We start from the raw sequence: 41,231 nt of genomic DNA, 5'->3' as shown, positions 1-41,231 counted from the left end.
CCAGATAGACATTTGGGTCGACGACCGGGGCGCGCCGGTTACCCGGCCGAAGATGTCACCGGCCGACGAGGCGGTCGCGATCGCCGTGGCGATCTGGCTCGCCGTGACCCTGCCCGTCGCGGCCTCCTTCGCCGGCGCCCGCTATGCCCTCGACCGAATCCGTTACGCGAGATGGCAACACGACTTCGACCGGCTCGTCGGCCCGCAGTGAGCTGAGGGCGGCGATACGGCGAGCGTGTTGTCGGCCCTCGACAATGGCCCACACCGGCATTGTTCGATCCGGGCAAGCGCCCCGACCGCAACATGGGTCACCATGGAGTTAAGAGTCGAGGCCTGAAAACGGAGATTGGTTGACGCACAGCGTATCTGGCGCAACACGGCCCGATCAAGACCTGCCCGGCGCGGGCTTCGCGTCGTCAGGGACGGCTGCCACACGACGGCCCGCCCCTGACGACACCCCTACTCGAGGAAGGAAATAACAGATGACCCGTTTCACCCCGGCCTACATCACTTCGCGGCAGCGCCGCCGATTACAGGACGAACTCGCCGCGTTGCGCTCCCAGCGCAGCATCGAAGTCCCCGACGACGCCATGGATTACGGCGGTGACCGCGCGGCGCGCCCCGCGGCGCGGCGGGAACGCATCCGCGAGATCGAAGACCTGTTGGCCACCGCCGCCGTCCGTGACGACCCCGCGCGCGAAAGGACCGCGGGCCCGGGCATGGTGCTGACCATTCGCTACGACGCCAGCGGTGAAACGGAGACGCTGCTGCTCGGCCGCCGCGGCGCCGAGGACGCAGACATCAACGTGTATTCGATGGCGTCGCCGCTGGGCCGGTGCATCGCCGGCGCTCGCCCCGGCGAGCAACGCATCTACGCGATCCCCCACGAGACGGGCCGGCTCGTGACGCTGCTCAACGCGGCTCCCTACCCCGGCCCATCACGCAATGCCAAGGCGCGCAACGTGTCCCGTAGGGGACCATTGATCCTCGCTGACGCATGAGAAAGGAAACGAACATGACCAGCGTGCAACCCACTTGGCTTACGCCGCAGGCCTACGTGCGGCTGCGGCAAGAACTGGCCACCCTGCGCGAACTCTGCGACGGCGACGCGGTCGGCGATGACGCCGATGGGAACGCCGTCGCGGTGCGGCGCGCCTGGCGGCTGCGGATGCAACGGATTCAGGATCTGTTGGCCCACGCCGTAGTCGGCGAGGATCCCCCCGACGACGGAATCGCCGAACCCGGCATGGTTTTGACGGTGCGCTACGACGACACCGGCGACATCGAGACCTTCCTGCTGGGTGCCCGCGGCGCCGAGCACGGCGACGTGGAGGTCTACTCGACCAATTCCCCGCTCGGCTCCGCGATCGCGGGCGCACGTCCCGGTGAGCGGCGCGCCTACCTACTGCCCAGCGGCGTCGGGCTGACCGTCACGCTGCTGGACGCGGTGCCGTACGGGGCCTACCTCGCGAGCACCAACTAGTGCCCGGCATCGGGCGGTTGTGATCACATGCTGTTCGAGCTGATCGACCCGTTGGCAATGATGTTGCTCCTGTTCGCAGCGCTCTTCCTTGTCATGGCGCTCGCGTACGGGCGCATGTGACGGCCGCCGCGGCGTTCCAGACGGATAGGCTGGTGGCCTGGCCGCCGTGCTCATTGGGAGGTAACGACATGCCCGCACCGTCAGCCGAGGTGTTCGACCGCTTGCGTCAGCTGGCCGCGATCAAGGATCTCGCCGCGCGCCCGACGAAGACGATCGACGAGGTCTTCACCGGTAAACCCCTGACCACGATCCCGATCGGGACGGCCGACGACGTCGAGGCGGCGTTCGCCGAAGCGCGCGCGGCCCAGATCGAGTGGGCGGCGCGTCCCGTCGCCGAGCGCATCGACGTCATCAGCCGCTATCGCGACCTGGTGGTCGAGCACCGCGAGTTCCTGATGGACCTGCTGCAGGCCGAGGCCGGCAAGGCCCGCTGGGCGGCGCAGGAAGAAATCGTCGACCTGATGGCGAACGCGAACTACTACGTGCGGGTCTCCGCCGACCTGCTCAAGCCGCGCACGGTGCAGTCGCTGCTCCCGGGCGTCGGCAAGACCACGGTCTGTTACCAGCCCAAGGGCGTCGTCGGGGTCATTTCGCCGTGGAACTACCCGATGACGCTGACGGCGTCGGATTCGGTGCCCGCACTGCTGGCCGGCAACGCGGTGGTACTCAAGCCGGACAGCCAGACCCCGTATTGCGCGCTGGCCTGCGCCGAGCTGCTCTATCAGGCCGGCCTGCCGCGCGCGCTCTACGCGATCGTCCCCGGGCCGGGTTCGGTGGTCGGCACGGCGATCATCGACAACTGCGACTACTTGATGTTCACCGGCTCAACCGCCACCGGCAGGCAACTCGCCGAGCACGCGGGCCGCCGGCTGATCGGCTTCTCCGCCGAGCTCGGGGGCAAGAACGCGATGATCGTCACGCGGGGCGCCAACCTCGACAAGGCCGCCAAGGCGGCCACCCGGGCATGCTTTTCCAACGCGGGCCAGCTGTGCATCTCCATCGAACGGATCTATGTCGAGAAGGACATCGCCGACGAATTCGTCGGCAAGTTCGGCGCCGCGGTGCGGAGCATGAAGCTGGGGACCGCCTATGACTTCTCGGTGGACATGGGCAGCTTGATCTCCGGGGGGCAGCTGGACACCGTGACGGACCACGTGGACGACGCAAAGGCCAAGGGCGCCAAGGTGGTTGCCGGCGGCAAAGCCCGACCCGACATCGGGCCGCTGTTCTACGAGCCGACGGTGCTCACCGACGTAACGCCCGAGATGGAGTGCGCGGCCAACGAGACGTTCGGGCCGGTGGTGTCGATCTACCCGGTCGCCGACGTCGACGAGGCGGTCGAGAAGGCCAACGACACCGAGTACGGGCTCAACGCCAGCGTGTTCGCCGGCTCCTCCGCGGAGGGCCAGCAGATCGCCGCCCGGCTGCGCTCGGGGACCGTGAACGTCAACGAGGGTTACGCGTTCGCCTGGGGCAGCCTCAGCGCGCCGATGGGCGGGATGGGCCAGTCCGGGGTGGGCCGGCGGCACGGTCCCGAGGGACTGCTGAAGTACACCGAATCGCAGACGATCGCAACCGCCCGCGTGTTCAATCTCGATCCGCCCCTTGGCATTCCGAGCACGCTGTGGCAGAAGTCGCTGGTTCCTGTGGTGCGTGCGGTGATGAGGCTTCCCGGGCGGAACTGACTGCGACGTCTTCCGGCGGGGGCCGGATCTAGAGTTACGCCGCCCATCCGCGTTACGCTCCTCGATGTAGCGTCACATCGCACGTCAGGAGTTCGCTATGAAGGCCGACGAGAAGCAATATCTGGAAGACGCTCGTCGGCTACGCCAGTACGCCACCTTCGAGAAGTTCTCGGATGCCGAACTGCAGCGCCTCGCCCGGGTGGCTCACCGCACTTCGACGTCGGCCCCGTTGCCGCTGATTCACGAGCAGACGCCCTCGGACTCCTGCTACATCCTGCTCAGCGGAGAGGTGGGCGTCTACGCGGGCCGGGACCGCATCGCCGTGCTCGGGCCGGGTGAGGTGATCGGCGAATCGGCGCTGCACCGGGGCAAACTGCGTTCCGCGACCGTGACGACGATGGGGCCGGCGGAGGTCTTGCGCATCGAACGCGACGAACTCACCAAAGCGCTCGACGAGATACCCGCGCTTCGCGAAATCATCGACGCCTCCGTCGCGCGACATGTGCCCGTAGACCTGCCGCCGAAGCCGAAACCGCCGCGCACCAAGTTGGGCGCCTCAATCCACACCGAGCTGGTCGAGCGGTTCGAGCAGGCCGCCGACGCGGCCGGCGTGGAGGTCGCGACCGCGCTCGAAGACGCGATGACCCAATGGATCGAACGGAACAGCACTTCGTAGCGATCGCGCCCGCACCCGTTGTCACGGTCTACTACCGCGCGTAGTATTCGGGCTATCCCACCGTGCACAAGGAGGTGCAATGTGAGGTGGAGTTTCGCCCAGATCGGGCTGCTGATCATCTGCGCTTTCCATGTCGTCCAGGCGGTGGCCGGCCTCGTCATCAATCCCAGCTTCGCCACGGGGCCAACGGCGCCGACCGTTCAACTGCTCGGCATGGATTACAACGGCTGGCACGCCGTCGCCGGCCTCGCCCTGTTCGCCCCGGGTCTGGTGTTCGCGATGCGCAAGTCGTGGGCCGTGCTCTATCTGTTGATCGCCGCGATAGCCGGTGCGCTGCCGGGCATTTGGGCCTTCTTTTCGCACCAGGTCGCCTTCGTCTTCACCTTCCCCAACAACGTCACCGACGGCGTCGTGCACCTGGTGACCGCCGCGGTGATGGTCGCGGTGGCGGCGGTGCAGATCCGGCTGGACGGTGGGCTGAAGAATTCCCTCGCCGATCTCCGGAAGGTGTCCTAGCTCGAACGTTCCGTGAACAGCCCATTGAGCTCGTCGAAGCCGCTGGCTCCTGCCAGTCCCCCAAAGGACCCGTCCTCGATCAGCTTTCGCGCGGCGGCCAGGAACGCACCCCACGCGACCCGGCTGAAGGCCGAGCCCACGCTGATCCGTCGCACCCCTAGCTGCGCGAGATCGGTCACGGTCGACCCCGTGTCGGACGACACCAGAACGTTGACCGGATACGGCCGCACCGCGTCGACGAGGGCCGCGATGTCCTCTTTCTTACGAATGCCGGGTGCGAAGAGCACCTCGGCTCCCGCCTCGGCGTAGGCCTGCAGCCGCCTGATGGCCTCGGCGAGCGGATCGGGGTGGCCGTAGAGGAAGCACTCCGCGCGGCCGGCCAACATGACGTCGGCGCCCGAGTCGTCGATCGCCGAACGCGCGGCGCGAACGCGATCGGTGGCCTCGGCCAGTCCGAAGAGCGGCGCCCGGTCGCTGCCCGTGCCGTCCTCGATGGAGAGCCCGGCCACGCCGGTGGCCACGCAGCGCGCCACATTGTCGGCGAGCTCCCCGGCGTCGGTGGCGTAACCGGCCTGGAAGTCCGCGTTGACGGGAACGCTGACCGCGGCCACGATTTCGGCGATGTTGTCCAGTGCGTCGTCGACGGAGAGGGCGGTCACCGTGTCCGGCAGACCGCGCGCGAAGCACAGGCCGGCGCTCGTCGTGGCCAGCGCCGGGAAGCCGAGCCGGGCGAGCGCGATCGCGGAGCCGGCGTCCCACGGATTCGGGATGACGAAACACCCCTCTTGATGGAGCCGGCGAAATTGCGCTACGACGTCGCGGTGTGAGTCCACCACCCGATTATGCTCGCGCCGGTCCGAACCCACCGCCGCTCGATCCGACTTGGACGCGGAAGCGGTTGTGCGCCTTGATATTCGATTTGGCTCACGTGACCCGAGCCCGAGTCAACGGGCGGGGCCCGGGAACGCGACGGCGGTCGTCGGCGCGCCGGGACTTACACCCACCGGACCGCGGGGGCCTTCGCCAAGGCGACCGGCCGCAAACGCGGCACCCTGGTCAATCATCGCCGTGTTGGTCGAGTACGTGTCGTGCGCGGCGAAATTCATTCCCTCGGAGCAGATCGGGTCCCCCGGAGCGCATACCTGGATGGTTTTGGCCTGATAGAGCGGGCCGATGACGACCGGTGGCTCGCCGAAGAAGCTCATCGCCTTGTCGCTGGGCAATGCGAACAGCACGACCGAGGAGATGTGGTTGGCCACCTCGGGGTCCATCGGTTTGGGTACGCTCGCCGGATCGATCCCGGCCGGTACCGCGGCCGACGTCACGAAGCCCATCACGGCGGCCCCCTGGGAATAGCCGCTGAGCACCATCTTGGTGTTGGGGCAGTCGCGGGCCATCGAGACGACGTGGGCGCCCGCGTCCCTGACGCCCGCCTCCCCCGCGCTTGTCCAGTCATGGGTGGCGGGGTAGTCGACGGGATACACGTCGAGCGAATTGGCGCCGAGGCGCGGGCGCACGGAATCGACGAATGCCTGTCCGGTCGGCCCAAGACCCGGAGGGTCGTCGGTACCGCGGGCGAACACCACCTGGACGTCCGGACACGGCCCGGCGGAGGCGACCGGGATCGCGGAAGCAAGGACCGAAGCGCCAGCGCTTGACACCCCGACCACCGCACAACCGAGGAAGCGGGAAAAGCGACGCGCAATCATGGCGCTGTGTGCCCAACGCATGCCACTTCTAAACCATGAATTTTCGCCCGCTGGTCGCCTACTTGGCCGCTGCGGTCTAGCTGTCCGGCTGCCCGGCGTCAGCTATGGAACCCAGCCGCTCGCTCACCCGGGCCAGCGCCGCGTCGAAGATCTCCACCTTTTCGCCGCGCTTCTCGCTGGCCGGCTGGACCGCGCCGCGGGCGCCTTCGGCCTCCACCCGGGCCGCACCCTGCCGCCGCAACAAGCTGAAGTTCTTCTCCCGCGCTTGCCTGAGGCGGCTCTGCAAGTCCTTCAGCGACTGCTCGTCCATGCGCGTCAGGGCCTCGGGGTGACTCTCGCCGATCAAGGAACTTTCCTGCTGGGTCAGGTTCACGTGGCTGCTCACTCCTAGATTCATAGCCCGAACCGGGCACACCGACGCGTCGAACGTCGGACGTCACGCCGAACCGTCACGCCCGGGCCATCTCGGGTTCACGTCGCGTCGACGGTGCGCGGCGCGGGTAGTCCTTCGGTCGACGAAGGGAGTTGCGATGGGCAAGCATTCGAAGAAGGACGACGACGGGCCGAACGGTGACCCCCCGGGTCCGGCGGATCACGGCCGCGAGGGCGGGATGGCGACCCGTGAGAATGCGCCGGAACTCACCGAGCCCGACCGCGAGGACTGAAAGCGTGCGAGCATGACAGCTTAGGAAACGGACCCGTTTCCAAAGGTCAGGACTGCCGGTAGCCGAGATGCCCCCGTCACGACGAAAATGGATAGATGCCACCTGAACAGGCGCCGCCCCCGCCTAAGTCGGCGCCGGGCTGGTATCCCGATCCCGCGGGGGTGGGCCACGGGCTGCAACGGTATTTCGACGGCACCAACTGGACCACCGAGTGGGCGTTCTCCACCGAACCGCCGAAGAAGGACTCCCCCGGCGGGACGGCGGCCCTGGCCCTGGCGGCGCTGGGCGCCCTGGTCCTCCTCGTCATCGTCGGCAAGAGCTGGGTTTTCGACCCGAAGAAGGACGGTCAATCGCCCCCTCCGAGCAGTTCGGCCGCGGCGGGACCGCCGGAATCGACCGCGGCCGCGCCGTCGACACCGGCCGGTCCCAAGAAGCCCGATGGCGTCACCTTCACCACCACCCCGGGCCCGGACGGCGACGTGGTCGACGCGCGATTTGCCATCCGCGACAACTACACCGAGCAGATGATCAAGGACGGCGCCCGGACGGACACTATCGACATCCTCAGATACGCCAGGGCGACCTATCCCGACGCGTCCGCGGTGAACGTGCAGGGCACCTTCCCGATGACCGACCCGTACGGCAACACCGCGACGCACGTCGCGATCGACCTCACGTATTCGCGGGCAACGCTGAACAAGATCAACTTCGACGGCATCACCAAAGCCAGCATCTGGGAGATTCGGGATTCGGGCACCATTCTCCCGGCTTTCCAGTAGTCGGCCGGGGCGCGGATAATCGCCTCGTGCCCACCGAACCCCCAACCCGGCCGCCGGCCTCGCCGAAGCCCCCGCGGGCGCGCGTCACGCCCGAGGATCTGGAGAGGTTCGGTGACGAGGAGCAGATGCGCGCGGCGTCGGACGAGGGCCGGCTCCGCGACGAGCGACCGCCGCATCACGGCTAGCCCACCGCTTCTGGCTCAGCCGGCGGCGACGCGGTCGACGTGGGCGAGGAAGTGCGTCACCACCGCGTCGGGCGCCTCGATCTGTGGCCAGTGCCCGATGTCGTCGGCGAGCATCACCACGTCGGGTTCGGGAATGACCTCGGCGTAGCGGCGCGCCATGTGGGCCCCGGAGTTGGGGTCGATCGGCCCGTCGATCAACCGCATCGGAACCGCGGTCTGCCGCATGGCGCGCACCCAGCGGTTGCGGTGGGTGTAGCGATCGTTGATGAACCGGCCGACCTTGTGCAGGACGCGGCGGCCGTCGTTGTAGTCCAGGATCTGGTTGAACACCTCCATCATGTGCCGGGTCGGCTTGGTGTTCGGACCGAACATCTCGCGCAGCGTCGGTTCCAGCAGCCGACGGGACACGGGACTGTTCTGGACGCGACTCAAGACGTCGCCCAACGGGGTGCCGGACATCAGCTTCTGCGCCGTCCTGGGCGTGTAGGCCTCGATGAACATTCCACCGTTGAGCCACGTGATCGAATCGATGCGCAGCGCGCCGTAGCTTTGCTGACCGAACTCGTGCCGAGCCAGCATCTCCTGGCCCACCGAATCGCCGATGTCATGGGCCAGGATGTGCGCGTTGCCGACGTTGAGGTGCGCCAGCAAAGCCTCATGCATGTCGGCATGGTCGGTCACCGCGTATTGGTAGGCCACCGGCTTCTCGGAAAACCCCATGCCGATCATGTCGGGCGCGATGACGGTGAACCGTTGCGTGAGTTTCGGCCAGATCGATGCCCAGTCAAAGGAATTGAACGGATACCCGTGGATCAGCAGCAGCGGGGGTCCGCTGCCCTCGACGCGGTAGAAGATGTTGAAGCCCAGGTAGTCGAAGTATTCGCCGGCGGCCAGCCAGCCTCCCAGTTCAGCGTCCATGACGTCATCATCCTTGGCGCCTAGGGCGTTCGCCCGACCTTCTCCGCATTTACGGCGTGGAATGTTGCCACAGCAAAGCATCAGCGGAACGGTCGCCTGCCGGCGCCGCCTCGCGCCTCAGCGGTCGCCGACCGGTCACTGTGAAGATTTGCTACGTCCGTGTCAAGGCCTTGTTAATGACGACGCACACCCGCCGTCGAACCCGCACCGTAGGAGTACGGCACGCCTTCTGCCGGAACACGATGTGAAAGGAAGCATGTGTTCAAGCCTCTTGTTCCCGCGGTGATCCTTGCTGTTTGTGCCGTCGGACTGGCCGCGCCGGCACAGGCCCAGGGCGGCTTCATCGTGATCGCGGGGTCGGACTCCACCCACGCCGTCGATGTCACCGTCGGCGGCAGTCACGCCAGCCTGGCTGACGTCGAGTCGTACGCGGTCAGCCATTGCGCCGAGAAGCACGGCGCAACCGATTGCCACGTTCTCGCCGAAGGCCGCGGCGGCTGTGTGGCCCTCTCCGACAACGGTCACGGCTTGGTCGGGGGCTGGGGTCCCACCCGCAATGCCGCCGGTGCCGCGGCGGCGGCCAAGGTGGCGTCGGGACAGCCGAACGTCGACGGCACCCGCTGCGTCGTCGACCCGGACCTGATCTCCACCGGGAGTTTCTCGTTCGTGGCCACGCAGTAGCCGCCTCATTTACCAGCCCCACTCGTCATCGTCGAGGACGTCCACGGTGACGGCATTGTCCGCGGGCCTCTTCGTCCCATAGAGGAACGTGAGCAGAGTCTGGTCATCGCCCAGCGGTTCGGTGGCGACGACGGTGGCGTGCCCGATCTTCATCCGGATCCGGTCGCCGGGCTTGAGTTCGTCGACGCGCTTAAGCGGCACGCTCACCCATCAACGCCGCGCACGGTTTTGTCCCCACAGTTGCCATCATCCACGCGGCAACCGAATGATCTTTCGAGCGGGTCGACGAAACGACTCCTTCGTATCACTCCCGCCTGCGCGCCTCTGCCTCCGGCCAGACGCGTCGTATGTGTAGTTCGGCGTTTCTGTATTACCAGAGGGGTTCATCTTGATCCGGCCATCGCGCGACGGCGTCAGCCGTGGACGGGCGCCATCATTCCGAGGTCTTCGTGGTCGAAATTGTGGCAGTAAAAGGTGTTGAACTGGGGGAATAATCAGTCGCGTGGTCAAGGTCGCCGCAGCGTGGAAGGCGAGGACGACATCAAGACGATGGCCGATACGCTCGGCCGCTTTCCATCTCGATTCAACCGCGACATCGGGATCGTAACTGCGTCGGACACAATGTGTTTCATTGGCAACCGACTGTCACCAATCAGATCGCTGCGGTGATCGACCGCCGCCGAGCGGAGCCTCAGGGGTGGGATGTAGGCGAGAGCCGACGAATCATCGTTCTTTGTCGAATGGGTGATATGAACCTTCTCTCGGTGGAACGATGAATCGATATGTCCACCTTGGAGACAAATGAGACAAACGCGTCACCGAATCCCCACGCGTCGTCTCTGCGAGTGAGTTTGGCAACCGATTTCCCGCCGCGTGCGGTCGTCCCTTACGCAGCGCCCATCCTGTTCGGAAAGTGCCAGAAAATTTCGGATAGGTGGCGTGGAGAGGTGTACGAACTCCGCGCTCGCTGGTACCCGTTCGTTTATGACCTAGACGAGGTAGATGACGAGTTTGATACTCCGATTGATGTTGTCCTACGCGTGACGCCGCGCCCGGATGGTGGATCGTACATTCGGATTAAGGAAACTGGCTTTGCTGACGATTGGGAACGCAGCCGAGCGTTGAGGTGGCTCCGAGACCGCCTCAGCACTTTGGACCGAATCTTCTCGGACGCGTCACGTCTCCAAGAAAGGACCCGGCAAGCCATCGTCGTCGTCCACGGGATCGGCGAGCAGCTTCCCGGTCAGACTCTGCGCAGCTTCGTTGAAGGCGTGTTCCCGACTACCGGCCACCAGCGGAGATTTCTCAAGCCCGACTACACGTCATCTTTGTTCGAGCTTCGTATGATGCGGATCACCCCTGACACTAACGCTGGAGTGCCGACAACTGACGTATACGAACTCTATTGGGCGCACCTCATCCGTGACACAAAACTCGGTCAGGTCTATGGCTGGTTGCTGCGTTTGCTGTTTGCGCGGAACGATGACATTCCGAGTCCGCTTCGAAAGCACTTCTGGGGCGCGCGTCTTCTGGTATTAGCGATCGTGGCCGGAGCGGTGGCATGGTACCTATTCACTAAGACCGGACAACCACCTCACTCAAGCGGCTCCCACGCAGCTACCACTAAAGACGCAGCGCAGATAGGAGCGGCAACAGCAGCAATCCTCGCGATACTGCCCGGCCTTGGATGGGCACTGTTGCGGCTTTTCCAGAAGCGGTTTCTGCTTGGTTTTCTTGGCGACGCTGCACGCTACCTCGAACCGCTGCCCGACAACGTCGCACGCAGACGAGAGATCCGCCAGGCCGGAGTAGAGCTACTGGACGCGCTTCACGACAAGGGTGAGTACTCCCGAATCATTGTGTTCGGTCACAGCCTTGGCAGCGTCATCGCTTACGACATATTGAGCCTCGCCTGGATCCGGCGTAACCGCCGAAATACATACAAAACCAGCATGAAAAGCAAGGATCTAGTCCATGTTGAAAACTTGTTGAATCCACGAGACAAGCAGGACCCAGAGCCGTGCGATAAGGAAATCGCAGACCGCCAGTATGCAGCCTGGCGCGAGTACAGGCGGAATGGTTTCGAGTGGCTTGTGTCCGACTTGGTCACGGCGGGTTCGCCCCTCACGAGCGCCACGTTGTTACTGAATCTGGACAAGCGCACGCGATTCAAAGAGTTGGTTGATGACCGATCATTCCCCACCTGTCCGCCACAAACGGAGACGGTGGCATCACCGGTGCCTAACCTGACCCGTCAGCAGTTCACTTTCACCCACGCCTACCCCGACCCGATGGGCCGTGGTCGGCAGAGGTCGGTTCAAGTGCCTCACCATGCTGGGCTCTTCGCACTCGTGCGCTGGACCAACCATTATTTTCCGCTACATGGGGTTCTCGGCGGCGATCCCATAGGGGGGCCGTTGCGACCGAACTTCGGCGCCTGGATCCGCGATGTCAAGCTTGACAACCTAAATGGCGGCTTTCTTGGGTTTGCGCACGGTTTCTACTGGAAACCACGCGGTAACTGGGCCCACATACACCGTCTCAAAGAGGCATTCGCGTTGCCCTTCAACCGCACACTTGACGACCTCATTCCCGAAATTCTTGAGCCTGAGGACCTCTGGATGCTCTTGCGGCGCCAGAAGTTCGAAGAATGCAATCAGCACTGAGATTAGGGATGTAGGGGGCCACCGGGGCTCTTAAATGTGGCAGGCCGTTTGCCTGACACCAGAGGAGTCTTAACTCACAAGAGTTGACCCGGTAGCCGCCTCCTGGCAGCTTACCGCGGGTGCCGGGAAGTTGCAGCTACACAAACTTGAGGGCGGCTTCCTCGTACCACCATCAATCTCAATCACCGCAAGTATTGCCTAAACGACCGTTCGGCCGGACGCCAAGGAGAGGGCGGGGCCGTCGCCGCGCCCCACAACGGATTAACGTTTCCAAGCACAGCTACGAATAAGCACGGAAATTCACGGTCAATTGACCGAATGGCGGTACGGGCGCCCTGCACGCCGAGGTGCGTTCGCGACTCGCGTCGGACGACGCTCGATTGGTCGCTGGTCTTTCGATGCCCGCACCGAGGCGGAGGCAGCTGAATCGCTGCGCCGTCGTGCCGCCACGGCGCGCTCCTGCCGCGGCCCTCGTCGCGCCGACCCGGCCGGGAGGGCGGCTCCGCTCGACGTAGCCGCGACCGCTTTGAGACTGATGCGAAAGTGGGCGTCGGGCAGTCTGGCGCGAGACGGACCGCACCGAGGGTCTCGAGGAACTACTGCCCTCGCAGCGACGCGGACGTCAGGCGACAATCCGTATGACCATGGCAGTCAGCAGGTACGCTGAACTGCGAGGATACCGTTGTGCGTTGACGAGCTCAGCGTCATGGTCATGCACTTTAGGCGCAATTGTCCGCGCCTTGGCCCGTCGGGGCATCAATGGAATGTGAGATATCGCGATGAACGTAAGTAGCGCCGCTGCCAACGTCTTCGAAGCTGGCCTGCCCACGTTCAGCTACGACTTCACCGCCACTCCGCAGGACATCCTCGAAGACGTGCGAATTGCGCAATCGCGTGCGCCCATCGCCATTGGCCCGCTCGGTCCGGAAATACTGACTTACGATTTGGCAAGGGATATCCTGCGCGACAGCAAGTTTCGGTTGCCACCCGGACTCACACTGGCAGCGCAGGGCGTCACCTCAGGTCCGCTCTACGACAAGATGATGAGCAGCCTTCTCGGTCTCGACGGTCCGCCACATACTCGCTTACGCAAGCTGGTGTCCAGGGCGTTCACTCCCCGCTCGACCTCACGCCTTCAGGACACCATCCATGAGGTGGTGAACGAGCTGATCGATCAAGTGGTAGAGGCCGGTCGTTGCGACGTGGTGACCGACATCGCGCGGCCCTATCCCACCCCGATCATGTGTGCGCTGATCGGTGCGCCTCGGGAAGACTGGCATCTTTTCGCACAGTGGACCGACCAGATCTTCAAGGCTTTCAACTTTCAGCCCGACGTCACCTTCGATGAAGCCGCGATCATGCGGTCGTGGAGCGAACTGGACGCCTACGTGGATGACATGGTCGCCACACGCCGGAGGCATCTGACTGATGATCTGTTGTCTGAGCTCATACGCGCCGAAAGCGAGGGCGACAGGCTCAATCTGGATGAGCTGCGCATGCTGGTGGCTGGCTTCTTGATGGCGGGGACGGACACGACGCGAAACCAACTGGCCGCTTCGGTGCAGGTGCTGTGCGAGCATCCGGATCAATGGGCGAAGCTCGGTGAGCAACCAGAGCTTGCGATGCAGGCCGTTGAGGAGAGCATGCGGCACTCGCCCGCGGTCTGTATCGCAGTGCGAGCCGCCACCGAGGATGCCGAGTTCGGTGGTTACACGTTCCCGGCGGGCACCTTGGTCGTCGTAAACACCTTTGCCGCCAACCGTGATCCGGCGATTTATGAGAATGCGGATCGGTTCGACATCGCGCGTAAGGACCTGCCCGCGATTCTGACTTTCGGTGGTGGCGCGCACTACTGTCTGGGGGCGAACCTCGCACGCCGGGAATTGGCGGAAGCACTTATAGTCCTCACCCGACGTCTCACCGCACCCCATCGGACCGCTCCGGCGCCGTGGAAATCCCTGCTCGGTATGACCGGCCCCACGACACTTGAGATCGAGTTCGACAGCGAAATGCTTGTGGCAGCGGATGCGTAGTCGCGGCTGGGCGGGTGTCACACCCGCCTCGGACGAGGAGGCAATCGCCCGCATTCTGGATGCGGTAGACGAGGTGATCGCTGAACACGGATCGGCGATACGGCTTGCCGACGTCGCCCGAAGGCTCGGAGTCACTCGTCAGACGGTATACCGGTACTTTCCCAACGCCGACGCGCTGCTCATCGCCAGCGCGATGCGTGCGGTCAACGGTTTCATCGACCAAGTTGTAGACCACGTCAGCGGCCTCAACGACCCGGTCACTGCGATCGTCGAAATCATCTCGTTCGCAGTGGAGAACCTTACCGGCGATCCGCAGTTGGAGAAGCTACTTACCCGGCCACCCGGGGGCGAAGCTGCCACCTCGCTCACCTCCGATACAGCGATCATTTTCTGCTTGTCGGCCTTCCACCGCCTCGACGTCGATTGGCAGCTTCACGGTTTCGACGCCACCGCGCTCAATGAGCTTGCCGAAATGACCTTGCGCACAGTGCATTCGCTCCTGACCGATCCCGGAAAGCGGCAGCGCGACGGAAGCGCACTGCGCCGCTTTGTTGCGCGATGGCTCGGTCCAGCGATCCTCTATCCACGGATGACGTCCTTGCCGGTCCACGAACGGCACGCATCATCGGATGAGCACATCGACCCGGACAGGTGCGCTGAATCGTGAACTTCGGACGAGAGGCCGCCGACGGTGCCACTATCTGACCGACAGGCTGGCAATTACCCTGCAAGGGCGAGCGATCATCTTTCGCCAATGGCATCGACCGTGTCGGGCAAGGTTGCATTCGTTACCGGCGGGGCGTCCGGCATTGGCGCCGCGTTGGCGACCAACTTGGTCGATGGGGGCGCCGAGGTCTGGATCGCCGATCGTCAGATCGGCCCCGCGCAGGATCTGGCGCAACGCCTCAGCGGGGGTGGCACAAAGGCGCACGCGATTGAGCTGGATGTGCGCTGCTACCCATCGTTTGAGCGTGCCGTCGCCGAGGCGGTAGGGCAGTCCGGGCGGATCGACTACCTGTTTAACAACGCAGGCATTTTGGTTGACCGTGAGGTCGACTCGTACACGCTCGATGACTGGAACGACGTGTTCGATGTGAACCTGCGCGGCGTGGTGCACGGCATCCAGGCGGTCTATCCGATCATGATCGGGCAGCACTCCGGCCACATCGTGAACACAGCCTCGATCGCCGGTCTCGCCACCGGCGCAGTGCCGGCCAGCTACGCCGCCACCAAGCACGCCATTGTCGGGATCTCCAAGTCGTTGCGCATCGAGGCCGAGCGCCACGGCGTGCAGGTATCGGTGCTTTGTCCTGGCATGGTCTCGACTCCGATGGTGCTAACGGACAGACATCGGGGGATGGCACCGGGACCAATACAACGCTTTCTAGAAACTTCAAAACCCGAACGGTTCGCCGAGCGCGCCCTTCGTGCCGTGTTGCGTGGAGACGCGATCATTGTGTTGCCGACGTGGTGGAAGGCATTCTGGTACCTGGAGCGGTTCTCGCCCGCGTTGTCGATGCTCGTCGCAAAAGCCATGCTTAAGCAAAAACGCCGGATGCAGTCCACCGCCGCCTGATCTGCTGTCTTATGGCTAGGCACACCGGGTTCTGAAACTCGCGTGGCCCGGTACGGTGGCTAATCTTTTGGCCGGGCATGCAGCCATACGTTTCTGCTAGCCACGCTTCGGGCAAAGTATTGATGTGGTCGGGCTGACAGGATTTGAACCTGCGACCACTTGACCCCCAGTCAAGTGCGCTACCAAACTGCGCCACAGCCCGGAGCCGCCGGATCACCGGCAGCAGGTCGAAAGCCTACCGCAGCCGACCGGCCACCTTCCTAATCGACCTTCCCCAGCGCGGCGTCCACCCTCTCGACCCAGGCCAACAGGGCCGCGGCGAGCTCGGCTTCGCGGCCGTAGAAGCGCTGCGCCGGCACGGGCACACTGACCGCGACCGTGTCCGCCGTCGCGCCCTTGAGCAGCGCGCCCACCGCGCAGACGCCCTCGGTCTGCTCCTCGCGGTCGTACGCGACGCCCTCGGTCCGCACCCGCTCGAGCTCCTTGCGCAGCGCCGCGGGGCCGCTGATGGTGTTAGGGGTCAGCCGGGCCAGTCGGCTCGGCAGGTGCTCGGGCGGCAGGCCGGCCAGCATGGCCTTGCCGTTGGCGCAGCAGTGCAACGGAAACGACTCACCCACCGCGCTGATCGCCCGCAATCGGTGGGGCGAGACCACCTGGTCCACAAAGGTCGCGCGGTCCCCGTCGAGGATCGACAGGTCGACGGTCTCCCCAAGCTCGCGCGACAGCTCCTCCATGAACGGGTGTACGTCCATTACGACGCCCAGGCGCACGGTGCCGGCCATCCGCGCGATCTCCGGCCCCAGCCGATACCCGCCGCGGCCCCCGCGCGCGGCGACCAGGCCCTCGTCGTCGAGCGCGTTGAGGATCCGGCTGACCGTGGAACGCGCCATGCCCAGCCGGTCGCCGATCTCGGCCTGGCTGAGCCCACCCGGGTGCGCCTGCAGCAGCCGCAGCATCTCCGCCGCGCGGGCGATGACCTGAATCCCGGCCCCGTCGGAACTCACGCCGCCCGGCCCGTCTCGATGCGGTAGCTGCCGGTGGGGTCGACGATCGCCACCAGCCGCACGATGCAGCCGTCGCCGCCGACCCAGCGCCACGGGAACGCCGCGAAGGTGACGCGCTTGCCGGTGACCTGGTCCAGGTCGCCGCCGACGTTCTCGAAGCCGTAGATGCCCTTCGACAGGATCGCGCGGTGGCACGGCTCCCATTCCGGGAAGTCGTCGAGCACCCGGCGGCCGGTTTGCTCCTCGTATTCCCTTACCGCCCAGGGCAATAGCCCGCCGGTGTGTTCGGCGGGTCCGTGTGGCGCGATCGAGGTCGCCATCGGGTGGTCGAGCGCCTGGGTGTCGGTGCCGACGGCCTTGACGCCCTTGGCAGCGAACCACTCGCCGGCCTCCTTGTAGAAACCCGGGGAGTCGGCGTAGTACTCCGCGCTGTCGGCATACTTGTGATGCCAGCCGGTGTTGACGACGACGATGTCGCCGGGCCGGATTTCGGGCGTGGCTCTCTCCAGGTCGTCGGCGGTCACCACGCCCCACTTCTCCTTGGGAATCGACACCACGACCCCGGTGCCGAAGAAGGCGCTCAGCGGGATCTCGTGCAGGAAGGGCGTGCCCTCCACGACGTGCGCGGGCGCATCGATGTGGGTGCCGGAATGCATTACGGTGGTGATCTTTTGGGTCAGCACCCGGCTTTTGGCCATGTTGTGCAGACGATCGATCTTGACGTCCTCGAAGTACGGCCAGGCCGGCACGCCGTGACCCCACGGGTGGGACAGGTCGTAGAACTCCAGCTTCGATTCGGCCTCGCCGAGCGGCCACGTGATGCTCATGTCGGTTCCTTTCAGCACGCCGTGTATCCGCCGTCCAGGTACATCACCTGGCCGGTGTAGAAACTGGACGCGTCGCTCAGCAGATAGATCAGTGCCCCGACGAAGTCCTCCGGTTCGGCGAAGCGGCGCAACGGGATTCGCGCGAACATCGCCTCGCGGGTCGCGCGGCCCTTCTCGTCGTCGGCGTACATCCACTCCGTAAGCTCCGAGCGGAAAACCGTTGGGGCGAGCGCGTTCACCCGGATGCCGGCCGGACCCCACTCGGCGGCCAAACTCTTGGCCAGCAGGTCGGTGGCGCCCTTCGACGGGCAGTAGGCGCTGTAGCCCGCGGCGTGCCCCAGGGATCCGCGCACCGACGAAACGAGCACGACGCTGCCGCCGCTCCCCTGCTCGAGCAGGACCCGTCCGGCCGCCTGGCAGACCAGCCAGGCGCCCCGCGCGTTGGCGTCGATCACCTTGTCGAAGTCCTCGACCGCCATCTCGGTGATGGGGGCGACGTGGTTCATGCCCGAGGCGACGAGCACCCCGTCGAGGCGCCCGTGCCGGGCGACCGCCGCCTCCACCATGGCCCGGGCGTCGGCCGGGGTGTCGGGCCGGCGCGCGACCACCGCGGCGTCGTCGATGCCGAGTGCGTCGAGGCCCGCGGCGTTGCCACCGGCCAGCGTCAGCCGGGCGCCGGCTTCGGAGAGCGCCCGGGCCGCGACGCTGCCCAAAGCGCCGGTGGCGCCGGTGATCAAAAGCGACTTGTCCTCGACGCTGAAGCGCGCGGCGGTGGGCGCTTCCTGTGCGATGTTCACCATGCCTCCAATTCCCGCGATACGGGTTGAATCGCCCGTTAGACAAGAAACGTAGGCAGCATCCAGGGTCGAAGTCAACGGACTTCTCCTGTGATGTAGCTTTCAGATTCCGTATCGCGGGATTTTGCGCAGAGTGATATCGCGGGCGCTATCACTTTCGCGAATCGCCGATTGGCCCGGGAGAGACCCGCTCAGCGCCGCTTGGTCCCCCGCTTTTCGCGCACCCGCACGTTGATCCGGATGGGCGAGCCCTCGAACCCGAACGTCTCGCGCAGCCGCCGCTCCAGGAAGCGCCGGTACCCGGCCTCCAGGAAGCCGGTGGTGAACAGCACGAACGTCGGCGGGCGGGCGGTGGCCTGGGTGGCGAACAGGATGCGCGGCTGCTTGCCCCCGCGCACCGGCGGCGGCGTCGCCGCCACCACCTCCTTGAGCCACGAATTCAGCGGGCCCGTCGGGATGCGCATGTCCCACGAGGCCAACGCCGTCTCCATCGCGGGCACCAGCTTCTGCACCGCGCGGCCCGTCCGGGCCGAGATGTTGACCCGTTGCGCCCACCGCAGCTGCACCAGCTCGCGGTCGATCTCACGCTCCAATAGCTCGCGCCGGTCCTCGTCCACCAGGTCCCACTTGTTGAACGCCAGCACCAACGCACGGCCGGCCTCGATCACCATGGACAGCACCCGCTGGTCCTGTTCGGTCAGCGGCTCCGAGGCGTCGATCAGCACGACCACCACCTCGGCCGAGTCGATGGCCGAGTGGGTGCGCACCGAGGCGTAGAACTCGTGACCGCTGGCCTGGCCCACCTTGCGCCGCAGGCCCGCGGTGTCGACGAACCGCCATACCTTGCCGCCCAATTCGATCAGCGAGTCCACCGGGTCGACCGTGGTCCCCGCGACATCGTGCACCACCGACCGCTGATCGCCCGCCAGCTTGTTCAGCAGCGAGCTCTTGCCCACATTGGGCTTGCCGACCAGCGCCACCCGGCGCGGGCCGCCCGGCGCGGGCGCCGCCTCGGACACCTCCGGCAGTGCGGCCAGCACCTCGTCGAGCAGGTCGGCGACCCCGCGGCCGTGGATCGCGCTGATGGCGTGCGGCTCGCCGAGCCCCAGCGACCACAGCGCCGCCGCGTCCGCCTCACCCTTTTCGCTGTCAACCTTGTTGGCGGCCAAAAAGACTGGCTTGCCCGAGCGCAACAGGATCCGGGCGGCCGCCTCGTCGGCCGCCGTTGCGCCGACGGTCGCGTCGACCACCAGGATCACCGCGTCGGCGGTGCGCATCGCCACCGACGCCTGCTCGGCCACCAGCTGCTGCAGGCCCTTGGCATCGGGCTCCCAGCCGCCGGTGTCCTGCACGACGAACCGGCGGCCGGTCCACAGCGCGTCGTAGGACACCCGGTCGCGGGTCACGCCCGGGATGTCCTGCACCACCGCCTCGCGCCGGCCCAGGATCCGGTTCACCAGGGTCGACTTGCCGACGTTGGGCCGTCCGACCACCGCCACGACGGGGGCGGGGCCCGCCTCGGCCTGCTCCTCGAGCTCGGATTCGACCGACTCCCAATCGCTTTCGTCGGTCCAGGTGCCGTCCTGGGTCATCGGACCGCCCCGCTTCGCTGCTTGACCAGCTCCAGCAGGTGATCGATCACCTGCGCCTCGGTCATCTCGCTGGTGTCGACGACCACGGCATCCGGGGCGGCGCGCAGCGGCGACACCGCGCGGGTGGAATCCAGATGGTCGCGGCGGCGCACATCGGCGAGCACCGCGTCGTAGTCGTCGGCCAACCCGGCCGCGACGTTCTGGTCGTTGCGCCGCCGCGCGCGGGTTTCGGCCGACGCGGTCAGGAAGATCTTCACCGGCGCGTCGGGCAGGACGACGGTCCCGATGTCCCTGCCCTCGACCACGACGCAGCCGGGGCCGCCGGCCATTTCACGCTGCAACGCCACCAGCCGGGTCCGCACGGCGGGGACCGACGACACCGCCGACACCGCGCCGGTGACCCGGTCACCGCGGATCTCGGCCGAGACATCCTCTCCCCCAAGAAAAAACACATCACCATCGGGCTGGTAGTCCACCGACATCCGCACGGTGTCCGCGACCCGCGCCACCGCATCGGCGTCGGCGGGATCGATACCGGCACGCAGCACCGCGAGGGTCACCATCCGGTACATCCCGCCGGTGTCCAGATAGCGGGCCCGCAACGCGCGCGCTAATTGCTTTGACACCGAAGACTTTCCGGTGCCCGCGGGCCCGTCGATGGCCACCACCACATCTGAGCTCACAACCCGACCGCCTTGTACAGCTGGCCGATCTCGCCATGGCTCAAGGCCCGGATGCTGCCGGGGCGTTGCTTGCCCAACGACAACGGCCCGATGTCGGTGCGCACCAGCGCCTCCACCGGGAACCCGGCGGCGCCCAGCAGCCGGCGCACGATGCGGTTTCGGCCCTCGTGCAACACCACCCGCACCAGCGTCTTGCCCGGAATGGCGTCCATCACCGCGAAATCGTCGACGCGCGCGGGGCCGTCATCCAATTCGATTCCCGCCTTCAGTGTCTTGCCCACGCCGCGCGGCACCGTCCCGGTCACGGTCGCCAGGTACGTCTTGGGCACCTCGTGCGAGGGGTGCATCAACCGGTGCGCCAGCTCGCCGTCGTTGGTCAGCAGGATCAGCCCCTCGGTGTCGGCGTCCAGCCGGCCGACGTGGAAGAGGTTCTTGTTGCCGCGCACCCGGCGTTCCACCAGGTCGCCGATGCACGGGCGGCCGCGGTCGTCCGACATGGTGGAGTGCATGCCCCGAGGCTTGTTCAGCGCGAAATAGACCAGCGACTCGTCGAGGACCACCCTGGCGCCGTCGACCTTGATCACCGAGGCGTCCGGGTCCACCCGGGTGCCGAGTTCGGTCACCACCCGCCCATCGACCTCGACGCGGCCGTCGATGATCATCTTCTCGGCGGCCCGCCGCGACGCAATTCCGGCCTGAGACAACACCTTCTGCAGGCGGATCCCTTCGGTCTCGACCATCAATCCTGGTCCACGTCGAACGTCAGCGCCTGGTCGGGCGCCTGACCGCCGGCGAGTTTGATGAAACGTGGCTCGCTGTCCAGGGATTCGCTCAGGTCCTCGATCGTGTCGACGTCCGGCAGCAGCGGAGCGATGTCGGGCAGGTCGGCGAGCGACGTCAGGCCCAACCGCTCCAGGAACAGGTCGGTGGTGGCGAACGTGACCGCGCCGGTGTCGTCGTCGACCCCGGCCTCGGTGATCAGGCCGCGCGCCAGCAGGGTGCGCATGACGGCGTCCACGTTGACGCCGCGGACCGCGCTGACCCGCGCGCGGGTCACCGGCTGGCGATAGGCCACCACGGCCAGGGTCTCCAGCGCGGCCCGGGTGAGCTTGGACCGCGCGCCGTCCAGCAGCAGCTTCTCCACGTACGGCGCGTACCGGGCGCGGGTGTACATCCGCCAGCCCTCGCTGTTCTGCCGCAGGTCGATGCCGCTGTCCCGTTCGGTGAGTTCCTCGGCCATCTGCTGCAGCCGGGCGGCGACCCGGTATACGGGTTGCTGCGTGGCCGCGCCGAGCGCCTCGGCGGTGACCGGGGTGTCGACCACCAGCAGCAGCGCCTCCAGCACGGAAGCGAGTTCCTCGGGCTCCATCGGCGCGGCTTCGGCGATGTCCGGGATACCGACGTCCAAGTCGACGTCGGGCTCAGATTCGCTCATCATTCGTCCCGCACTTCTACCAAGGCTTCGCTGGCCGGACGTTCCCCGGTCCATGAAATCTGGAGCACGCCCAGCGGCTCCGACTGGTCGAATGCTACCGCCCGGCTCCGATACAGCTCGAGCAGCGCCAGGAAGCGCCCGACGACCTCCATCGGCGCCTCGCAGTCGGCGACCAGCTCGGAGAACGTCGCCCATTGGCCGGTGCCGCGCGACTGCAGGAAAGCCAGCAGCTTCTTGGCCTGCTCGGGCACCGACACCGCCACCTCGTGCAGGTGCCCGATGGACACCGTCGGCACGGGGCGCGGGCTGAACGCGATCGCGGCGATCTGCGCGAAGCGTTCGGCGTCGACGCCCAGCATCACCTCGGGCAGCAGTTCGGTGAACCGGTCCTCCAGCGACACGGCGCGCGGGTAGCTGCGCAGCGCGGTGGCCTCCAGCTCGGCGAACATCTCGGCGACGTGCTTGAACGCGCGGTACTGCAGCAGCCGGGCGAACAGCAGGTCGCGCACCTCCAGCAGCGCCAGATCCTCCTGGTCGTCGACCTGCCCGGCCGGCAACAGCCGGGCGGCCTTTAGGTCGAGCAGGGTCGCGGCGACCACCAGGAACGCGGTGGTCTCCTCGAGGTCCAGCTGGGAGCCGATCTCACGGGTGTAGGCGATGAAGTCGTCGGTCACCTGGTGCAGCGCCACCTCGGTGACGTCGAGGCGGTGGGCGAAGATCAGCTGCAAGAGCAGATCGAACGGCCCCTCGAAATTGGTCAGGCGGACTTGAAAGCCGTTGTTGGGTGGCGCCTCACCGTTCGCGCTGGCCGTCACGCGCCGAATCGGTCGATGAACTCGCGGGCCAAGGCGCGGTAGGCGACGGCGCCCGTGGACCGCGGAGCCCAGGTGGTGATCGGCTCGCCGGCCACGCTGGTCTCCGGGAATCGGACCGTGCGGGTGATGACGGTGTCGAACACCAGGTCGCCGAAGCGCTCCACCACCCGCGCCATCACCTCGCGCGAGTTGACGGTGCGCGGGTCGTACCGGGTGAGCAGGATCCCGCTGATCTCCAGCTTCGGGTTGAGCCGGTCGCGCACCTTGTCGACGGTGTCGGTCAGCAGCGCCAGCCCGCGCAGCGAGAAGAACTCGCACTCGGTGGGAATCACGACGCCGTCCGCGCACGCCAGCCCGTTCACGGTGAGCAAGCCCAGCGACGGCTGGCAGTCGATCAGGACGTAGTCGTAGCGGTCCAGCACCGGGTGCAGCGCCCGCCCCAGGGTCTGCTCGCGGCCGACCTCGTTGACCAGCTGGATCTCGGCGGCCGACAGGTCGATGTTGCTGGGCACCAGGTCCATGTGCTTGACCCGGGTCTGCAGCAGCACGTCGTCGATCGACACCCGCGGCTCGACGAGCACGTTGTGAATCGTCTTCTCCAGCTCGTAGTGCGGGACGCCCAGGCCCGCGGACAGCGCTCCCTGCGGGTCCATGTCCACCAGCAGCACCCGCCGGCCGTATTCGGCGAGCGCGGCGCCCAGGTTGATCGTCGACGTGGTCTTCCCGACGCCGCCCTTCTGGTTGCACATCGCGACGACCTTCGCCGGGCCGTGCGAGGTGCGCGGCTGCGGTTCCGGGATCGCCCGCGGCGGCCGCCCGGTCAGACCGAGCTCGACGCCGCTGTCCGGCTGCTCAGTCATCATGGCGGGGGTGTTCGGGAGGTGAACATCGACCGAAAGTCTAACGGGTTCGCGCGCGGAAGCCGGGCGACCCGCAGGCAATTCAGCAGCCAATTTCGCCGGATTTGCGCAGGTAGCGGGCGTAACGGCGGTCATCTGCAACAGCAGTCACACCAGCATCACTGGAACGGGTCGAGCGGCGCCGGTGCGCGCCGAGATTGCCGTGGTGGTTGCGATTCCGGCGCCCCGACGACCTTGGTGGCAATCTCGCCGCCCGCACTACTGTGGCGGCATGGACCTCAAGCGACGGATTCCCCTGCTGCGATGGTCGGTCTGGCGGATGGCGACCGGGGCGCGCAACATCACCACGACGGGTCAGATCGGCGACGGCCGCGAGGCCGCGGCCGTGGACTACGTCCTGCGCAACGCCAGGGCCGGCGACATCGACGACGTGCTGGCCACCATCGACAAGTTCGCCTACGAGAAGTCGATGCTGATCAACGTCGGCGACGAAAAGGGGCAAATTCTCGACGCGGCCGTCCGCCGCTCCGACCCGGCGGTGGCGCTGGAGTTGGGCACCTACGTCGGATACGGCGCATTGCGCATCGCCAGGGCCGCCCCGAGCGCGCACGTGTACTCCGTCGAACTCGCCGAGGCCAACGCCGCCAACGCGCGGCGGATCTGGGCCCACGCCGGCGTCGCCGAGCGGGTGACGTGCGTCGTGGGCACCATCGGCGACGGCGGGCGCACCCTGGACGCGCTGGCCGACGAGCACGGCTTCGCGCCCGGCGGCCTCGACTTCACGTTCCTGGACCACGACAAGGACGCCTATCTCGACGACCTGCGCAGCATCATGGCCCGCGGTTGGCTGCGCCCGGGCGCGATCGTGGTCGCCGACAACGTCCGGGTGCCGGGCGCGCCGAAGTATCGCGAGTACATGCGCCAGCAGCAGGGCAAGCAGTGGAACACCGTCGAGCACAAGGCGCACCTGGAATACCAGTCGCTGGTCTCCGATCTGGTGCTGGAATCCGAGTACCTGGGCTGAATTCTCCCGCCGAGCAGACGCAAAATCGCCCATTCCGGGTCGAAAGCACGCGATTTTGTGTCTGCTCGCGCCAACTACTGCGCGCGCGGGTGGGCGCCCGCCCACACCTCGCGCAGCGCGTGCACGGTGACCATCGTGTAGATCTGCGTCGTCGTCACCGAGGCGTGCCCCAGCAACTCCTGCACCACGCGCACGTCGGCGCCGCCCTCGAGCAGGTGGGTCGCGAACGAATGCCGCAGCATGTGCGGTGAGACGCCGGACGTGATGCCGGCGCGTTCGGCGGCGTCCTGCAGCACCTGCCACGCGCTTTGCCGCGACAGTCGCCCGCCGCGCACGTTGAGAAAGATGGCCGGTGTCCCGCGGCCGCGGCGGGCCAGGTCGGGGCGCCCGCGCACCAGATAGGCATCGAGGGCCTGCACGGCGGGGCGCCCGATCGGCACCAGCCGCTGCTTGCCGCCCTTGCCGCGCAGCAACACCGACCGGGCCTTGGTGTCGACGTCGTCGACGTCGAGGCCGACGGCCTCGGAGATCCGCGCCCCGGTGGAGTACAGGAGTTCCAGCAGCGCCCGGTTGCGCAGCGTGAGCGGGCCGTCGGACGCGCCGTCGCCGCCTGCGCCCTCCAGCAGCGCCAGCACCTGGTCGATGGTCAGGCTCTTGGGGAGCCGCCGGCCCGGGGTCGGCGGGCGGACCGCGCGCGCCACGTCGAGTTCGGCGAGCCCCTCGGCGGCGGCGAACCGGTGCAGGCCGCGCACTGCGATCAGGGCCCGCGCCGCCGACACCGCGGACAGCGCCGCCGTCCCCGAGTCGGGATCGCCGCGCCGCAGCGCCACCAGGAACTCGCTCACGTCGTCCTCGCCCACCTTGGCCAGGTCGTGGATTCCCCGGTCCGACAGGTGCTTCGTGTAGCGGCGCAGGTCCCGCCGATAGGAACTGAGCGTGTTCGCGGCGACGCCCCGCTCGATCGTGAGGTGGTCGAGGTAGCCCTGCAGCTGGGTGTCCAGGGCCGCCGTCGTCATCGCGCGGCCTTTCGCGCGGCGAACGCCGTCGGCTTGTCGGGCCAGGGGCTGTCCGCGGGGCGGGTCGGCATGAGTCGGGTAGTGACGACCTGGGCAGCCAGAATGCCCGCCACCGCAATGGCGTTGACGATCTCGCCGCGAAGCACCATCTCGGTGGCCTCCTCGAGCGGATACCAGCGCATCGTCATGTCGGCTTCCTCGTGATGCGCCTGCGGGCGCTCCACCTCGGTCAAGCCGGTGGCCAGGTACACCCGCACCGATTCGTCGCTGAATCCGGGAGTGGAATCGAGGTCGACGAGCACCCGCCAGTCGTCGGCCTTCAATCCCGCTTCCTCTTGGAGCTCCCGGGCCGCCGTCCGCTGTGGCGGCTCCCCCGCCACGTCGAGCAGCCCGGCCGGAAGCTCCCACAACCGGCGGCCGAACGCGTGGCGGTATTGGTAGACCATCGCGATGTTGTTGTCGGAGTTGAGCGCCACGACGGCAACCGCCCCGTAGTGTTCGACGACTTCACGAACGGCGGTGGTGCCGCCCGGCATTCGGACCTCGTCGCTGCGCAACGCGAAAATCTTGCCCGTGTACAGCGTTTCGGATGACGCCGTCTCGAATTCGTGCTCAGCCACGGGTGGCGGGCTCAGGTAGCGACTGGCCGACGCTGTCCCGCTGCTGCTGGTTGCCGTTGGAGGCGTGCTCGGGGATCTCCACCGGCAGCAGCTCGCCCGACTGGTAGTCCAGGGCCGCCCCGACGAACGCGACGAACAACGGATGCGGGCGGGTGGGCCGGCTCTTGAGTTCGGGGTGAGCCTGGGTCCCGACGACGAACGGGTGCACCTCGGGCGGGTATTCGACGAATTCCACCAGATGCCCGTCGGGCGAGGTCCCGGAGAACCGCAGGCCGCTCTCGGCGATCTTGTCCCGGTAGGCGTTGTTGACCTCATAGCGGTGCCGGTGCCGCTCGGAGACCTGGGTCGTCCCGTACGCCTGGGCCACGATCGAATCCGGCTGCAGCACCGCGGGATACGCGCCCAGGCGCATGGTACCGCCCAGATCGGCCTGGCCCGCCACCGCGTCGACCTGGTCGGCCATCGTGGAGATGACGGGATCCGGTGTGGCGGGGTCGAATTCGGCCGAATTGGCCCCGTCCAGCCCCGCCGAGCGCGCCGCCTCGATCACGATGCACTGCAGCCCCAGGCACAGGCCCAGGACCGGCAGCCCGCGCGACCGGGCGTACCGGATGGCGCCGATCTTGCCCTCGATCCCGCGGATGCCGAAGCCGCCCGGGATCAGGATGCCGTGCACGTCACCCAGCGCCGCCGCCGCGCCCGCCGCGGTCTCGCACCCGTCGGAGGCCACCCATTGCATCTCCACCTTGGCGTGGTGCTTGAAGCCGCCGGCGCGCAGCGCCTCGGTGACCGACAGGTAGGCGTCGGAGAGCTCAACGTACTTGCCCACCAACGCGATTCGCACGGTCTCGTGCGGCTCGTGCACCCGGCGCAGCAGGTCGTCCCACTCGGTCCAGTCGACGTCGCGGAACGGCAGGTTGAGCCGGCGCACCACGTACGCGTCGAGCTCCTCGCGGTGCAGTCGCTTCGGGATGTCATAGATCGACGGCGCGTCGGGCGTGGAGATGACGCCGTCGATGTCGACGTCACACATCAACGCGATCTTGTTCTTCAGCGCTTCGGGGACGTCGCGGTCGCAGCGCAGAATCAGCGCGTCCGGGGTGATACCGATGCTGCGCAGCGCCGCCACCGAGTGCTGGGTGGGCTTGGTCTTGAGCTCGCCCGAGGGCGCCAGGTAGGGCACCAGCGACACGTGCAGGAAGAAGACGTTCTCCCGGCCCAGGTCGTGACGTACCTGGCGCGCCGCCTCCAGGAACGGCTGCGACTCGATATCGCCCACGGTGCCGCCGATTTCGGTGATGACCACGTCGGGGCGGTTGCCCTCGGCGTCGGGCTGGGCCATCGCCAGGATCCGGCTCTTGATCTCGTCGGTGATGTGCGGGATCACCTGCACGGTGTCGCCAAGGTATTCGCCGCGCCGTTCCTTGGCGATGACGGTCGAATACACTTGTCCCGTCGTGACATTCGCCGATCCGGACAGGTCGCGATCCAGGAACCGCTCGTAGTGGCCGACATCGAGATCGGTTTCGGCGCCGTCCTCGGTGACAAACACCTCGCCGTGCTGGAACGGGTTCATCGTGCCCGGATCGACGTTGAGGTACGGGTCGAGCTTTTGCATCGTCACGTACAACCCGCGGGCCGTCAGTAACTGACCGAGGCTGCTGGCGGTGAGACCCTTACCCAACGAGGACGCCACGCCCCCGCTGACGAAGAGGTGCTTGGTTGCGGATTGCGGGTGCTTTCGCACAGGCGACCTCCGTGAAGACGGGCAGGGCGTCGAATATTGCTAGCGAATAACTAGTTGGGCCTGCCGACCCACGGAAACCCACCCTAACATCCACGACCGACGTGTCGCGGCGAACACGCCCGCTACTGGGGCACCGTGATCGACGTGGCGCCGTGACCGGTGCCGTACTGGCCCGGGTGCCCGCCGTTGATCAGGTCGTGCAGGCCCAGCACGGCGGTGATCCGGCCGGGCGCGGTGTCGACGTCGTCGACGGTGCTGACCGCGGAATTCATCGGAGCGTCGGCGCGCGTCACGGCGACGGCGGCCCCGCCGGTCGCCGAGCCGTCCCGGCCGGCCAGCAGGGTGCCCGAGCCGTGCGGCGCCATCGCGGCGGCGAACCGGGCGACGCTGACGCCCCGGTTGCCGGCGTCCTGGGGCAGCGAGCCGCCGGTGACGATCAGCGCGGCGTTCGCCGCGCCCAGGTGGTCGCTGGGCTGATAGGTGATGAATCCCGTTTCCCGCAACGCCGCCAGCACGGTGTCGCGCTGCGGTTCGTCGACGGGCGGGACCGCCGGATTGGTGTTGATCAGCAGCGCGATACCCATCAGGTCGCCGGCCTGCGAGCCCTGGTCGACGAGCTTGGTGCTCAACTGCTGACCGGCGGGCAGGATCGACGAGTTCACCACGGTCTGCAGCTTCTCCGCCGAATTGGCCTCGACGAACTCGCTTGTCAACGACACGGTTCCGGTCACCGCGCCGCCGGCCTGGCCGATGATCTTCGAGACCGAGGCGACGTCGTCGTCGTTGGCGTCCGGGGTGCGGAACACCACGACCGACTTGCCGGCGAGCGCGTCGTGCACCATCCGGCCGCCCAGCTGGGTGTCGAAATTGTTTGCCGCGCTGAGCTTTTCGTTCAGCACGTTCTTCTGGTCGTTGAGCCCGTTGATCTGGGTGTGCAGATCCCGCTTCTCGTCACGCAGGCTGGACAGCAGGGTGTCGGACAGGAAGCCGGAGCCGAGCACGACTCCCACGGCCAGGGCCAGGAAGACGGCAGCCAGCGATAACGCGTGTTGGCGGAGCGAGATCATTTCCGGCCCTAGCTCACCAGGTGCTGAACCCAGAGGGAGAAGTGGTTCCAGTAGTCGGTGACCCAGTGCACCACCACGCCGTCGGTGCGCGACACCCACAGGGCGACGATGACGGCGATCAGCATCGTCAGCGCCAGCAGCGCGATGGCGCCCGCCGAGATGTGATTGCGGTACAGGGTTGCCACGGCCTTGGCGTCCACCACCTTCTCCCCCACCCGAAGCCGGGTCAGGAAGGTCGAGGGGTTGCTGTGCGCGCGGGTCCGGTCGAAGAAGGTCTCGATGTTGGCGGTGTGGCCGGCGGTCACCAGCAGCGCGGCCCCGTGGTGATCGGCCAGCAGCAGGGCCAGGTCGATCGCCGAACCCGCGGCCGGGAACGTCATCGCCCCGACACCGAGGTCCTGGATGCGCTCCAGGCCGGGCGCGTGGCCGTCGGCGTCGGCGGGCAGCACCACCTGCGCGCCGCACTTGAGGGCGTCGGCACTGATCTGGTCGGGGTCGCCGACGATCACCTGCGGCCGATACCCGGCCTTGCGCAACACATCCGCGCCGCTGCCCACACCGAAGAGCACCGGCTGGTACTCCTTGATGAACGGCTTGAGGGACTTGAGGTCCTCCTCGGCGCTGGGTTCGTCGGCGACGATCACCACGTGCCGCCGGCGCAGGTCGACGTCGATGTCGGGGATCCCGATGCCGTCGATGAGCAGGGGGCTCTCGCTCTTGATGAACTCGATCGTGTTGCCTGCGAACGCCTCCAGATGCGCGGACAGGCCGCTCTTGGCCTCGCGCATCAGGTCGGCGATGTCGTGGTCGGTGCGCTCGGTGCCGCGGACCAGCCGCCGGTCGCCCGAGTACACCCCGCCCTCGTGCAGACGGATCTTGGCGCCGTCCTTGACCTTCTTGAAGATGTCGGGTCCGGTCTCGTCGATCAGGGTGACCCCGTTGTTGACCAGCACCTCCGGCCCCATGTTCGGGTAGCGGCCGGACACCGAGGGCGAGGCGTTGACGACCGCGGCGATATCGGCCTCCACCAAGGCGTCCGCCGTGATGCGGTCCAGATCCAGGACGTCGAGCACCACGATGTCGCCGGGGCACACCCTGCGCAGCAATCGGTCGATGTTCCGGTCCACCCGGGCGGTGCCGACGAGGCCGGGTCGGGCGGTGTTACGGGTAAGCAGGCCTGACATCTTCATGGGGGCGATTCTGTCGGTGATGCGTGGAGGAGGCGTGGAGGCGCGCCGTAACATCAGCCCCAGAAGTTGACTAGAGTCCCATTAGTCACAAGCCGCTAACGGGTTGATCGCGCGAGGGTGCACAGTTGCACGGCTTCAGCGGCGTGTCGCTGTGCAAACACGCACGCTCGCGCCGGCGGAGAAGGCTCCTGGGCGTTAAATCTCGTCCTTCTGAGCCGCATCGAGCAGTTCGCGGGCGTGCGCCCGGCCGCTGTCGGACTCGCCCAGCCCGGCCAGCATCCGCGCCAGTTCGGCGACCCGCTCGTCGCCGGTGACCCGCCGCACCACGCTGGTCCCCTTGGGCCCGGCGCTGTGCACCACCAGATGCACGTCGGCGTACGCCGCGACCTGAGGCAGGTGCGTGACCACGATGACCTGGTGGGTGCGGGCCAGCCGCGCCAGGCGCCGCCCGATCTGCACCGCGGCCCGGCCGCCGACGCCGGCGTCGACCTCGTCGAACACCATGGTGGTTCCCGCGGCCGAGGCGGCCAGCACCACCTCCAGCGCCAGCATCACCCGGGACAGCTCGCCGCCGGAGGCGCTCTTGGCCAGGGGAAGCTGATCCATCCCGCGGTGCGCGGCGAAACCGAACTCGACCTGATCGACGCCGTCGGCGCCCGCGCGGGCCAGGTCGCCCGACGGGAGCGCGAGCGCGGCGGGGTCGTCCGTGTCGGCGGCGACGTCGTTGCTCACGTCGATGCCGAACTGGGCGTCGGCCATCGCCAGCCCGGACAGCTCGGCGGTGACCTCCTTGGCGAGCCGCTTGGCGGCCTTGCGCCGGATGCCGCTGAGATCGATTGCGGCTTCGGCCAATTCGCGTGCCAGCTCGTCGACCCGGGTCGCGAGAGCCTGCAGGCCCTCCTCGGAGACGTCGAGCTGGGCCAGGCGTTCCCGCGACTCCCGGGCCCACCGCAACACGCCGTCGACGTCCGCGGCGTACTTGCGGGTCAGCGTGCGCAGCTCGGCCTGCCGGGCCAGCTTGGCTTCCAGCGCGCTGGCGTCGACCGGCAGCTCGTCCAGGTAGGCGCTCAGTTCGCCGGCCGCGTCGGCGACGACGGTGAGCGCCTCGCCGACCTGCCCGGCCAGCGAGCGCAGCTTCGCGTCGTCGGTCGACTCGAGGGCGGCCCGGGCGCGCCCCAGGCAGTCCGCGGCGCTGTGCCCGTCGGCGCCGGCGTCGTCGGCCGCGCCGCTCAGTGCCGCGTGCGCGGTGACCGCGGCCTCGCGCAGGGTGTCCAGCTCGGAGAGCCGGACGATGTCGGCGACCAGGGCGTCGTCCTCGCCCGGTTGCGGGTCGACGGTGTCAATCTCGTTGAGCGCGAATGTCAGCCGGTCGGATTCCAGCGCCAGCTCGCGCATGCGGTTGCGGCGGTCGATGAGGTCGTGCCGCGCGGTGAGCCAGGCGTCGCGCAGTTTGCGGTAGCGCTCGAGCGCGGGGGCCGCCTTGGCGAAGCGGTCCAGCGCGCCGCGTTGCTCCTCGGGCCGCATCAGCCGCAGCTGGTCGTTCTGCCCGTGCAGCGTGAGCAGCTCCGCGGTGAAGTCGCCCAGCGACTTGGCGGGCACGCTGCGACCGCCGAGGTACGCCCGCGACGGCCCGTCGCGGCTGACCGAGCGCAGCGCGATCACGCTGCCGTCCTCGTCGCGTTCGGCGCCCGAGGCGTCCAGCATCCCGTCCAGCAGGGCGACCGCGGCGTCCTCGAGATCGGTTGTGGTGAAACGGCCTTCGACGACCGCACGGTCGGCGCCGGACCGAACGCGGGTGGCGTCGGCGCGGGCGCCGCCGAGCAGGTGCAGCCCGGTCACCACCATCGTCTTGCCGGTGCCGGTTTCGCCGGTCAGTACGGTCAGGCCGCGGTCGAACTCCCCGACCGCTGCGCTGATGGCGCCCAGCGACTCGATCCGGATTTCGGTCAGCATCTACTTCCCACGCCACCCGGTGACCGGCAACCGGAATTTGCGCACCAACCGGTCGGTGAACGGCGCGCTGTCCAGGCGCGCCCATTTCACCGGTGTGTCGCAACGCCTTACCTCGATCCGGCTACCGGCCGGGATCAGCATCTCGCGGCGGCCGTCGCAGAACACCAGCGCGTCGTGACCGTCCGCCTCGATCTCGATGGCGATGGTGGCGTCGGGGCTGGTGACCATCGGCCGGCCGAACAGCGCGTGAGCGTTGTTGGGCACCACCAGGATTGCCTCGAGGTCCGGCCACAACACCGGGCCGCCCGCGGAGAACGCGTAGGCGGTGGACCCGGTGGGCGTCGACACCAGCACCCCGTCGCACCCGAACGCCGAGACCGGCCGCCCGTCGATCTCGACGACCACGCCCAGCACGCCCAGCCGCGGGCCCTTTTCCAGGCTGACCTCGTTGAGCGCCCAGCCGTGCGCGATCTCGCGCCCGCCCGTGCGCACCAGCACGTCCAGCGTCAGGCGGTCCTCGACCCGGTAGTCCTTGGCGACCACGTGGTCCAGCACCCGGTCGATGGCCTCCGCCTCGGCCTCGGCCAGGAAGCCGATCCGACCCAGGTTGACGCCCAGGACCGGGATCCCGGCGTTGCGGGCCAGTTCGGCCGCGCGCAGGAACGTGCCGTCCCCGCCGAGCACCAGCACCAGCTCGCACCCGTCGGCCGCCTGCGGATCCGCGTCCACCACCTCGATCTCGACGCCCATCGCCCGGATGTCGTCGGGGGCCACATGCAGCGAGCCGCGGTCGACCGCCTCGGCGGACAACACGCGAAGCCCGATGTCGTTGGCGCCCAACACCTTCTGCACGCGGGCCGCCGTCTCGGTGGCTTCCTCGCGGCCGGTGTGCACCACCATCAGCACGGTGCGCTGCTCGGTCCCCGACGTCACTGCGGACCCTCGTCTACCGCGCGGCGCACCGCCGCCACCAACTCGTCATCCGCCAATCCCGGCTGCCCGCGAAGCAGGAGGAAGTATTCGACATTCCCCGACGGGCCGGGCAGCGGGCTGGCGGTGACGCCGGCGGCATGCCAGCCCAGCTCGCCGGCGCGGCGCGCCACGGCCAGCACGGCATCGGCGCGCAGGCCGGGGTCGTGCACCACCCCGCCGGTGCCGACCTGGCCCCGGCCCACCTCAAACTGCGGCTTCACCATGGGAACGATATCCGCAGTGGGCGAAGCACATCCAGCCAGCGCGGGCAACACGGTGGCGAGCGAAATGAACGACAGGTCGGCCACGATCAGGTCGACGGGTCCCCCGATCGCCTCGAGCGTCAGGTCGCGGGCGTTGGTCCGCTCGACGACGACGACCCGCGGGTCGCAGCGCAGCGACCACGCCAGCTGGCCGTAGCCGACATCGACGGCGACGACCTCCGCGGCCCCGCGGTCCAGCAGGACCTCGGTGAACCCGCCGGTGGACGCGCCGGCGTCCAGGCAGCGTCGGCCCGCCACCGGAATCCCGAAGGTGTCCAGGGCGCCGATCAGTTTGTGCGCGCCGCGCGACACCCAGCCCCGTTCCCCGTCGTCGGCGACGGTCAGGGCCGCGGTGACCGCGACGGCGGTGCCCGGCTTGCGCGCCGGCAGCCCGTCGATGCTGACCCGGCCGGCGCCGATCAACTCCGCGGCCTGTTGACGCGATCGCGCGAGGCCGCGCCGGACCAGCTCGGCGTCGACGCGGGCGCGGCGAGACATGCGCGCACTCAGCCCTTCTCCGCCGACTCCAGCGCGGCCATCAGCACGTCGTGCGCCTCGGAGAGGCGGCGGGCGATGTCTTCGAGCTCCGTCAGCGACGGCTCGTTGTCGGGATCGTCCGGCGCCCCGGGCTCGGGCAGCCTGGCCAGCAGGGCGTCGATTTCGGCGCGGATTTCTTCAGGATCGATAGTCATTGCGCTCTTACGCTAGTCACCCGTCAGTCGCCGCGCACCAACGACCAGCGCCGCAACGCGGCGCGGGCGTTGTCATCGGCGGCCCGGATATCCACCGGGCGCCCGTCCGGCCGCGCATCCCATACCGCGCTGGCGACCGCCCGCACGATCGAGAGCCCGTCGCCGTCGTCGGGCCGGGCGCCGCTGACGGTCACCGCGTCCTCGTCGACGTCGACGCGCCAGCCCGGCTGCGGGCCGACCGCGAGTTGCTCGCCGTCGGAGTGCAGCGCGCGCAGGTCGTGGCCGATGTAGGTCGGCCGGCGCGCCGGTTCGGCGTACACCGCGTCCCGCGCCGAGCTGACGCCGGTGAGCACCATCAGGCTGGGCAGCTCGGCCGCGTTGGCGCCCTCGATGTCGGTGTCCAGCCGGTCGCCCACCACCAGGGGCGCGCGGAACTCGCCGCGGGCCGCCGCGTCGGTCAGCAGCCCGGGCGCCGGCTTGCCCGCGACCTGCGGCTCGGCGCCGGTGGCCGCCCGCAACGCGGCGACGAAGGAGCCGTTCCCGGGCAGCAGGCCCCGCTCGGTGGGCAGGGTCGGATCGATGTTGGCCGCCACCCACAGGGCCCCGGACCGGATGGCCAGCGCGGCCTCGGCGAGGTCCGGCCAGCCGATGGTCATCGAGAGGCCCTGGACGACGGCGACCGGGTCGTCGTCATAGCGCCGCACCGGGCGCAGGCCGACGGCGGCCACCTCGTCGGCCAGCGCGTCCGTGCCCACGATCAGCACCGGCGACCCCGCCGGCAACCGGTCGGCCAGCAGGCGGGCTGCGCTCTGGGCGCTGGTGGCGACGTCGTCGGCGGTGGCGGTGAAGCCGAGCTCGGTCAGGTGCGCCGCCACCTCGGCGGCGCTGCGCGAGGCGTTGTTGGTGACGAAGAAGGCGCGGCTTTGCACCTCGGCCAGCGCCTCGACCGCACCCTCGGTGGGCCGGCGGCCGCGAAACAGGGTTCCGTCCAGGTCGAGCAGCAGGCAATCATATTGGCGCGCAACGCTTGTCATCCGAAGCCCAGCTCGCTGACCCGGTCTTCGGCATCGGTGGCGCCGTCGACGTCGGCGGCGGCCGAGCGCAAAAACCATTGCAGCGCTTCGTCATTGCGGCCCAGCGCAAGCAGCGTGTCGGCGTAGGCGTAGAACAGCCGCGCCGCCGTCGAGCCCTGGCGGCCGGGGTCCAGCTGCGGCGTCGACAACACGGTCAGCGCCTGCTCGAGCTGCCCGAGGTCCGCGCGGGCACCGGCGGCGACGATGCGCAGCTCGTCGGCGTCGTCCCCCGCGAGCTGGGCCGCCTCGGGCCCGCGCGCGAGTTCGATCGCCCGCTCCGGGCGGCCAAGCCCGCGTTCGCAATCCGCGATCAGCGCGAGCAGGTTGGACTTGCTGCCCATCCTGCGGGCGGCGCGCAATTCGGCCAGCGCCTGCGCCCAGTCGCCGCAGTGGTAGGCGGCGATACCGACCGCCTCGCGAATCGCGGCGATCCGGCTGGACCGGGCCCGCGCCGCGCGGGCGTGGCTCAGCGCGGCCTCGGGGTCCTCGTCGAGCAGCTCGCCGGCGGCGACGAGGTGGCGCGCCACCGCGTCCGCCGTGGCGCGGTCCAGTGTGCTGAGCTCGCCGCGGATCTCGGGCGCCAGCTGCCGGGCTTCGACGCCCGGGGGTATCGGCGGTCCGGCGTCCGGCGTGCGGTGGCCGTCGGGCTGCTGCGGCTGGGCCGGTCGCGCCCGGCCGGGCCCCGACCAGGCGCCGGATGCGCGCGGGCGCCGTTCACCCCACTGCCGCTGCCTGTCGTCGACCACGCAGCCGAGGATACGGGGGCGCCGCCGGCTAGTACGCCATGAGCCGGTTCTGCAGCAGCGGCGCGATCACGGCCGGGCAGTAGTTCGCGACGGCGACGATGGTGAACAGGCCGGCCGACTCGTAGCCCAGGCCGCTGCGCTTGGACATCTCGGCGGCCACCGAGTCGAAGGACTGGCCCGGCATGACCAGCATCGGGCACACCGACTCGCCCAGCGCCAGGGCGCTGGCCGGGTGGGGATAGGTGATCCCGGCGTTGGACAGCGCCATCAGGAAGGCGTTTCCCCGCATGTCGGCGCGCACGGGCGCGGCCAGCGGGGCGGCCAGGCCCGCAACGCAGGCGCCCACTCCCACGAGACGCAGCAGGGCCCACTCCACACGCCTGAGGGATGTCATCGTGACCACCCTGGCCAATGTGGGTCACAGCCGCAACACGGTGCGGTAAAGATTTGGCCATCCGGGCGTTTTGCGGGTGCGTCCCTCAGACCTTTTCGATCCCCGCGACGGTGCGCTTGCCGCGGCGCAGCACCAGCCACCGGCCGTGCAGGAAGTCCGACGGCTGCGGCGACCAGTCCTCGCTGTCGATGCGCGCATTGTTGACCGACACCCCGCCCTCGCCGATCGTGCGGCGCGCGGCCTTGCGGCTCTCGGACAGACCGCTGGCCACCAGCAGATCGACGATCCCGTCCGGGCCGCCGGGCTTGAGCTCGGCGACCGAGGCCTCGCGCAGCGCCGCCGCCAGCGTCGCCTCGTCCAGCCGGTCCAGCTCGCCCTGCCCGAACAGCGCCCGGCTGGCGTGCTCGACCGCCTCGGTAGCCGCCTCCCCGTGCACCAGCGCGGTCAGTTCCCGGGCCAGCCGGCGCTGCGCGGCCCGCTGTTGCGGGCGCTCTCGGGTGGCCTCTTCCAGTTCGGCCAGCTCGTCGGCCGACAGGAAGGTGAACCACCGCAGGTACCGGATCACGTCGGCGTCGGCAGTGTTGAAGAAGTACTGGTACCAGGCGTACGGCGTGGTCATCGCGGGGTCGAGCCACAGGCTGCCGCCGCCGGTCGACTTGCCGAACTTGGTGCCGTCGGCCGCGGTCACCAGCGGGACGGTGAGCGCGTGCACCGTCGCGCCCAGCTTCTGGCGGACCAACCGGACCCCGGCGATGATGTTGCCCCACTGGTCGGAGCCGCCGATCTGCAGCGTGCAGCCGTACCGGCGGTGCAATTCGACGTAGTCGTTGGCCTGCAGGAGCATGTAGCTGAACTCGGTGTAGGAGATGCCCTCGCCCTCCAGCCGCCGCCGGACGGTGTCGCGATCCAGCATGACGTTGACCGAGAAGTGCTTGCCGAGGTCGCGCAGGAACTCGATGGCCGACAACGGGGCGGTCCAGTCCAGGTTGTCGACGACGACCGCGCCCGTCGGCGACTCGTCGAAATCGACGAAGCGCTCCAGCTGCCCGCGGATGCGCTCGGTCCATTCGGCGACGGTGTCCGCTTCGTTGAGGGTGCGCTCCCCGACGTCGCGCGGGTCACCGATCATGCCGGTGGCCCCGCCGGCGAGCACGATCGGACGGTGGCCGGCGCGCTGAAAACGCCGCAACGCCAGCAGCGGCACCAGGTGGCCCGCGTGCAGGCTGGCGGCCGTGGGGTCGAAGCCGGCGTACACCGTCATCGGCCCACGCTGCGCCTCGGCGGCCAGCGCGTCGAGGTCGGTGGACTGCGCGATCAGCCCGCGCCAGCCCAGCTCGTCAAGGATCCCGGAAGACATCGCCAGCGACTTTAGTCGCTCCCGCGGCCACGATTCGCCCTTGCGCCGCCCGATAAGGCAAGCTCATGCGCGGCGCAGCGTCGCGCCGTCGCCTTCGGCGGTAAGTGCACCGACAACGCGGAGCGTTATGGACAACCGATACTGGCCGTTGGTCGTCGTGGTCGTGATGCTCGCCCTCGGGCTGACGCTCACGGTCGACGATTTCAAGCGGGCCGCCACGCTGCGGAGGCCTTTGGTGGTTGCGCTGATCTGTCAGTCGCTGCTGCTCCCGGCCCTGTGCCTGGTCATCGCCGAGGCCTTCCATCTCGAACCCCACCTGGCGGTCGGGCTCATGCTGATGGCCGCCACCCCCGGCGGGACGATGTCCAGCATCCTCAGCCACCTGTTCAACGGCGACCTGGCGCTCAACCTGACGCTGACCGCAATCAATGCCGTGCTGTCGATCGTCGCGTTGCCCGCGATCCTGGCGGTGTCGATGACCTGGTTTCTCGGCGGGGGTCGGTTTCTGCCGCTTCAGCTGGACAAGTTCTTCACGGTCTTCGGCCTGGTGCTCGTCCCCATCGCGATCGGCGTCGCATTCCGGCACCGCTTCCCCGAGCTGGCGCGGCGCCTGCAGAAACCGGTCCGAATACTGGCCATCGCGTTATTGATCGTCGCGGTCCTGGGAGCCATCGCCGGAGGGCGAAAGACGCTGTGGCACAACATCGGGGTGCTCACGGCAGCCGTCGTGACCTTCTGCGCGGTCAGCCTGACGGTCGGCTACCTGGCGCCGCGCCTGATGCGGCTGGCTCCGCGGCAGGCCGTGGCGGTCAGCCTGGAGGTCGGCATGCACAACGCCGTCGTGGCGATGGGCGTCGCGCTGAGCCCCCAGCTGCTGAACAGCGCCGAGATGGCCACGCCCGCCGCGCTGTACAGCGCCGTGGCGCCCCTGCTGGCCGTGACGTTCATCGTCCTCGCGCGCCGCGTGGACCCCGCCTTCCGGGCGGCGGCGCGCCCGGACGAGCCGGCGCGCGCTTAGTCGCTGGCGCCCGGGGCGGGCGCCCGCGGGCTGCGCCGGTAGGCCGAGACCTCGGGCCGGCCCGCGAGCCACAACCGCCAGGGCCGGTCGGCGGCCTGGCTGACCCCGACGCGAGGACCGGACGCGGCGGTGAGCGGCTCGTTGAGTTCCAGCGTTATCGGGCTGGCGGGATCGAAGAGGTCGATCCCGTTGTCGTCCATGGTGATTCCCAGCGCCGAACACAGGTTGCCCGGTCCCCGGGCAAGGGCGGCCCCGCGGACCAGCTCGCCGCGCCGAGCGCGCGCGACGGCGGTGCCGTCCTCGAGCGCGGCCGCCCGCAGCAAGACGGCCGCGGCGGTGCCGTCCGGTCCGCACGAGACGTTGGCGCAGACGTGGATCCCGTGGCTGCGGTAGGTGTACAGCCGTCCGGGAGGCCCGAACATCACCGCGTTGCGCCCGCTGATGCCGCGGTACGAGTGGGCCGCGGCGTCCGGCCACGGGCCGTCCGGGACGCCACCATAAGCCTCGACTTCGACGACGACGGCCCTGACGTCCCGGCCGGTCAGCGTGGCGCCGAGGAGCCGATGGGCGGCCGCGACGGGGTCGACTAACAGCTGGCTTGCGGCCACCCACCGAACCTACCGGCGGCGCTGCCGTGGCAATATCCCGGTGTCTTGGGACCAGTGAAGGAGCGCACGTCATGCATCCGATCGACCCCGCCGCCACCGCGTGGCTGCTGGCCAGCACGGCACTCGTCCTCCTGATGACCCCCGGCCTGGCGATCTTCTACGGCGGGATGGTCCGCACCACCGGCGTGCTCAACATGATCATGATGAGCTTCATCTCCATCCCGCTGGTCACGGTGGCGTGGCTGCTGGTCGGCTACACCGTCGCGTTCTCCGAGGACGGCGCGAGCGGGTTCCTGGGCAACCTCCGCCACCTCGGGATGCTCGGGATCACCCCGGAGACCGCCCACGGGACGGTTCCCGAGCTGCTCTTCGCCACCTTCGAGGTGACGTTCGCGATCATCACGGCCGCACTGGTCAGCGGCGCGATCGCCGACCGCGCGAAGTTCGCGGCCTGGATGGTGTTCGTCCCGGTCTGGACGGTCGTCGTGTATTCGGTTGTGGCGCACTGGGTGTGGGGGCCAGGCGGTTGGCTGGCCAAACTGGGTGTGCTCGACTACGCGGGCGGCCTCGTCGTCGAGATCGTGTCCGGTTCCTCCGCGCTGGCGCTGGCGCTGGCGCTCGGCCCCCGCATCGGCTTCAAAAAGGACGCCATGCGGCCGCACAACCTGCCGCTCGTGCTGCTCGGGGTCGGCCTGCTGTGGTTCGGCTGGTTCGGGTTCAACGCCGGTTCCGCCCTGGCCGTCAACGGGACCGCCGCGGCCATCTTCCTCAACACGCTCGTCGCCGGGTGCCTCGGCATGCTCGGCTGGCTGTCGGTCGAGCAGATCCGCGACGGCAGGCCGACGACGTTCGGCGCGGCGTCCGGTGTGGTGGCCGGGCTGGTCGCCATCACGCCGTCCTGCGGCACCGTCAACACGCTGGGCGCGGCGGTCGTCGGGCTCGCGGCCGGGGTCGTGTGCTCGTTCGCGGTGAGCGCGAAATTCCGCTTCAACTATGACGATTCGCTGGACGTGGTCGGTGTGCACTTCGTCGGCGGCGTCGTCGGGGTGTCGTTGATCGGGTTGCTCGCCACGGCGGTCATGACGGCGGGCCCGCGGGGCCTGTTCTACGGGGGCGGCTTCACCCAGTTGGGCAGGCAACTGCTCGCGATCGTCGTGGTGGCGCTGTACGCGTTCACGGTGTCGTTCGTGCTCGCGAAGGTCATCGACCGGGTGATGGGTTTCCGGCTCAGCCCGGAAGACGAGACCACCGGCGTCGACCTCACGCAGCACGCCGAGACCGCCTACGCCGAGGGCGTGCACGGGCACCTGCCGCTGCGCCGCCCCGGATTGGACGAGCGCCCCAACCCTTGACAACTCCTCGCCGGAGGACGATATTCATCACATGATGACTTCATCACGTGATGAATTAATCACGGCCCCGGCCGTCCGCATCGAACACCTGCGGGTGGTCCGCGGGAAACGCCCCGCCCTGCACGACTTCTCGGTGCAGATCGGGCGGGGCAGCATCACGGGCCTGCTCGGCCCGTCCGGCTGCGGCAAGACCACCCTGATGCGCTGCATCGTCGGCACCCAGATCGTGACCTCGGGGACCGTCGAGGTGCTCGGCCACCCGGCCGGGTCGGCGCCGCTGCACCGCCGCGTCGGCTACCTCCCCCAGGACCCGACGATCTACAACGACCTGCGGATCGTCGACAACGTCCGTTACTTCGCCGCGCTGTACGGTTTCGAGCACCAGGCCGCCGACGACGCGATCGAGCGGGTCGGGCTGGCAGACCAGCGCGCAGGCCAGCGACACCCGGGTGCGCTGGCCGCCGGAAAGGTTGCCGCAGAACGCGGTTCGGTGG

Annotated in this window: 45 protein-coding genes, 1 tRNA gene and 1 pseudogene; 18 read left to right on the top strand and 29 right to left on the bottom strand. The window is 68.3% G+C overall.

The window, feature by feature from the left end:
- From A5701_RS28515 to A5701_RS07590, 6 genes and pseudogenes are all read left to right on the top strand, one after another.
- Positions 1–211 (top strand): annotated as a pseudogene (locus tag A5701_RS28515) (hypothetical protein); the annotation flags it as partial.
- 271 nt (positions 212–482) lie between these two features.
- Positions 483–1,001, top strand: coding sequence for a GreA/GreB family elongation factor (locus A5701_RS07610; RefSeq protein ID WP_067750421.1), 519 nt, complete (start codon positions 483–485; stop codon positions 999–1,001).
- Positions 1,002–1,015: 14 nt separating this feature from the next.
- The gene (locus A5701_RS07605) at positions 1,016–1,483 is read left to right on the top strand and encodes a GreA/GreB family elongation factor (protein ID WP_067750419.1); all 468 of its coding nucleotides are present in this window, start codon (positions 1,016–1,018) and stop codon (positions 1,481–1,483) included.
- A gap of 188 nt (positions 1,484–1,671) precedes the next feature.
- Positions 1,672–3,228: a succinic semialdehyde dehydrogenase gene (locus A5701_RS07600; protein WP_067750417.1), complete on the top strand. Its 1,557-nt coding sequence runs from the start codon at positions 1,672–1,674 to the stop codon at positions 3,226–3,228.
- A 97-nt stretch (positions 3,229–3,325) separates the two neighbouring features.
- Positions 3,326–3,904, top strand: coding sequence for a cyclic nucleotide-binding domain-containing protein (locus A5701_RS07595; protein WP_067750416.1), 579 nt, complete (start codon positions 3,326–3,328; stop codon positions 3,902–3,904).
- Positions 3,905–3,985: 81 nt separating this feature from the next.
- A complete protein-coding gene (locus A5701_RS07590) occupies positions 3,986–4,420 on the top strand; it encodes a DUF4383 domain-containing protein (protein ID WP_067750414.1) in 435 nt (144 codons plus the stop codon).
- Here A5701_RS07590 and A5701_RS07585 read toward each other — a convergent pair.
- From A5701_RS07585 to A5701_RS07575, 3 genes are all read right to left on the bottom strand, one after another.
- Positions 4,417–5,253, bottom strand: coding sequence for an isocitrate lyase/phosphoenolpyruvate mutase family protein (locus tag A5701_RS07585; protein WP_067750430.1), 837 nt, complete (start codon positions 5,251–5,253; stop codon positions 4,417–4,419). The two genes, A5701_RS07590 and A5701_RS07585, sit on opposite strands and share 4 nt — an antisense overlap.
- A 111-nt stretch (positions 5,254–5,364) precedes the next feature.
- A complete protein-coding gene (locus A5701_RS07580) occupies positions 5,365–6,129 on the bottom strand; it encodes a cutinase family protein (RefSeq protein ID WP_067750412.1) in 765 nt (254 codons plus the stop codon).
- 76 nt (positions 6,130–6,205) lie between these two features.
- Positions 6,206–6,514: a hypothetical protein gene (locus tag A5701_RS07575; protein WP_231969347.1), complete on the bottom strand. Its 309-nt coding sequence runs from the start codon at positions 6,512–6,514 to the stop codon at positions 6,206–6,208.
- Between the two features lie 145 nt (positions 6,515–6,659).
- Between A5701_RS07575 and A5701_RS29130 the strand changes: the two genes are divergently transcribed.
- The 3 genes from A5701_RS29130 to A5701_RS28510 all read left to right on the top strand — a co-directional run bounded on the left by A5701_RS29130 (position 6,660) and on the right by A5701_RS28510 (position 7,758).
- The gene (locus tag A5701_RS29130; protein ID WP_255369262.1) at positions 6,660–6,794 is read left to right on the top strand and encodes a hypothetical protein; all 135 of its coding nucleotides are present in this window, start codon (positions 6,660–6,662) and stop codon (positions 6,792–6,794) included.
- Between the two features lie 95 nt (positions 6,795–6,889).
- On the top strand, positions 6,890–7,573 hold the full coding sequence (locus tag A5701_RS07570; RefSeq protein ID WP_067750405.1) for a DUF2510 domain-containing protein: 684 nt from the start codon (positions 6,890–6,892) through the stop codon (positions 7,571–7,573).
- 26 nt (positions 7,574–7,599) lie between these two features.
- Positions 7,600–7,758: a hypothetical protein gene (locus A5701_RS28510; RefSeq protein WP_197499177.1), complete on the top strand. Its 159-nt coding sequence runs from the start codon at positions 7,600–7,602 to the stop codon at positions 7,756–7,758.
- A 15-nt stretch (positions 7,759–7,773) separates the two neighbouring features.
- Here the strand turns inward: A5701_RS28510 and A5701_RS07565 are convergent, their stop codons facing one another.
- Positions 7,774–8,676 carry an alpha/beta fold hydrolase gene (locus tag A5701_RS07565; protein WP_067750403.1) on the bottom strand — a complete coding sequence of 301 codons (903 nt, stop codon included), beginning with the start codon at positions 8,674–8,676 and terminating at the stop codon, positions 7,774–7,776.
- A 258-nt stretch (positions 8,677–8,934) separates the two neighbouring features.
- Between A5701_RS07565 and A5701_RS07560 the strand changes: the two genes are divergently transcribed.
- Entirely contained in the window at positions 8,935–9,357 is a 423-nt protein-coding gene (locus A5701_RS07560) for a DUF4189 domain-containing protein (RefSeq protein WP_067750401.1), read from the top strand.
- Between the two features lie 9 nt (positions 9,358–9,366).
- Here A5701_RS07560 and A5701_RS07555 read toward each other — a convergent pair whose 3' ends face one another.
- Positions 9,367–9,564: a hypothetical protein gene (locus tag A5701_RS07555; protein WP_067750399.1), complete on the bottom strand. Its 198-nt coding sequence runs from the start codon at positions 9,562–9,564 to the stop codon at positions 9,367–9,369.
- 638 nt (positions 9,565–10,202) lie between these two features.
- Between A5701_RS07555 and A5701_RS07550 the strand changes: the two genes are divergently transcribed.
- From A5701_RS07550 to A5701_RS07535, 4 genes are all read left to right on the top strand, one after another.
- The gene (locus A5701_RS07550) at positions 10,203–12,023 is read left to right on the top strand and encodes a hypothetical protein (protein ID WP_156669974.1); all 1,821 of its coding nucleotides are present in this window, start codon (positions 10,203–10,205) and stop codon (positions 12,021–12,023) included.
- A 779-nt stretch (positions 12,024–12,802) separates the two neighbouring features.
- Positions 12,803–14,056, top strand: a complete 1,254-nt coding sequence (locus tag A5701_RS07545) for a cytochrome P450 (protein ID WP_067750395.1) — start codon at positions 12,803–12,805, stop codon at positions 14,054–14,056.
- Positions 14,049–14,723 (top strand): TetR/AcrR family transcriptional regulator, encoded by a 675-nt coding sequence (locus tag A5701_RS07540; RefSeq protein ID WP_067750393.1) that lies wholly within the window; start codon positions 14,049–14,051, stop codon positions 14,721–14,723. Before A5701_RS07545 ends, A5701_RS07540 begins: the two co-directional genes overlap by 8 nt.
- 87 nt (positions 14,724–14,810) lie before the next feature.
- Positions 14,811–15,632, top strand: coding sequence for an SDR family oxidoreductase (locus A5701_RS07535; protein WP_067750391.1), 822 nt, complete (start codon positions 14,811–14,813; stop codon positions 15,630–15,632).
- Between the two features lie 125 nt (positions 15,633–15,757).
- On the opposite strand, the gene A5701_RS07530 is transcribed toward A5701_RS07535, so the two are convergent.
- From A5701_RS07530 to A5701_RS07485, 10 genes are all read right to left on the bottom strand, one after another.
- Positions 15,758–15,834: transfer RNA gene (locus A5701_RS07530), tRNA-Pro, on the bottom strand.
- A 58-nt stretch (positions 15,835–15,892) separates the two neighbouring features.
- Complete coding sequence (locus A5701_RS07525; protein WP_067750389.1) at positions 15,893–16,636, bottom strand: IclR family transcriptional regulator; 744 nt, start codon at positions 16,634–16,636, stop codon at positions 15,893–15,895.
- Complete coding sequence (locus tag A5701_RS07520; RefSeq protein ID WP_067750428.1) at positions 16,633–17,463, bottom strand: cyclase family protein; 831 nt, start codon at positions 17,461–17,463, stop codon at positions 16,633–16,635. The genes A5701_RS07525 and A5701_RS07520 overlap by 4 nt, the downstream gene beginning before the upstream one ends.
- Before the next feature lie 11 nt (positions 17,464–17,474).
- Positions 17,475–18,263 carry an SDR family NAD(P)-dependent oxidoreductase gene (locus A5701_RS07515; protein ID WP_067750387.1) on the bottom strand — a complete coding sequence of 263 codons (789 nt, stop codon included), beginning with the start codon at positions 18,261–18,263 and terminating at the stop codon, positions 17,475–17,477.
- A 188-nt stretch (positions 18,264–18,451) separates the two neighbouring features.
- A complete protein-coding gene (der, locus tag A5701_RS07510) occupies positions 18,452–19,852 on the bottom strand; it encodes a ribosome biogenesis GTPase Der (protein WP_067750385.1) in 1,401 nt (466 codons plus the stop codon).
- Positions 19,849–20,535, bottom strand: coding sequence for a (d)CMP kinase (gene cmk / locus A5701_RS07505; RefSeq protein WP_067750384.1), 687 nt, complete (start codon positions 20,533–20,535; stop codon positions 19,849–19,851). The genes der and cmk overlap by 4 nt, the downstream gene beginning before the upstream one ends.
- Positions 20,532–21,275: a pseudouridine synthase gene (locus A5701_RS07500; RefSeq protein ID WP_067750383.1), complete on the bottom strand. Its 744-nt coding sequence runs from the start codon at positions 21,273–21,275 to the stop codon at positions 20,532–20,534. The genes cmk and A5701_RS07500 overlap by 4 nt, the downstream gene beginning before the upstream one ends.
- A complete protein-coding gene (gene scpB / locus A5701_RS07495; protein ID WP_067750381.1) occupies positions 21,275–21,970 on the bottom strand; it encodes an SMC-Scp complex subunit ScpB in 696 nt (231 codons plus the stop codon). Before scpB ends, A5701_RS07500 begins: the two co-directional genes overlap by 1 nt.
- Entirely contained in the window at positions 21,970–22,785 is an 816-nt protein-coding gene (locus tag A5701_RS07490; protein WP_067750380.1) for a segregation/condensation protein A, read from the bottom strand. The genes scpB and A5701_RS07490 overlap by 1 nt, the downstream gene beginning before the upstream one ends.
- Positions 22,782–23,645 (bottom strand): ParA family protein, encoded by an 864-nt coding sequence (locus A5701_RS07485; RefSeq protein WP_055404433.1) that lies wholly within the window; start codon positions 23,643–23,645, stop codon positions 22,782–22,784. The genes A5701_RS07490 and A5701_RS07485 overlap by 4 nt, the downstream gene beginning before the upstream one ends.
- Before the next feature lie 271 nt (positions 23,646–23,916).
- Between A5701_RS07485 and A5701_RS07480 the strand changes: the two genes are divergently transcribed.
- Positions 23,917–24,669 (top strand): O-methyltransferase, encoded by a 753-nt coding sequence (locus A5701_RS07480; RefSeq protein ID WP_067750378.1) that lies wholly within the window; start codon positions 23,917–23,919, stop codon positions 24,667–24,669.
- A 74-nt stretch (positions 24,670–24,743) separates the two neighbouring features.
- Here A5701_RS07480 and xerD read toward each other — a convergent pair whose 3' ends face one another.
- From xerD to tyrS, 13 genes are all read right to left on the bottom strand, one after another.
- Positions 24,744–25,685, bottom strand: a complete 942-nt coding sequence (xerD, locus tag A5701_RS07475; protein WP_067750376.1) for a site-specific tyrosine recombinase XerD — start codon at positions 25,683–25,685, stop codon at positions 24,744–24,746.
- Positions 25,682–26,305, bottom strand: coding sequence for an NUDIX hydrolase (locus A5701_RS07470; protein ID WP_067750375.1), 624 nt, complete (start codon positions 26,303–26,305; stop codon positions 25,682–25,684). The genes xerD and A5701_RS07470 overlap by 4 nt, the downstream gene beginning before the upstream one ends.
- The gene (locus A5701_RS07465) at positions 26,298–28,052 is read right to left on the bottom strand and encodes a CTP synthase (protein ID WP_067750373.1); all 1,755 of its coding nucleotides are present in this window, start codon (positions 28,050–28,052) and stop codon (positions 26,298–26,300) included. The genes A5701_RS07470 and A5701_RS07465 overlap by 8 nt, the downstream gene beginning before the upstream one ends.
- A 122-nt stretch (positions 28,053–28,174) precedes the next feature.
- Complete coding sequence (locus A5701_RS07460; RefSeq protein ID WP_067750371.1) at positions 28,175–29,119, bottom strand: copper transporter; 945 nt, start codon at positions 29,117–29,119, stop codon at positions 28,175–28,177.
- 8 nt (positions 29,120–29,127) lie between these two features.
- On the bottom strand, positions 29,128–30,309 hold the full coding sequence (gene steA / locus A5701_RS07455) for a putative cytokinetic ring protein SteA (protein WP_067750369.1): 1,182 nt from the start codon (positions 30,307–30,309) through the stop codon (positions 29,128–29,130).
- A 195-nt stretch (positions 30,310–30,504) separates the two neighbouring features.
- Positions 30,505–32,262: a DNA repair protein RecN gene (recN, locus tag A5701_RS07450; RefSeq protein WP_067750367.1), complete on the bottom strand. Its 1,758-nt coding sequence runs from the start codon at positions 32,260–32,262 to the stop codon at positions 30,505–30,507.
- Positions 32,263–33,195: an NAD kinase gene (locus A5701_RS07445; protein ID WP_082950209.1), complete on the bottom strand. Its 933-nt coding sequence runs from the start codon at positions 33,193–33,195 to the stop codon at positions 32,263–32,265.
- Positions 33,192–33,995 (bottom strand): TlyA family RNA methyltransferase, encoded by an 804-nt coding sequence (locus tag A5701_RS07440; RefSeq protein ID WP_067750366.1) that lies wholly within the window; start codon positions 33,993–33,995, stop codon positions 33,192–33,194. The genes A5701_RS07445 and A5701_RS07440 overlap by 4 nt, the downstream gene beginning before the upstream one ends.
- A gap of 8 nt (positions 33,996–34,003) precedes the next feature.
- Positions 34,004–34,189, bottom strand: a complete 186-nt coding sequence (locus A5701_RS07435; RefSeq protein WP_067750365.1) for a hypothetical protein — start codon at positions 34,187–34,189, stop codon at positions 34,004–34,006.
- Positions 34,190–34,212: 23 nt separating this feature from the next.
- The gene (locus A5701_RS07430) at positions 34,213–35,223 is read right to left on the bottom strand and encodes an HAD-IIA family hydrolase (RefSeq protein WP_067750363.1); all 1,011 of its coding nucleotides are present in this window, start codon (positions 35,221–35,223) and stop codon (positions 34,213–34,215) included.
- Positions 35,220–36,008 (bottom strand): tetratricopeptide repeat protein, encoded by a 789-nt coding sequence (locus tag A5701_RS07425; protein ID WP_082969691.1) that lies wholly within the window; start codon positions 36,006–36,008, stop codon positions 35,220–35,222. Before A5701_RS07425 ends, A5701_RS07430 begins: the two co-directional genes overlap by 4 nt.
- Positions 36,009–36,036: 28 nt before the next feature.
- A complete protein-coding gene (locus tag A5701_RS07420) occupies positions 36,037–36,402 on the bottom strand; it encodes a DUF732 domain-containing protein (RefSeq protein ID WP_067750423.1) in 366 nt (121 codons plus the stop codon).
- Positions 36,403–36,487: 85 nt separating this feature from the next.
- Complete coding sequence (gene tyrS, locus A5701_RS07415) at positions 36,488–37,759, bottom strand: tyrosine--tRNA ligase (protein ID WP_067750360.1); 1,272 nt, start codon at positions 37,757–37,759, stop codon at positions 36,488–36,490.
- 127 nt (positions 37,760–37,886) lie between these two features.
- On the opposite strand from tyrS, the gene A5701_RS07410 reads away from it, so the two are divergent.
- Positions 37,887–38,777 carry a bile acid:sodium symporter family protein gene (locus A5701_RS07410; RefSeq protein WP_067750347.1) on the top strand — a complete coding sequence of 297 codons (891 nt, stop codon included), beginning with the start codon at positions 37,887–37,889 and terminating at the stop codon, positions 38,775–38,777.
- On the opposite strand, the gene A5701_RS07405 is transcribed toward A5701_RS07410, so the two are convergent.
- Positions 38,774–39,385 (bottom strand): DNA-3-methyladenine glycosylase, encoded by a 612-nt coding sequence (locus A5701_RS07405; RefSeq protein WP_067750345.1) that lies wholly within the window; start codon positions 39,383–39,385, stop codon positions 38,774–38,776. The genes A5701_RS07410 and A5701_RS07405 overlap by 4 nt on opposite strands.
- 71 nt (positions 39,386–39,456) lie before the next feature.
- On the opposite strand from A5701_RS07405, the gene A5701_RS07400 reads away from it, so the two are divergent.
- Both A5701_RS07400 and A5701_RS07395 read left to right on the top strand, forming a co-directional pair.
- Positions 39,457–40,737: an ammonium transporter gene (locus A5701_RS07400; RefSeq protein ID WP_067750343.1), complete on the top strand. Its 1,281-nt coding sequence runs from the start codon at positions 39,457–39,459 to the stop codon at positions 40,735–40,737.
- Positions 40,738–40,768: 31 nt separating this feature from the next.
- A partial coding sequence (locus A5701_RS07395; protein WP_156669971.1) for an ATP-binding cassette domain-containing protein occupies positions 40,769–41,231 on the top strand: 463 nt, incomplete at its 3' end.

The sequence above is a fragment of the Mycobacterium sp. E3305 genome (assembly GCF_001666785.1).
Lineage (GTDB): Bacteria > Actinomycetota > Actinomycetes > Mycobacteriales > Mycobacteriaceae > Mycobacterium.
Note: the sequence above shows the minus strand (reverse complement) of the source record. Positions and strands in the feature narration are given on the sequence as shown.

Coding starts and splice junctions, on each gene's coding strand:
- scpB (WP_067750381.1), bottom strand. CDS start 21,970: ATGAGCGAATCTGAGCCCGACGTCGACTTGGACGTCGGTATCCCGGAC.
- A5701_RS07480 (WP_067750378.1), top strand. CDS start 23,917: ATGGACCTCAAGCGACGGATTCCCCTGCTGCGATGGTCGGTCTGGCGG.
- A5701_RS07520 (WP_067750428.1), bottom strand. CDS start 17,463: ATGAGCATCACGTGGCCGCTCGGCGAGGCCGAATCGAAGCTGGAGTTC.
- tyrS (WP_067750360.1), bottom strand. CDS start 37,759: ATGTCTTCCGGGATCCTTGACGAGCTGGGCTGGCGCGGGCTGATCGCG.
- A5701_RS07500 (WP_067750383.1), bottom strand. CDS start 21,275: ATGGTCGAGACCGAAGGGATCCGCCTGCAGAAGGTGTTGTCTCAGGCC.
- A5701_RS07610 (WP_067750421.1), top strand. CDS start 483: ATGACCCGTTTCACCCCGGCCTACATCACTTCGCGGCAGCGCCGCCGA.
- A5701_RS29130 (WP_255369262.1), top strand. CDS start 6,660: ATGGGCAAGCATTCGAAGAAGGACGACGACGGGCCGAACGGTGACCCC.
- A5701_RS07545 (WP_067750395.1), top strand. CDS start 12,803: ATGAACGTAAGTAGCGCCGCTGCCAACGTCTTCGAAGCTGGCCTGCCC.
- A5701_RS07420 (WP_067750423.1), bottom strand. CDS start 36,402: ATGACATCCCTCAGGCGTGTGGAGTGGGCCCTGCTGCGTCTCGTGGGA.
- A5701_RS07440 (WP_067750366.1), bottom strand. CDS start 33,995: ATGTCTCGCCGCGCCCGCGTCGACGCCGAGCTGGTCCGGCGCGGCCTC.
- A5701_RS07600 (WP_067750417.1), top strand. CDS start 1,672: ATGCCCGCACCGTCAGCCGAGGTGTTCGACCGCTTGCGTCAGCTGGCC.
- A5701_RS07605 (WP_067750419.1), top strand. CDS start 1,016: ATGACCAGCGTGCAACCCACTTGGCTTACGCCGCAGGCCTACGTGCGG.
- der (WP_067750385.1), bottom strand. CDS start 19,852: ATGACCCAGGACGGCACCTGGACCGACGAAAGCGATTGGGAGTCGGTC.
- A5701_RS07540 (WP_067750393.1), top strand. CDS start 14,049: ATGCGTAGTCGCGGCTGGGCGGGTGTCACACCCGCCTCGGACGAGGAG.
- steA (WP_067750369.1), bottom strand. CDS start 30,309: ATGAAGATGTCAGGCCTGCTTACCCGTAACACCGCCCGACCCGGCCTC.
- A5701_RS07430 (WP_067750363.1), bottom strand. CDS start 35,223: ATGACAAGCGTTGCGCGCCAATATGATTGCCTGCTGCTCGACCTGGAC.
- A5701_RS07535 (WP_067750391.1), top strand. CDS start 14,811: ATGGCATCGACCGTGTCGGGCAAGGTTGCATTCGTTACCGGCGGGGCG.
- A5701_RS07565 (WP_067750403.1), bottom strand. CDS start 8,676: ATGGACGCTGAACTGGGAGGCTGGCTGGCCGCCGGCGAATACTTCGAC.
- A5701_RS07400 (WP_067750343.1), top strand. CDS start 39,457: ATGCATCCGATCGACCCCGCCGCCACCGCGTGGCTGCTGGCCAGCACG.
- A5701_RS07435 (WP_067750365.1), bottom strand. CDS start 34,189: ATGACTATCGATCCTGAAGAAATCCGCGCCGAAATCGACGCCCTGCTG.
- A5701_RS07570 (WP_067750405.1), top strand. CDS start 6,890: ATGCCACCTGAACAGGCGCCGCCCCCGCCTAAGTCGGCGCCGGGCTGG.
- A5701_RS07460 (WP_067750371.1), bottom strand. CDS start 29,119: ATGATCTCGCTCCGCCAACACGCGTTATCGCTGGCTGCCGTCTTCCTG.
- A5701_RS07595 (WP_067750416.1), top strand. CDS start 3,326: ATGAAGGCCGACGAGAAGCAATATCTGGAAGACGCTCGTCGGCTACGC.
- A5701_RS07410 (WP_067750347.1), top strand. CDS start 37,887: ATGGACAACCGATACTGGCCGTTGGTCGTCGTGGTCGTGATGCTCGCC.
- xerD (WP_067750376.1), bottom strand. CDS start 25,685: ATGACGACGGCGGCCCTGGACACCCAGCTGCAGGGCTACCTCGACCAC.
- A5701_RS07515 (WP_067750387.1), bottom strand. CDS start 18,263: ATGGTGAACATCGCACAGGAAGCGCCCACCGCCGCGCGCTTCAGCGTC.
- A5701_RS07485 (WP_055404433.1), bottom strand. CDS start 23,645: ATGACTGAGCAGCCGGACAGCGGCGTCGAGCTCGGTCTGACCGGGCGG.
- A5701_RS07580 (WP_067750412.1), bottom strand. CDS start 6,129: ATGATTGCGCGTCGCTTTTCCCGCTTCCTCGGTTGTGCGGTGGTCGGG.
- recN (WP_067750367.1), bottom strand. CDS start 32,262: ATGCTGACCGAAATCCGGATCGAGTCGCTGGGCGCCATCAGCGCAGCG.